The sequence below is a fragment of the Shewanella benthica KT99 genome (genome assembly GCF_000172075.1).
Classification (GTDB): domain Bacteria; phylum Pseudomonadota; class Gammaproteobacteria; order Enterobacterales; family Shewanellaceae; genus Shewanella; species Shewanella benthica_A.
This window is the reverse complement of the sequence record NZ_ABIC01000035.1, coordinates 1-47,352: the sequence shown is the minus strand read 5'-3', so window position 1 is coordinate 47,352 and position 47,352 is coordinate 1. Positions and strand designations below refer to the sequence as shown.

At 46.3% G+C, this 47,352-nt stretch carries 43 protein-coding genes, 2 rRNA genes, 1 other RNA gene and 2 pseudogenes; 22 read left to right on the top strand and 26 right to left on the bottom strand.

Annotated elements, in window-relative coordinates:
- Positions 1-4: 4 nt before the first annotated feature.
- From KT99_RS23430 to KT99_RS14880, 9 genes are all read left to right on the top strand, one after another.
- A complete protein-coding gene (locus KT99_RS23430; RefSeq protein ID WP_040572058.1) occupies positions 5-406 on the top strand; it encodes a prepilin-type N-terminal cleavage/methylation domain-containing protein in 402 nt (133 codons plus the stop codon).
- Between the two features lie 115 nt (positions 407-521).
- Positions 522-2,231, top strand: coding sequence for a type IV-A pilus assembly ATPase PilB (pilB, locus tag KT99_RS14915; protein ID WP_005501573.1), 1,710 nt, complete (start codon positions 522-524; stop codon positions 2,229-2,231).
- Positions 2,232-2,275: 44 nt separating this feature from the next.
- Positions 2,276-3,547 carry a type II secretion system F family protein gene (locus tag KT99_RS14910; RefSeq protein ID WP_005501572.1) on the top strand — a complete coding sequence of 424 codons (1,272 nt, stop codon included), beginning with the start codon at positions 2,276-2,278 and terminating at the stop codon, positions 3,545-3,547.
- A 59-nt stretch (positions 3,548-3,606) separates the two neighbouring features.
- Positions 3,607-4,518 (top strand): prepilin peptidase, encoded by a 912-nt coding sequence (locus KT99_RS14905; RefSeq protein ID WP_005501571.1) that lies wholly within the window; start codon positions 3,607-3,609, stop codon positions 4,516-4,518.
- Between the two features lie 36 nt (positions 4,519-4,554).
- A complete protein-coding gene (coaE, locus tag KT99_RS14900; RefSeq protein ID WP_005501569.1) occupies positions 4,555-5,160 on the top strand; it encodes a dephospho-CoA kinase in 606 nt (201 codons plus the stop codon).
- A gap of 8 nt (positions 5,161-5,168) precedes the next feature.
- On the top strand, positions 5,169-5,903 hold the full coding sequence (gene zapD / locus KT99_RS14895; protein WP_005501568.1) for a cell division protein ZapD: 735 nt from the start codon (positions 5,169-5,171) through the stop codon (positions 5,901-5,903).
- A gap of 105 nt (positions 5,904-6,008) precedes the next feature.
- A complete protein-coding gene (yacG, locus tag KT99_RS14890) occupies positions 6,009-6,221 on the top strand; it encodes a DNA gyrase inhibitor YacG (RefSeq protein ID WP_005501566.1) in 213 nt (70 codons plus the stop codon).
- Between the two features lie 5 nt (positions 6,222-6,226).
- The gene (gene mutT, locus KT99_RS14885; RefSeq protein WP_083804859.1) at positions 6,227-6,637 is read left to right on the top strand and encodes an 8-oxo-dGTP diphosphatase MutT; all 411 of its coding nucleotides are present in this window, start codon (positions 6,227-6,229) and stop codon (positions 6,635-6,637) included.
- Positions 6,638-6,810: 173 nt separating this feature from the next.
- Positions 6,811-7,224 (top strand): hypothetical protein, encoded by a 414-nt coding sequence (locus KT99_RS14880; protein WP_005501563.1) that lies wholly within the window; start codon positions 6,811-6,813, stop codon positions 7,222-7,224.
- A 118-nt stretch (positions 7,225-7,342) separates the two neighbouring features.
- Here the strand turns inward: KT99_RS14880 and KT99_RS14875 are convergent, their stop codons facing one another.
- The 3 genes from KT99_RS14875 to KT99_RS14865 form a co-directional block, all read right to left on the bottom strand.
- Complete coding sequence (locus KT99_RS14875; RefSeq protein WP_005501561.1) at positions 7,343-7,669, bottom strand: DMT family transporter; 327 nt, start codon at positions 7,667-7,669, stop codon at positions 7,343-7,345.
- Positions 7,670-7,905: 236 nt separating this feature from the next.
- A complete protein-coding gene (gfa, locus tag KT99_RS14870) occupies positions 7,906-8,463 on the bottom strand; it encodes an S-(hydroxymethyl)glutathione synthase (RefSeq protein ID WP_005501560.1) in 558 nt (185 codons plus the stop codon).
- 55 nt (positions 8,464-8,518) lie between these two features.
- Complete coding sequence (locus tag KT99_RS14865) at positions 8,519-9,670, bottom strand: iron-containing alcohol dehydrogenase (RefSeq protein WP_040572057.1); 1,152 nt, start codon at positions 9,668-9,670, stop codon at positions 8,519-8,521.
- A 310-nt stretch (positions 9,671-9,980) separates the two neighbouring features.
- Between KT99_RS14865 and KT99_RS14860 the strand changes: the two genes are divergently transcribed.
- Complete coding sequence (locus KT99_RS14860; RefSeq protein ID WP_005501557.1) at positions 9,981-10,850, top strand: LysR substrate-binding domain-containing protein; 870 nt, start codon at positions 9,981-9,983, stop codon at positions 10,848-10,850.
- A 241-nt stretch (positions 10,851-11,091) separates the two neighbouring features.
- Here the strand turns inward: KT99_RS14860 and rnpB are convergent.
- Positions 11,092-11,451, bottom strand: an RNA gene (gene rnpB, locus KT99_RS20200) — RNase P RNA component class A.
- Between the two features lie 185 nt (positions 11,452-11,636).
- Entirely contained in the window at positions 11,637-12,482 is an 846-nt protein-coding gene (gene rsmI / locus KT99_RS14855; RefSeq protein WP_005501555.1) for a 16S rRNA (cytidine(1402)-2'-O)-methyltransferase, read from the bottom strand.
- A gap of 87 nt (positions 12,483-12,569) precedes the next feature.
- On the opposite strand from rsmI, the gene KT99_RS14850 reads away from it, so the two are divergent.
- The 4 genes from KT99_RS14850 to KT99_RS14835 all read left to right on the top strand — a co-directional run bounded on the left by KT99_RS14850 (position 12,570) and on the right by KT99_RS14835 (position 16,146).
- Positions 12,570-14,465, top strand: coding sequence for a penicillin-binding protein activator (locus KT99_RS14850; RefSeq protein ID WP_040572056.1), 1,896 nt, complete (start codon positions 12,570-12,572; stop codon positions 14,463-14,465).
- 12 nt (positions 14,466-14,477) lie between these two features.
- A complete protein-coding gene (locus KT99_RS14845) occupies positions 14,478-14,819 on the top strand; it encodes a YraN family protein (protein WP_005501553.1) in 342 nt (113 codons plus the stop codon).
- 81 nt (positions 14,820-14,900) lie between these two features.
- Positions 14,901-15,491, top strand: a complete 591-nt coding sequence (locus KT99_RS14840) for a phosphoheptose isomerase (RefSeq protein ID WP_005501552.1) — start codon at positions 14,901-14,903, stop codon at positions 15,489-15,491.
- 85 nt (positions 15,492-15,576) lie between these two features.
- Positions 15,577-16,146, top strand: coding sequence for a BON domain-containing protein (locus KT99_RS14835; RefSeq protein ID WP_040572055.1), 570 nt, complete (start codon positions 15,577-15,579; stop codon positions 16,144-16,146).
- A gap of 177 nt (positions 16,147-16,323) precedes the next feature.
- Here KT99_RS14835 and KT99_RS14830 read toward each other — a convergent pair whose 3' ends face one another.
- The gene (locus KT99_RS14830; protein WP_005501547.1) at positions 16,324-17,229 is read right to left on the bottom strand and encodes a DMT family transporter; all 906 of its coding nucleotides are present in this window, start codon (positions 17,227-17,229) and stop codon (positions 16,324-16,326) included.
- A 127-nt stretch (positions 17,230-17,356) separates the two neighbouring features.
- Between KT99_RS14830 and KT99_RS14825 the strand changes: the two genes are divergently transcribed.
- Positions 17,357-18,232, top strand: a complete 876-nt coding sequence (locus tag KT99_RS14825; protein ID WP_005501545.1) for a LysR substrate-binding domain-containing protein — start codon at positions 17,357-17,359, stop codon at positions 18,230-18,232.
- Positions 18,233-18,283: 51 nt separating this feature from the next.
- On the opposite strand, the gene trpS is transcribed toward KT99_RS14825, so the two are convergent.
- Genes trpS through rpe form a run of 3 tightly spaced genes read right to left on the bottom strand, consistent with a single transcriptional unit; the run spans position 18,284 to position 20,673 of the window.
- The gene (gene trpS / locus KT99_RS14820) at positions 18,284-19,291 is read right to left on the bottom strand and encodes a tryptophan--tRNA ligase (RefSeq protein ID WP_005501544.1); all 1,008 of its coding nucleotides are present in this window, start codon (positions 19,289-19,291) and stop codon (positions 18,284-18,286) included.
- Entirely contained in the window at positions 19,288-19,995 is a 708-nt protein-coding gene (locus tag KT99_RS14815) for a phosphoglycolate phosphatase (protein ID WP_005501542.1), read from the bottom strand. The genes trpS and KT99_RS14815 overlap by 4 nt, the downstream gene beginning before the upstream one ends.
- 3 nt (positions 19,996-19,998) lie before the next feature.
- Complete coding sequence (gene rpe, locus KT99_RS14810) at positions 19,999-20,673, bottom strand: ribulose-phosphate 3-epimerase (protein ID WP_005501540.1); 675 nt, start codon at positions 20,671-20,673, stop codon at positions 19,999-20,001.
- A gap of 194 nt (positions 20,674-20,867) precedes the next feature.
- Here rpe and KT99_RS23625 point away from each other — a divergent pair.
- Both KT99_RS23625 and KT99_RS21005 read left to right on the top strand, forming a co-directional pair.
- A pseudogene (locus KT99_RS23625) lies at positions 20,868-21,217 on the top strand (hypothetical protein).
- Between the two features lie 11 nt (positions 21,218-21,228).
- Positions 21,229-21,414, top strand: a complete 186-nt coding sequence (locus KT99_RS21005) for a DUF2970 domain-containing protein (protein ID WP_083804858.1) — start codon at positions 21,229-21,231, stop codon at positions 21,412-21,414.
- Positions 21,415-21,502: 88 nt separating this feature from the next.
- Here KT99_RS21005 and KT99_RS14805 read toward each other — a convergent pair whose 3' ends face one another.
- The 9 genes from KT99_RS14805 to KT99_RS14765 all read right to left on the bottom strand — a co-directional run bounded on the left by KT99_RS14805 (position 21,503) and on the right by KT99_RS14765 (position 30,498).
- Positions 21,503-22,342: a Dam family site-specific DNA-(adenine-N6)-methyltransferase gene (locus KT99_RS14805; protein ID WP_005501535.1), complete on the bottom strand. Its 840-nt coding sequence runs from the start codon at positions 22,340-22,342 to the stop codon at positions 21,503-21,505.
- Between the two features lie 45 nt (positions 22,343-22,387).
- Entirely contained in the window at positions 22,388-23,833 is a 1,446-nt protein-coding gene (locus KT99_RS14800) for an ATP-binding protein (protein ID WP_005501534.1), read from the bottom strand.
- 15 nt (positions 23,834-23,848) lie between these two features.
- Positions 23,849-24,925, bottom strand: a complete 1,077-nt coding sequence (gene aroB / locus KT99_RS14795) for a 3-dehydroquinate synthase (RefSeq protein ID WP_005501532.1) — start codon at positions 24,923-24,925, stop codon at positions 23,849-23,851.
- Between the two features lie 8 nt (positions 24,926-24,933).
- Positions 24,934-25,449 (bottom strand): shikimate kinase AroK, encoded by a 516-nt coding sequence (gene aroK / locus KT99_RS14790; RefSeq protein WP_005501531.1) that lies wholly within the window; start codon positions 25,447-25,449, stop codon positions 24,934-24,936.
- Positions 25,450-25,667: 218 nt separating this feature from the next.
- The gene (locus tag KT99_RS14785; RefSeq protein ID WP_005501530.1) at positions 25,668-27,713 is read right to left on the bottom strand and encodes a type IV pilus secretin PilQ; all 2,046 of its coding nucleotides are present in this window, start codon (positions 27,711-27,713) and stop codon (positions 25,668-25,670) included.
- A 7-nt stretch (positions 27,714-27,720) separates the two neighbouring features.
- Positions 27,721-28,242 carry a pilus assembly protein PilP gene (locus KT99_RS14780; RefSeq protein WP_005501528.1) on the bottom strand — a complete coding sequence of 174 codons (522 nt, stop codon included), beginning with the start codon at positions 28,240-28,242 and terminating at the stop codon, positions 27,721-27,723.
- On the bottom strand, positions 28,239-28,859 hold the full coding sequence (locus tag KT99_RS14775; protein WP_005501526.1) for a type 4a pilus biogenesis protein PilO: 621 nt from the start codon (positions 28,857-28,859) through the stop codon (positions 28,239-28,241). The genes KT99_RS14780 and KT99_RS14775 overlap by 4 nt, the downstream gene beginning before the upstream one ends.
- Positions 28,856-29,431: a PilN domain-containing protein gene (locus KT99_RS14770; RefSeq protein WP_005501524.1), complete on the bottom strand. Its 576-nt coding sequence runs from the start codon at positions 29,429-29,431 to the stop codon at positions 28,856-28,858. The genes KT99_RS14775 and KT99_RS14770 overlap by 4 nt, the downstream gene beginning before the upstream one ends.
- Positions 29,419-30,498, bottom strand: coding sequence for a pilus assembly protein PilM (locus KT99_RS14765; protein ID WP_040572054.1), 1,080 nt, complete (start codon positions 30,496-30,498; stop codon positions 29,419-29,421). The genes KT99_RS14770 and KT99_RS14765 overlap by 13 nt, the downstream gene beginning before the upstream one ends.
- 185 nt (positions 30,499-30,683) lie before the next feature.
- Between KT99_RS14765 and KT99_RS14760 the strand changes: the two genes are divergently transcribed.
- A complete protein-coding gene (locus tag KT99_RS14760; RefSeq protein WP_040572053.1) occupies positions 30,684-33,212 on the top strand; it encodes a penicillin-binding protein 1A in 2,529 nt (842 codons plus the stop codon).
- Between the two features lie 139 nt (positions 33,213-33,351).
- On the opposite strand, the gene argH is transcribed toward KT99_RS14760, so the two are convergent.
- The 5 genes from argH to argC all read right to left on the bottom strand — a co-directional run bounded on the left by argH (position 33,352) and on the right by argC (position 38,896).
- On the bottom strand, positions 33,352-34,716 hold the full coding sequence (gene argH / locus KT99_RS14755; RefSeq protein WP_005501514.1) for an argininosuccinate lyase: 1,365 nt from the start codon (positions 34,714-34,716) through the stop codon (positions 33,352-33,354).
- 71 nt (positions 34,717-34,787) lie between these two features.
- On the bottom strand, positions 34,788-36,011 hold the full coding sequence (locus KT99_RS14750; RefSeq protein ID WP_005501512.1) for an argininosuccinate synthase: 1,224 nt from the start codon (positions 36,009-36,011) through the stop codon (positions 34,788-34,790).
- A 75-nt stretch (positions 36,012-36,086) separates the two neighbouring features.
- Positions 36,087-37,001, bottom strand: coding sequence for an ornithine carbamoyltransferase (locus tag KT99_RS14745; protein WP_005501511.1), 915 nt, complete (start codon positions 36,999-37,001; stop codon positions 36,087-36,089).
- 105 nt (positions 37,002-37,106) lie between these two features.
- The gene (argB, locus tag KT99_RS14740) at positions 37,107-37,892 is read right to left on the bottom strand and encodes an acetylglutamate kinase (RefSeq protein ID WP_005501509.1); all 786 of its coding nucleotides are present in this window, start codon (positions 37,890-37,892) and stop codon (positions 37,107-37,109) included.
- Positions 37,893-37,915: 23 nt separating this feature from the next.
- On the bottom strand, positions 37,916-38,896 hold the full coding sequence (argC, locus tag KT99_RS14735) for an N-acetyl-gamma-glutamyl-phosphate reductase (RefSeq protein ID WP_005501507.1): 981 nt from the start codon (positions 38,894-38,896) through the stop codon (positions 37,916-37,918).
- A gap of 260 nt (positions 38,897-39,156) precedes the next feature.
- Between argC and argE the strand changes: the two genes are divergently transcribed.
- From argE to KT99_RS14720, 3 genes are all read left to right on the top strand, one after another.
- Positions 39,157-40,308 (top strand): acetylornithine deacetylase, encoded by a 1,152-nt coding sequence (gene argE / locus KT99_RS14730; RefSeq protein WP_005501505.1) that lies wholly within the window; start codon positions 39,157-39,159, stop codon positions 40,306-40,308.
- Positions 40,309-40,949: 641 nt separating this feature from the next.
- Complete coding sequence (gene ppc, locus KT99_RS14725; RefSeq protein ID WP_005501504.1) at positions 40,950-43,583, top strand: phosphoenolpyruvate carboxylase; 2,634 nt, start codon at positions 40,950-40,952, stop codon at positions 43,581-43,583.
- Positions 43,583-44,125: a DUF1439 domain-containing protein gene (locus KT99_RS14720; protein WP_005501503.1), complete on the top strand. Its 543-nt coding sequence runs from the start codon at positions 43,583-43,585 to the stop codon at positions 44,123-44,125. Before ppc ends, KT99_RS14720 begins: the two co-directional genes overlap by 1 nt.
- 80 nt (positions 44,126-44,205) lie before the next feature.
- On the opposite strand, the gene KT99_RS14715 is transcribed toward KT99_RS14720, so the two are convergent.
- Positions 44,206-45,480, bottom strand: a complete 1,275-nt coding sequence (locus KT99_RS14715; RefSeq protein WP_005501502.1) for a CinA family nicotinamide mononucleotide deamidase-related protein — start codon at positions 45,478-45,480, stop codon at positions 44,206-44,208.
- A gap of 332 nt (positions 45,481-45,812) precedes the next feature.
- Between KT99_RS14715 and KT99_RS23620 the strand changes: the two are divergent.
- Positions 45,813-46,537: pseudogene (locus tag KT99_RS23620) on the top strand (IS630 family transposase).
- Positions 46,538-46,857: 320 nt separating this feature from the next.
- Here KT99_RS23620 and rrf read toward each other — a convergent pair.
- Both rrf and KT99_RS14695 read right to left on the bottom strand, forming a co-directional pair.
- A 5S ribosomal RNA gene (rrf, locus tag KT99_RS14700) occupies positions 46,858-46,973 on the bottom strand.
- 207 nt (positions 46,974-47,180) lie between these two features.
- Positions 47,181-47,352, bottom strand: a 23S ribosomal RNA gene (locus KT99_RS14695); the annotation flags it as partial.

The following is a 47,352-nucleotide window of genomic DNA, read 5'->3' as shown; positions in this document are numbered from 1 at the left end:
CACTATGGCAGGTAACAAGAGTGCTAAGGGTTTCACCCTAATTGAATTAATGATCGTGGTGGCCATTATCGGTATTCTCGCCGCCATCGCACTGCCAGCCTATAAAGATTACGTGACCGCGGCTCAAGGTGGCGCGGCGATGAAGGGAGTTACATCTTTTTCTACAAAAATTCAGGCCTGTATCACAACAGGGATTGGCTGTACAGGTATTGCAAAAGAAGCTAAGAAAAATAGTAAGTTTGGTGAAGTAGCAAAGGATCCTACTCAAGATGGTGAGTTTACACTGACTTGGGAAGAAGCTAAATGTAAACTAGAAGCAAAATTTGATAATGCTGGTGGCGTGGTGTTAACAATGACTAGTACTGCAGATTTAACTTTATGTAAGAAAGGTGCAGGTCTTACTTAAAGAAACTCCTTAAGCCTAGTTTAAATAAAAACTAGCCGTAAGCGAGATTTAAGTGTGAGTGAGAATTCAACATAGCTCACTCACACTTTTTTGTAATCAACTAAATGAGTAAAAAATGCCCACTACCGGCTTGCATTTAGGTCTATCTACCCTCTTTATTCGTAAAAATTTGCTCAGCGAAGAGCAGATAGCATCCGCTATCGCCAAATCCCGCCAGTTTAAGCAATCCCTCGTTTCCACCATAGTCTCAGAAAAGCTGATTTCAGCCCGTGAGATAGCCGAGCTCTGTTACGAAGAATATGGCACGCCGCTACTGGATCTCGATGAATTCGACATTGCCAGCATTCCCGAAGCGTTCCTCAATAAGAAGCTGATCGAAAAACATAAGTGCCTGCCGCTGTTTAAGCGCGGCAACCGCCTCTATATCGGCACATCAGACCCCACCAACATAGCAGCCTTAGAAGACTTTCAATTTAGCGCAGGCCTGCATGCCGAAGCCATACTGGTCGAAGATGATAAGCTCACCAAGGCCATAGACAAGGTGCTGGAGGAGGATATCTCGGCTCTGGATATCAGTGGTATCGACGAATCGGCGCTGGCCGATATCGAGATAGATGATCCCAGTAAGCACCAAGAAGAACAAAAAGGTGAGAGTGGCGACGATGCGCCCATCGTCATCTATATCAATAAAATTTTGACCGACGCCATCCGTAAAGGCGCATCGGATCTGCATTTTGAGCCCTATGAGAAACGTTACCGTATCCGTTTTCGTATCGATGGCATCCTGCATCAAGTCTCCGAGCCGCCGGTCAATCTTTCCGCCCGCATATCGTCTCGGCTCAAGGTGATGTCCAAGCTAGATATCGCCGAGCGCCGCGTCCCCCAAGATGGCCGCATCAAGATGAAGCTGTCACGCACCAAATCTATCGATTTTCGGGTCAGCACCTTGCCGACCATCTGGGGCGAGAAGATAGTGATGCGTATCCTCGACTCCTCCTCGGCGCAACTAGGCATAGAGAAATTGGGCTATGAAGACGATCAGCGCGAGCTGTACGAGGAGATGTTGGAAAAACCCCAGGGCATGATCTTGGTCACCGGCCCTACCGGCTCAGGCAAGACCGTCTCCCTGTATACCGGCCTCAACATACTCAACACCGAGGCCCGCAACATCTCTACCGTCGAAGATCCGGTGGAGATTAACCTCGAAGGGGTCAACCAGGTCCATATCAACCTCAAGGCGGGCCTGACCTTTGCGTCTGCATTGCGCTCATTTCTGCGTCAAGATCCCGATGTGATCATGGTGGGTGAAATTCGCGACTTAGAGACCGCCGAAATTGCCATCAAGGCGGCTCAGACCGGCCACCTGGTATTGTCGACACTGCACACCAACTCTGCCGCCGAAACCTTGACCCGCCTTATCAACATGGGCGTGCCTGGCTATAACATAGCCAGCTCGGTAAACCTGATTATCGCTCAACGTCTGACGCGCCGCCTCTGCCCCGAGTGTAAGCAAACAGAAGACGTTCCGGTACACGAACTAGAGAGGCTAGGCTTTAAGCAAGCTGACATAGAGGCAGGCATCACCACTTATAAACCTGTTGGTTGCGATCTCTGCTCCGGCGGCTACAAGGGCCGGGTCGGCATCTATGAGGTGATGAAGATATCGGACGAGATAGCGCGCATCATCATGGAGGGGGGTAACTCCTTACAAATAGCCACTATGGCCAAGGAGCAGGGCATGCGCGATCTACGCGAGTCTGGGCTACTCAAGGTCATCCAGGGCGTCACCAGCATCGCCGAAATCAACCGAGTCACCAGTTTCTAGGTTCTAGGTTCTAGGTTCTACAAATTTTATCTTAAGGAACGGCCATGGCTACCACAAGCATCATTAAAAAAAGACAGGCAAGAGCTAAGAGAGCCAATGCTAACAGCCAAGCTAAGATCTATACCTTCGAATGGAAAGGGGTCAACAAAGCCGGTCAAAAAACCTCAGGTGAGCTTAAAGGTGCCACGGCTGCCGAAGTGAGAAGTCAGCTAAAGACTCAGGGGGTCAGCCCAAAATCGGTGAAGAAGCAATCGGCGAGTCTCTTCCAGCTGGGTGCTCCTAAGATCACCGCCATGGATATCGCCATGATCACCCGCCAGATAGCCACCATGCTCTCGGCCGGGGTGCCGCTGGTGACCACCATAGAGATGCTGGGCCGCAGTCATGAGAAAGCCAAGATGCGCGAGCTGCTTGGCACGATCGTAAACGATGTCCAAGCCGGTATCCCGCTCTCCGATGCATTGCGGCCTCATAGGCAATATTTCGATGATCTCTATGTGGATCTGGTCGCCGCGGGGGAACACTCGGGATCCTTAGATGCCGTATTCGATCGCGTCGCAACCTACAGGGAGAAAGCCGAGGCACTTAAATCTAAAATCAAGAAGGCCATGTTCTACCCGGCTGCCGTGGTGGTGGTTGCCATAGGCGTGACAACCTTGCTGTTGCTGTTTGTGGTGCCGCAGTTCCAGGAGATTTTTGCCGGTTTCGGTGCCGAACTGCCCTCCTTTACTCAGTTCGTCATCGGAATATCGGAGGCACTGCAAGCCTCCTGGTATATATTTGCGGTGATCATCATGGTCAGCATTTTTCTATTTAAGCGTGCCCATAGAAATTCGCAATTGTTTAGAGATAAAGTCGATGTTTTACTCCTTAAGATACCGATTATTGGCCCCATACTGCATAAGGCCGCCATGGCGCGTTTCGCACGTACACTGGCGACCACATTTGCTGCAGGCGTCCCGCTAATCGATGGCTTAGAGTCCTCCGCTGGCGCATCGGGTAATGCCGTTTATCGAAAAGCGGTACTCAAGGTCCGCACCGAAGTGATGGCGGGCATGCAGATGAACGTTGCCATGCGTACTACTAAGCTATTTCCCGATATGCTGATCCAGATGGTGATGATAGGAGAAGAGTCCGGTGGACTCGATGATATGCTCAACAAGGTGGCCAATATTTACGAGATGCAGGTCGATGACGCCGTAGATGGACTCTCTAGCCTGATCGAACCTATCATGATGGTGGTGATTGGTACGCTAGTCGGGGGCTTAATCGTCGCCATGTATCTTCCCATCTTCGAAATGGGTAAGATTATCTAGCATCCTTTGTAAGTAACTAGCAAGATCAATAAAAGACTCCCAATAGAAGAACAAAATAGATGTCAGAATTAATCACCATATTAAGCCACAATTTGTGGCTGTTTAGCGCTATCGCTTTTATCTTTGCCGCCGTCATAGGTAGCTTTCTCAATGTGGTCATTCATCGCTTGCCGGTGATGATGAAACGTGAGTGGCAGCAAGAATGTAACCAATACCTCAACGAGTATCATAAAGAGCTTGTAGCTCCCATCTCAAAAAAGCTCGAACGAGCCATCGATGACTATCCTGAGAAATATAACCTGATCGTGCCGGGTTCGGCCTGCCCGAAATGTAAGACCGATATTAAGCCCTGGCATAACCTGCCTGTTATTGGCTGGCTGATGCTAAGAGGAAAGTGTGCCTCATGCAGCACAGCTATATCGGCGCGCTACCCAATCATAGAATTATTGACTGGCTTGGCGGTGGCTTTTCTCGCGCTGCATTTCGGCCCTACCTGGGAATTTGCCTGCGCAACATTACTCACTTTTGTGCTGATGGCGCTAACAGGTATAGATCTCGATGAAATGCTGCTTCCCGACCAACTCACCCTTCCCCTGCTATGGTTCGGCTTATTGATTAACCTAAATGGCACCTTTACCAGCGGCAGCGACGCATTAATCGGTGCTGCCGCGGGTTATCTGAGCCTCTGGAGTGTCTTCTGGGCGTTTAAACTATTAACAGGCAAGGATGGCATGGGCTATGGCGATTTTAAGCTGTTAGCCGTGTTTGGTGCCTGGTTTGGTTGGCAGTTACTGCCACTCATCATACTGCTATCATCGATAGTCGGCGCAGTCGTTGGCATCATGCTGATCATCAGTAAAAAACTCAATCACGGTAATCCAATTCCCTTTGGCCCTTATATCGCGCTAGCGGGCTGGATAGCCATGATCTGGGGCAGTGATATCAATGCCTGGTATCTATCCACCCTATAAGCTAGAGCTCTTCATAAATGGTTAACGAGTAGGATTATGGCTAAATATTTAATTGGCTTAACTGGCGGCATAGGTAGCGGTAAAACTACAGTCGCCAATCTATTTGCAGAATTAGGCATAGAATTAGTCGATGCAGATATCGTCGCACGAGATGTGGTCGCAATAGGCACTAGCGGCTTAAATCAAATAGCGGCCCATTTCGGTAAACAGATATTAAACCAAGATAACAGCTTAGATCGAGCCGCTCTAAGAGAAATCATCTTCAGTCAGCCGAAAGAGCGACGCTGGATCAATGACTTGTTGCATCCAATGATACGTACCGAGATGCTAAATCAATTAGCGGCTACGTCGTCACCCTACACAATTCTGGTTGCTCCCTTGCTATTTGAGAATGAATTAGATAGGTTAGTAAATCGTACACTTTTGATTGATATTTCACCTGAACAACAACGAAAGCGTACCGTTCACAGGGATGCGCTAACTCACGAGCAAGTAGAAAAAATTATAAGTAGCCAGGCCCCAAGAGCCGAGAAGCTGCTTAAAGCTGATGATGTCATAGACAATCATGGAGAGATATCGGCGCTAAAAAGCAAAGTAATTGCACTGCATAATAATTATTTGAAATTGTCCAATAATGCTTAATAAACGCCATGACTGAATTGATCTATGAACAACCTCTAAACGAGAAGACTCGCAGTTACCTTAGGCTCGAGTATCTTGAACAACAACTGCAAATGAACTTGACTCAAGATCATCAAAATCGTTGTTTCCACCCCCTTTTCTCATTATGTGAGCTGGCTGAGCGGTGTGACTATCGCGGCGAAGTACTCAAAGATCTCAATAAAAAAATTTTATTCCTATCGAATTGGAAGAATCTGCCCCATATAGATAAACAGCAAATCGATAAATACTTATCCCTATTATCTGACGCCAGAGAGACACTGCAAATAAGCGAAAGACCCGGTAGCCAACTAAAACAGAATCGCTTCTTAATGGCTCTACGCCAAAGGTTCAATATGCCTGGAGCATGTTGTAATTTTGACCTGCCACAACTTCATTATTGGTTAGCTAAGCCCTGGGATGTTCGACAACAAGAGTACTCACAGTGGCTAGATACCTTTAGCGTCATACTGACACCTATTAGTCTGCTTCTAGAACTAACCAGGTTAACGACTGAGTATACTGAAACCGTGGCAAAATATGGTTTCTATCAAGGTAATAGTAATCAGGCACTGTCATTAATTAGGGTACAACTGGACTCACATCAAGGCTGTTATCCTACCATTAGCGGTCATAAGAATAGATACGCAATTCACTTCGTGCAGTTCGAGCAACTAAAACACTCGAAGCAAGCGATAGAGTTTAAATTAGCAACCTGTATCTAAAGCCAGTATCATAGGTTTCATATCAAACATCATGCTTAAATTGCTAAACCTAGGCTAGTTCACAGTTAAGCCCATTTTGTAAGCGTAACTTATAGAGACCGAACAATGACAACCCGAGTAAAGTGTCCCACCTGCCAAACAGAGGTGATCTGGAATTCAGAGTCCAAATTTAGACCTTTCTGCAGCGACCGCTGTAAACTAATCGACCTAGGTGACTGGGCATCCGAAAAACATGTGATCCCAGTTGAACCTGAATTTGGTTATGAGACTCTGGATGTAGAGGGATATGATGAATCAAGCTTCTTCAAAGAGGATTAATCCAATTGTCAGCCTCGATAGCTAAAACCAAAAGAGTACATGTAGCTGTAGGCGTGATAATGAATGCAGAAAATCAGATCCTACTGGCCAAACGCCTCGATCACTTACACCAAGGTGGAAAATGGGAATTTCCCGGAGGCAAAGTCGAACCAGGAGAATCTGTTACCCAAGCCTTGACCCGAGAGCTGAAAGAGGAAGTTGATTTAACCATCACAGACACAAGCTCCCTGATGAGCATCAGTCATGACTACCCGGATAAGCAAGTACTCTTGGATATCCACTGGGTGACTTGTTTCACAGGAGAAGCTCATGGGCTTGAAGGGCAGGAAGTTAAGTGGGTAGCTAAATCCGATTTACCAGACTACGACTTCCCCGAAGCCAACAAGCCTATAATCGACAAGATTTTAGAGCGTTAGCTAATTTCTAAAAATCGGCTTTCTATCACCTTGAGATGTTCAACTAGATAATTGCCCCCTTGGCCAGCAAGATGATTAAACTCGATGACCTTAACCAGAATGCCGTTAACAATGCACACAGCATGTTAACTTAGTGCTATCAAATAGTTTACCGCAGAAGCGTACTGGAAAATGTGGCCTATGGTCTCAGTGTACAAGGGATAGATAAGGCCACGAGAAATGCCAAAGCCAAACAATGGCTTGAGACCGTCATGAAGCCACCGGCATATCGTCTCACCGCCGACACTATAGGTGAAGCGCTCAAGCAGATGAAACGTATCCCGGCTAACTATGCCTATTACGTTACCAATGAGGGGTTCCAGGGCGTGGTGTGTCAGGAAGCACTGGAAGATGCCGTCAAGACAGATAAAGAAGCGCCGATGGAAGAGTTCAAGGTAGAAGAATTGAAGCCGATATCACCGGATGCACTGCTTGAAAGTATCATTCCTGCAACCATGGAATCAGACTTTCCCCAGCCTGTTGCCGATGCTGACGACAGCTCAGACGCAGAAAAGCTAGACTCGGCCAACAAGAATAAAAAATCCTGAATGTTAACCAAACAATTAGCCATCCAGGCAAAAATCACATATGAACTTGATGACTTACTCGTTCAAAGAGTGCTCTAGCAGTATCGCCTAAGGTTGTAGAAAATAGAGTGCGCACTCTTTAATGACTATGCCCCTGGGATATATTTATCATCATTACACCAGCGGCAACCAACGCCATCCCAATCCAAGCGGTTAAGTCTAGATGTTGGCGATAAAACAAAGCTGATAATAGTGTGACAGTCACTATGGCTAAGCCAGCCCAAAGCGCATGTACCACGCCCACAGGCATCCCCTTCATGGCTTGACCCAGAAAAATAAACGCCGTCAAATGCCCGAGGATCACCAATGCAGCAGGCAAAGGTCTGCTAAAACCATCGGTCGCCTTAAGCGCCACATGAGATAAAGCTTCGGCCATGACACCCAGTAATAAAAAAATCCAACTCATAATATAAGCCTTATAGTAAAGAGGTTGGCAGGCTTAGCCCGCGGCATAGATTGGGATATTGATTGTGTTGCGGCTATTATATTCGTAATCATTCAGATGATAATCTAGCAAAATAACAAATCACTTTTACCTACTGGTAATAAAGTTATGTAATCTAAAATAAAAAAGCGCCCTAGAGCGCTTGTTTTATGATAGCCAGTATGCCGATATAATCAGCATCGATTAGTCATCAGATCTTACTGGTTATTGGTAACATGAGCGGCGATGACATCCATTAATACTGGAGATAGGCAGTCATATGGCACCAGTCCCAAGTCAGTTAATGTGGCGCGAACATCCGCCATCTCTTCGGGTGCTGTTCCTGACTCTATGATTGAAGAAACAAATGCAGCGAACTCGGGCGCTGACCAACCTTGCTGCTTAGACAGCTCTGTATGCACAAAGTCTAAACCATAGAAAGGGTGCCCGGTGTTTTCGATGCGACCATACATATGGGTACCGCACTCTTTACAAGCATGGCGCTGAATTGCCGCCGACTCATCTATGACCTGTAATTTATCAGCATTGGCAGTCACAGTGACCTTATCCTTTGAAACCACAGCTATCTGAGCAAACAGAGCGCCTTCAGGCTTCCAGCATTTACTGCAACCGCAGACATGGTTGTGTGCCGTTTGCGCCGCAATGGTCACTTCAACAAGATGATGTGAACACTGGCATTGCAATGATCCGCCAGTAAAACCTTCAGCTGTTGCTATGGTGCCATTATCGACCTGAGGATGAATTAACATTTTCATAATGATTACTCCAAAAATATGGCTAAGCCCTATTCAACAAGGCTTAGCCAGCTACTTACATAGCTTGATTAAAAATATTGATAATTTCTTGAGTGCTAGCCTTTCTTGGGTTGGTTAAAGAGCACGCATCGTTTAAGGCATTTATCGCCATAAATTCGAGCCTTTCTTGCTTTACTCCAAGATCGGCAAGCTTCTGATCGGTAGCCACTGCGGCTGAAAGTGTCTCGATTGCGACAATGCCAGCTTCTGCCGCATCTGCCGCATCCATGCCTGTCGTATCGACGCCCATTGCTTTGCCAATGTCGGCAAATCGTTCACTACTAACTGCGGCATTGAAACGAGAAACATATGGCAGCAAGATGGCATTACATAAGCCATGCACTAGGTCATAAACGCCACCTAACTGGTGAGCCATGGAATGTACATAACCTAATGAGGCATTAGAGAAAGCCATACCAGCCAGATATTCACCGTACTGCATCGCATCACGTGCTTCTCGGTCTTCGCCGTTATCAACAGCTCTGAGCAAGTTCATTGAGATGAGCTCAATAGCCTTAATGGCTGTGGCATCGGTTATTGGCGTCGCTGCCGTAGAAACATAAGCTTCAACCGCATGGGTCAATGCATCCATACCGGTTGTTGCAGTCAGAAACTTAGGCATCGCCACCATAAGCTCTGAATCATTCACTGCGATAATCGGTGTCAGATTTTTATCTACAATCGGGTATTTCGTCTCATCTTCTTCATTGGTAACAATGGCAAATATCGTCATTTCTGCCGCTGTACCAGCAGTCGTATTCACGGTGACCAGAGGTAGTTGTGGCTTAGCAGATAAATGCACCCCTTTAGAGAAGTCACGAATATGACCACCATTTGTTGCCACTAAGGCTATGCCTTTAGCGCAATCGTGAGAAGATCCACCACCGAATGAAATGACAAAATCACAGTCTTGAATTTTAAGTAACTTAAGACCTTGCTCGATGTTTTTTTCTGTTGGGTTAGGCTTTACACCATCAAAGATGCTAAACGCGATGTCGTGAGCAGATAACTCGTCGGTAAGCCTGTCGACTAATTTAATATCGACCAGCGCTTTATCTGTCACGATTAGCGCTTTATTAAAGTTTCTCGCCTTGAGCTCACTACCGAGTTGCTTAATGGCATCGGGGCCCATCATCGACATAGGAGGCATATAAAATGTTGTACTCATTTGTATTTCCTTAGATTAAATAAAAGCTTGCAGCCTCTCTACATCATAATAACTACTGAAAACGGAGACTGGATGACACCTTGACCATTCGATGGCAGCGATTATATTCATTACAGATAAGTTGATAATCCCTATTTTTGGAAAATTACTTTTTATATACCGTAATAATAAATATCACCAACAAGCCCACTTTGATGCTAGATGTGACCCATTGACGGTTTAAAATGCTAGTTAAACTTTAAATTGCATTTAGCCTAAATTTGATAATAATTAGAGGATATTCAGCAAAGATAATTTCTTGAGAGTAATAATGTTTAATTGGGAAGGTGTAAGTGAGTTCGTTGCCGTAGCCGAAGCCGAAAGCTTTACCAAGGCATCACAACGTCTAGGGATCTCCACAGCACAAGTCAGCAGACAAGTCAGTGCACTGGAAACCAGAATGGCAACGAAACTGTTTCATCGAACCACACGAAAAGTATCAGTCACCGAAGTGGGCAAAATCTATTATCAACATTGTCGACAAGTACTCGATGGCCTCGAAGAAGCCGAGCGTGCCATTACTAACTTGCAGAGCACGCCTAGAGGACTGTTAAAGATTACCGCTCCGGTTACCTATGGTGAGGGGACGTTAGCACCGCTAATCAATGATTTCATCGCAAAATATCCCGAGCTTGAGATCAAAATAACCTTAACGAATCAGAAGCTCGATCTTATCGATGAAGGCTTCGATCTCGCCGTTAGGCTAGGTCAACTCGAAGACTCGAGTATGATGGCAAAAAGACTGGGATCGAGGACTATATATGTCTGCGCTTCACCTGATTACCTCTCGAAGTATGGCTTACCTCACTCATTGTCCGAATTAGAACAACATAATTGCCTGCAGGGCACACTCGATTACTGGCGCTTCCAAGAAAATGGTAAGACAAGAAATATCAGAGTCAGGGGGAATTTAACCTGTAATAGCGGTCATGCGCTTGTCGATGCGGCAATCAAAAGCATAGGCATAGTACAACTACCTGATTACTATGTTTTACCTTTCATTGAATCCGGTCAGCTGGTGCCAATATTAGAGCATAATCGACAACCCGATGAGGGGATCTGGGCTCTCTATCCGCATAACCGACACTTATCGCCAAAAGTTCGCATGCTACTGGATTACCTCAGTGAGGCTTTACGCTAAATCAACCATAACTTGGGTCTATCCTTGTCACTATCGACCCACTGAATTTATCCTTCCCAATATAAAGTTAGCGCAATATCAGTTAAGACTCATATTGCCAGCGTTGATCAACAAAGGTATGACCACCAGCGATAGACAGACATTGAATGCAGCCATTTGCCAGCTAAAGCTCAGGCTGCTAAGCGCTGCGGTGCATTTAGCAAAAAGCCCGCTTATCTTTCGATAGGCGGGCTTTTCTAAATGGTTGAGTTGGCCGATAAGCCGGGTCTTGTCGTGGACAGTTATTCATCTAGGCCTGCAATCGCTCACAGGCTCAAGCGACCTACCCGGTTCCAACGCGAGCCACGCATTAACTATTAAAAGTACTGGAACCCTATTTGGTCTTGCTTCGGGTAGAGTTTACCTCGCCACAGACTATTACTAGCCGTGCGGTGCGCTCTTACCGCACCCTTTCACCCTTACCAATCCGAAGATTGGCGGTCTCCTCTCTGCTGCACTTGTCGTCGGTTCACACCGCCCAGGCGTTACCTGGTACCCTGCTCTATGAAGCCCGGACTTTCCTCCCCGTTCTTACGAACGCGGCAACTGTCTGGCCAACTCGGCGCGGATTATAGCGAGTGTTGGCGACTACGGCAAGTTGTTATGCCAATCTGGATAAAGATGAGCGAAAGCTTACTCTCGCTTTACTCACAGCGACGCAGTCGCGTTCTCTAAGGCCGAACTCGCAAAGCCATGTTCTCCCTAGTCACCTAGTGACGTCCTCGAACTTCACGCTCGCAACCGCTTTTACAGCCCTATCTCTAAACCATATTTGTACAGTGCGTTTTTCTTTAGCCCGTAGATCTGTCCGGCGATTGCCGCCGCTTTCTTTAACGGTAGCTCTTCTACAAGTAACTTAAGGGTATTAACCACTTCAGTTGGAATCTCCGCATCATCTTTCGCGCTACGATAACCGTGACACATGAGCACGATTTCACCACGCTGCTGGTTAGGGTCATTCTTAACCATCTCAAGCACTTCAGCCACGGTTCCCGAAAGAAAGGTTTCGAAGGTCTTAGTGATTTCACGGGCCATCACTATCTGTCGGTCCTCTCCCAGAGCCGCCAAAAATGACTCGAGACTCTGCACAATACGATGAGGTGACTCGTAGAAGATCAAGGTTCTTGGATCTTCTTTGAGGGCCGTCAGTTTATCGAATCGGCCTTTCTCTTTCGATGGCAGAAAACCTTCGAAAGTGAAGCGATCCGATGGCAAGCCTGAAGCACTCAACGCGGTAACGGCGGCACATGGCCCAGGCAAAGGAATGACATCGTATCCCGCCGCTCTCACGGCAGAAACCAGATGATAACCAGGATCAGAGATCAAGGGAGTGCCCGCGTCTGAGATCAGCGCAACAGGCTCACCATTACTCAGCTTTTGAATGATCCAATCGGCTCTGTCTCGCTCATTATGATCATGCAGCGACGTTTTTCTGGTTTCTATGCCGAAATGACTCAGAAGTTTACCGCTGTGACGCGTGTCTTCACAGGCGATTAATTTGACACTATTAAGCACATCTATGGCGCGAGAACTAATATCGCCAAGGTTGCCGATGGGGGTTGGAACTATGTAAAGAGCGACCGCCAGATCCATATCTACCTCAGTTTGACTATTACAAGACTTTCGTCAGGCGTAAGAGAAGGTTAAACTATTGGCTGCATCTTACCAGAGTGAAGACCTGTGTTGAAAAGACTGAATACAACTAAATTTATTTCTATTGCGGTTTTAGCCACTATTTTAATCGGTTGTGGGTCAACGACAAGCCAAATAATACCCAAGGACACTCAGGTATCCTTGGTGAGTGCTCCTCTGCAGCCAGCGGATTACCTGGTAAAAGCCTCGAGTGCCGATAACGCAGAAATGCAAAACCGATACGCACTCCTTGCTGCCCACGCCTTTATCAATCAAGGTGATGGAAATGCCGCGAATAAGACATTAGCCTCGATTAAATCGAATCTATTACAAAAAACTGAGCTAGTTGCCGAGCATAAATATTTAACCGCAAGGGCACTCGAGCTAACCTCGACCTATGATAATGCCCTGCGTGAACTGAATTACCCGGCCAAATGGCAACTCGCCGATTGGCAAATGGTAGCCTACTACCAGTTCAAAGCCCGTTTATATCAGCTGACTAAACAGCCCATAGAGCAAGCTAGACACTTGAGTCTCTTAAGCATGCTGTTGCCAACGGCTCAAGCCGGTGAAGTCAATGACAGCATCTGGCACATCTTACAGCCCCTGCATGAACAAACTTTACTGAGTTTTAGCCAAGACGCTGCAGATGCGGTTTTTTCAGGTTGGTTACAGCTGGCTTATATAGCCAAACACTATGCGATTAATCCCCATGAACTGGTGCAGCACTTAGGTAATTGGCAAGATACCAACCCAACACACCCGGCCTCGATCAAGTTACCTACGGATCTCGAGAAAGCCTTAACCACTAAACCTTATAATCCGCATAACATCGCCGTCTTGCTGCCATTGACAGGCCCTAGAGCCCGAGTCGCTAGCTCAGTCAAGCATGGCATCATGTCACGCTACCTGGCCAACCCGGATGATAATGTCTCGATTAATTTTTACGATACCGCTAATGGCGCTCAACTTGCCTATCAACAAGCCATGGCAGCAGGCGCCGAATTTGTCATCGGCCCCTTGCTACAATCTGAGGTCGAAGAGTTGCAACAGCCAATACCCGCCGCAGTTGTCACGCCTGCCAGCAATAGCGAGCAGACAAGTAAATTAGCGACACAGGCTCAAGCGCCAGTCATGTTAAAGCGAGTACCCCAGCTATATTTAAACCATGTAGATGACTTTATCCCTGACGATGACCAATTCTATTTCGCCTTATCCCCAGCTCATGAGGCTAGCGATGCAGCCGAGAAGTTATTTGCCGATGGCATCATCACACCTCTGGTGTTAGCCAGTAACAATTCGGTGGGCCGTAGAATGGCTGACAGCTTCAGCAAGGCCTGGGCAGAGTTAACCCACAAGCCTGCCGAGATCCATTACTACGATCCCGGCGATAAGATGAAAGTCACGGTACAAAAATCTCTGGGCGTTATCGACAGCAAAGAGCGTATCGCACGGATCAAGGCATTATTGGGTAGCAAGGTCAAAGCCGACTTTCGCTCACGCCGTGATATCGATGCCATCTACATGATCTCCGGCAATAAAGATCTTCCTCTATTAAAGCCTTTTATCGACGTCAACTTCAGTGTGTTTGCCGAGCCGGTGCCGCTTTACACCACCAGCCGCAGCCGGGTTGAAGATAATTCGAGAGAAGTATCTCAAGAACTCAACAACCTGATCATCAGCGATATCCCTTGGTTGATCGGCAGCAATAGCGAGACTCAATTAATAGAGCAGCTTTGGCCAACCTGGAGCTTTGCTCAGAAACGCCTCTACATCATGGGTTATGATGCGCTGGAATTAGTCGGTAAACTTGCCCAGATGCGTGTACTACCCGGTTACCAATTCTCGGGGCGAAGCGGCATGTTATCCGTATCTCCAGATGGCACTGTTAACCGCAAGCTCAGCTGGGGCCGTTACCAGAGAGGCAGCCTACGCCCGCAATAAGGGTTCTTTATCATGCATCATATTCCACGTGAACATGGTCAGCTAGGCGAAAGCCAAGCGAAAAAATACCTAGAACAACAAGGACTAACCTTCGTCGAACAGAATGTCAGATACAAGTTTGGCGAAATCGATTTAGTCATGCGCCAAGGCAAGACGCTAATCTTTGTCGAGGTAAAGTATCGCGCTAAGAGCCAATTTGGCGGTGTATTACATGCGTTGAGCGCCAAGCAAATAAAGAGATTGAGACGGGCTGCTGAGCATTATATGCAGATCAAACATCTCGATGTTATTTGCCGATTCGATCTAATAGGAATAGAGCCAGATCAGCTATATTGGCTCAAGAACGCTTTTTAAAATAAATTTAATCATTGATGTCAGAAGCAGCTAGTGACTTATGGCATGATAGCAAACAGATATATAGTTAAGGATTTCCCCATGTTAGAACGTATTAAAGATAGCTTTACTCATTCGATTCAAACCAAGATCGATGCTTCCGAGGCGCTACCTGAATCAATCGAGAAGGGGGCACAGATGATGGTTCAATGCCTGCTGGCCGGCAACAAGATCCTTGCCTGTGGTAATGGTGGTAGCGCTGGAGATGCACAACACTTCTCGGCCGAGCTATTAAATCGCTTCGAAGTTGAACGCCCGCCGCTACCTGCGATTGCACTGACAACAGATACGTCTACGATTACAGCCATAGCTAACGATTATAGCTATGACGAAATCTTCTCCAAGCAGATCTTAGCATTGGGACAATCTGGCGATATTTTGCTGGCGATCTCTACCAGTGGTAACTCAGTCAACGTGATCAAAGCGATAGAAGCCGCATTGAGCCGAGACATGACTATCGTAGCCTTGACGGGTAAAGATGGCGGCCCGATGGCTGGCCTGCTTAGCATCAACGATGTAGAGATCCGCGTGCCTTCAAACAGTACGGCGCGTATCCAGGAAGTTCATCTGCTGGTCATTCACTGCCTGTGTGACAATATCGATCGCACTCTCTTCCCTCAGGATGAGCAGTAATGCAAAATCTACCAATTCAAGGATTAATACCATCCCATATAAGTATCTGGTTAGTTCAGATACTTACTCGAAATGGTATAATAGCATGAGAAGATTACTCCCGTTAATGGCAGTTATTCTCATGCTGCAAGGCTGCGCCGGCGCTGTAATGCTAGGCGCGGTCGGCGGCGCCATGATGGTCAACGATGAGCGGAGTTTTCAGACCCAGCTCGATGATACCAATGCCGACTTTCAGATCTCCAGTGAACTGGCCAAGCTTGAAGATGTAAAGAATCAGGCCAACATCACAGGTGTGATGATGAACGGTAACACATTGATGATTGGCCAGGCGCCAAATTCCATGTTAAGGGACAAGGCGATCCGTGCCGTACAGCAATTGAAGCTTGGCGGTAAGATCCACAATCAGATCCGCATAGGCAATCCAATTTCCTTCACCACCAGAAGTAATGATACTTGGATCACGACTAAGGTCAAAAGCCGGATGTTAAGTACCGACAATCTGGATGTGACACGCATCAAGGTGATCACGGAAAATGGCGAAGTCTTCCTGCTCGGTGTCGTTGCCAGAGATCAAGTTGAGCTGGCGGTCGATGTGGCCAGAAATACCGCTGGTGTACGCAAGGTCATCAAGGTCTTCGAATCACCGGGTTCATAGCCACTCTCTGTAGCCGCTATCTTTTCAGGCTCACTCTTTTGGTCATTCGATGGCTCGGATAAAACTGACCGATGCGAGCCATCAGTTGACGTTTGCTGACACCAGAAAATATCAATACAAGCCAGCAACAGATTTTAATCTCCAGACTGTTAGCTAGCCTTAGATACCCTTAAGTCACTATCTTTTAGTCATTCTTTGGCTCGGATAAAACTGACCGATACGCGCCATCAGTTGATGCTTGCTGACGCCAGAAAAGATACCCGGTAGCAACAGGGATGGCAGGATGATAAATCCCGCTCCAAGCCAGCTCAGCCCATCTAACCACTCACCAAACCACAGCCAACCGAAGAAGACACAGAATACCAGACCCGTGTACTCGGCAATGGCGACTTCACTCGCCTTAGCCCGCCGATAGGCTAAAACACACAGCCACTGATACAGGAGTAAGAACAGATTACTGGTGACAGCAAGACCCACCAGAGTCCAGCTTAGTCCCGATATGCCTTGATAAGACACGAGTATCAACACCAAGGGGATGCTGAGCAGGTTATACAAGATGAGCGTCACTACTGGCGACTCATTTACCGATAGCTTCTTCAACAATAACTGATTTATCGCAAAAGTCAGCGCCGCAACTAGGACTAAAAAGCCAAATAAATTCATCTCACTCGGTCTTAGTATGATGAGTATGCCGATAAACCCCAGTACACTAGAGATGCTGGCTATCGGCCCTAGTCTCTCCTTTAGAAACAAGGCACCCATCAAGACTATCATCAGCGGAGCCGTGTAAAATAGCGAGCTTACCGTGGCGAGTGGCAGCGACATAAGCCCCATAATCAGCAACAAGGCCCCAAAGGCCCCAATATTCGCCCTAACCAGGTGTACCTTTATATGGCTGGATTTAGGTTTTCCCAGAACAAACCATAAGGGCAATAGCATCAGGATTGATGTCACTTGCCTGACGAATAAAAATGTCGCAGCATTAGCCTCATCGGGAAGCCATTTTATGGACACATCATAGAGTGCGCTAAACACATTGCCCCCTATGAGTAAGCCGAGTGCCAGCATGACAGTTGGTTTCATGTTAATTCTCAAATTATCTATGTGTAATGGGGTGCATGTTAACCACACAAAAACTTAAGCTGAAATGATGCTTTCTCATCTTATATGAATTAGATTCATATATAAGACCATTATCCCGGACTCACTTATGCGAAAAATACCGCCTTTACGTGCACTTCAGGTGTTCGAAGCCGCCGCCAGACAGGAACACTTTTCCCGCGCCGCCGATGAATTATTTATCACTCAGAGCGCCGTATCGCATCAGGTACGTGTCCTCGAAGAGCATTTTTCTGAGAAGCTATTTATCAGGGAGGGAAGAGGGCTGCAACTAACATCGAAAGGCAAGTTACTTTATCAGGAGCTGAGTCATATTTTCGACAGCCTAAGCAGGTTAAATCAGAAGATATCAGGTGGTTACAGCCAAGATCTCAGGCTCGCGGTCTATAGCTCATTCGCCGTAAAGTGGTTAATCCCACGCCTTAGCGACTTTAGGCGACAGCACCCTGACATCAACATCAGACTCAATATGATCACCGATGATCCTGAGTTATCCGATAGCGTCGCCGATATGTTTATCTGCGGACAGACTGACCACCCAGGTTTTTGGCATCAACGGCTTCACCAAGAACGGCTCATTCCTGTGTGCAGTCCTGAACTTTTCGAGAGAGGTGAACAAATCGAACTAGCCTCCTTGTTTAACCATCCCTTACTCACAGTGGATGAAGGCCCCCAAGGGTTCGATTGGCAACTTTGGAGTCAGGAAAACAAACTGGTATTTCCCGAGGCACAACAAATGCATGCATTTAGCCATGTCTTACTCGCCATAGAGGCAGCAATCGCGGGCCAAGGTATAGCATTAGCGTCTGACTTTATGGTGACGAAAGATATCGCTGACGGCCGTCTAGTGAGCCTAGATCTACCCGATATCTATACGGGATTCGAGTTTAACTTCAGCTGTAAAAAAAGCCGAGTGAAAGAACCCGCCATCACAGCCTTTATCGATTGGATCAAGGGGCAAGAATAAGCATAAAAAAGCCGACTCGAGGTCGGCTTTATATAGAAAACAAGAGTTAACCTAGACGAGTAGTCCAATCTTCTCATAGACCTTCTTAACGGTAACTTCGGCGCGAGCCTGAGCCTTCTCGGCCCCATCTCGCATCACTTGATGCAAGAATGTAGTATCTTTCCTAAATTCACGATAACGCGCTTGTAGCGGCTCTAACATCTCGACCACGGCTTCGCCCGTCGCAGTTTTTAGATGGCCGTACATCTTACCTTCAAATTCGGCTTCGAGACCGGCAATACTCTTACCCGTAACACCTGACATTAAGCTAAGTAAATTAGATACACCTGGCTTGTTCTCGGTATCGAAACGTACCACGGGTGGCTCATCGCTATCTGTCATCGCCTTCTTAATCTTCTTGATGATCTTCTTAGGATCTTCCAGTAGGCCAATAACGTTATTACGGTTATCGTCAGACTTGGACATCTTCTTAAGCGGATCTTGTAGCGACATCACCTTAGCACCGAGCTCAGGAATGTATGGCTCAGGAATAGTGAAAGTCTCACCATAGGCATTATTGAAACGAGTCGCGATATCACGTGTCAATTCTAGGTGTTGCTTCTGATCTTGACCAACTGGGATCTCGTTGGCTTGATACAGAAGAATATCTGCTGCCATCAGTACCGGGTAGGCAAACAGACCCACATTGATGTTGCTGGCATGCTTCTGCGACTTGTCTTTAAACTGAGTCATGCGATTCAGCTCGCCCATCTGAGTATAGCAATTGAGCGCCCAAGCTAACTGAGTATGCTGAGGAACCTGAGACTGAATGAATACCGTACTCTTCTTAGGATCGACTCCACAAGCAAGATATAAAGCCAAGGTGTCCAAACAGGCTTCCCTGAGCACTTTAGGATCTTGCCTCACTGTGATGGCGTGCAGATCGACAACGCAATAGAGGCAGTCATGACTGTCTTGCAGAGCAACCCACTGTTTCAATGCACCCATGTAGTTGCCTATTGTTAGCTCTCCAGACGGTTGTGCACCGCTGAGTACTATGGGTTTTGCTGGGTTAGTCATAGGTTTTTTTGCTCCGTTACTTTGAGGCTGGTATTTACCAGCGCCATGATGTCGCTAAATTGCTCACAGACCGCATCCGGGTCACTTAGCCCGATATCTTCACCGTAGTTGTACCCATAGGTCAAGCCTATCGAGGTAATACCAGCGGCTTTTGCGGCTAAAATGTCATTTTTTGAATCCCCAACCATCAAGAGCTCATCGGGCTCGAGCTGCCAATGAGATAAAAGGTGAGTTAATGGCATGGGATCCGGCTTCATTCTTGCCAGTGAGTCACCACCTAGAACATGAGAGAAGTGTTGACTGATGTCGAACGCTTCCAGCAGTGGTTGGGTAAACCTATATGGCTTATTGGTGACAATCGCCAGAGGAAAACCAAGCGCCGTCAATTGCGCTAAGATCTCTTTCACATAAGGATAGAGCCGACTATGCTGTTGCAAGTTATCTTGATAATGATGCATAAACTTGGGCATGGCATTGTCTAACTCATCCTGCTGGACCTCTCGCTCCAGAGCATGAGTTAGCGCCCGGCTCATCAGCATCTGAGCGCCATTCCCCACCCAGCCGCGCACTTGCTCTTCGGTACAACCAGGTAAATCGAGCTCAGACAGCGTCGCCTGAGTGGCGGCGGCGAGATCCGGAACACTGTCGATGAGTGTACCATCGAGATCGAATGCGATCGCCTTGATATTTTTCCAACATGTCATAAATTAACACTCAAGTTTAGCGAGTTCACTGCGCATCTCATCGATAACGGCTTTGTAATCCGGCTTATTGAAAATAGCAGAGCCGGCGACGAACATGTCGGCGCCCGCTGTGGCAATTTCGGCAATATTATCGACCTTGACGCCACCATCCACCTGAAGACGAATATCGAAGCCACTCGCATCGATAAGCTGCTTCACTTGTCTCAGCTTATCCAGTGTTGCAGGGATAAAAGATTGCCCACCGAAACCCGGATTAACCGACATCAAGAGGATGACATCGAGTTTATCCATCACATGATCCAGATAATGTAATGGCGAACCAGGATTAAACACCAGACCGGCCTTACAGCCAGACTCTTTGATCAACTGCAGACTCCTGTCTAAATGATCTGTCGCTTCCGGATGGAAGGTAATGATCGATGCACCGGCTTTGGCAAAATCGACAATCATACGATCCACGGGCTTAACCATCAGATGTACGTCAATCTCGGCGGTGACACCGTAATCGCGCAATGCCTTACATACCATAGGGCCTATTGTCAGGTTAGGCACATAATGATTATCCATAACATCAAAATGAACCACGTCGGCACCGGCATTGAGAACAGCATCGACATCTTCGCCCAAGCGGGCAAAATTGGCGGATAAAATAGAGGGGGCGATAAGAAAAGGGCGCATAGCAAACTCATACTGTGTCTAAGAAGTACGCTATTCTACCTTCTACGGACATAAGCCTCTAGAGCCGATGTCAAATTAAACAAGGTCACGCATAAAATAAGTCATGCCTTTATATGTTATTATTAATCAGCTTAAAAATATGTTCAAAATGCAATCTAGTTTGTTATAATTATGCGACCTGCGAGGGCTGTTGAATAAAGGGAAAGAAGCTCACAGCGAGTATAACATCTGCCTGTGTTCTTGCCGTTACTGCATCCGCGATTGCAATCACAGCCATGGGTGTCCAGAGCCTATCGACTTCCGAGTCGGCCTCCGCTTGCGTCTGCAGCAGCTCCACTTCCAGCTATAACTCCTTTTACCAGCCAGCCATCCTAATAACCGCTGTGCTCGTCAGACTGAAGCCCTGAGCTGGACCACTTGGTTTGCGGGCAAGAGTCGCTCTAACCAGCTACATTTTGTCGATCTGCTGGAACTCCTCTACGGTCATACAGAGAGCCCACTCGATGATGTTCCCCCGACAAACAATACACAAGATAGCTTCTAGACCATTCGGTCGTGCTAACTAAGCTCTTTCGACTTTTTATGAGTACCTTAGCGGCTTTTCTCGGGGTTCAGAGTGAGCAGAACAGACGGAGAGACTTTCGAAGCCGCTCCCCTCTGCCTTTCATTATTATGGGAGTAATCTTAGCGATTGGGCTAGTACTGTCACTTATCTTCATCGTTAAGCTAGTACTGAGTTAGTACTGAGCTAGTACTGAGTTAGTACTGAGCTAGTACTGAGTTAGTACTGAGCTAGTACCAACCTGCTTAAACACCAAGAGAGCTCAAGCTAGTCATTCTCACTGTGGTAACGATCGTCATACAAGGCCATCAATTCATCAACTTTCTTTCTGGCACTGCCTTTCTGGCTGATGTTTCTCTGCACCTTGATCGTATCGAAACTCGCTCCGTGATACAGCTCTCTGGTAAGAGGGGTATCATGATTGCTGATCAACACGGGAATGCCTCGGTCAATCGCCGTATGTCTCGATTTTCTGGCTAACAAGGCCTGATCATCCAGGGAAAATCCTGCGCCGACATAGGTAGTAAAACTCACCTTAGACGGTAATGGAGCATACGGGGGATCGCAGTACACCACGTCCCCTTGAATCGTGAGTTCAAATGCTTCCTCATAACCTATGCACTTAAACTCGGCAGCTTGTGCTTTCGCCGAAAAAGCCCATAGCTCTTTCTCGGGGAAGTATGGCTTCTTATAGGAACCGAAAGGAACATTAAAGCCGCCCTTGCGATTATAGCGACATAAGCCGTTGAAGCCGTGACGGTTCATGTAGAGGAAGTAAACTGAGCGAATAAAAGGATCTTGGGTGAGATTAAACTCAGTCCTCACCTTGTAATAGGCTTCTTTATCATTCATCTCGGGCACGAACATGGCCTTAGCCGCGGCTATATATCTATCAGGTTCGGTCTGAACCAGCTTATACAGGTTAATAAGATCTTGATTAATATCACACAGTAGATAAGTAGCATAATCAGTATTGAGAAATACCGATCCTGCGCCTACGAAAGGCTCTACCAGACGATCGCCCTCGGGAAGATGCTTTGACAGTGCTTCAATCAGTTTAAATTTTCCACCAGCCCACTTGAGAAAGGCTCTCTGTTTTTTACTCATCTAAATTGATTGCTAAGAAAAAAGAAGGTGACGATTGTACTCTGTTTAGTGAGAAATATCATTAGTCACAAGCTCTTCTTCTAGCTCATATTCGACTAAATTTTTCCATGCTCGAATCCAGGAAGAGTTCAAGCGATATTTTTTCATTAACGCACGGGATTTTTCATTAGCAGCTGTTCGAGTTTTAAAGTGCCCAAGTAGTAATATCCAGCGCTCTCCATTATGAGCAAGCTGAATATCCTGTTCCCCTTCGATCTCAGCTATAATCTTGTTGAGGGATTTAATCTCCCTTACGCTTGCGAGTTGAATGGTATAACCGGTAAAAGTGCGCTGCTCATTCACTCGCTCTACGGGAAAGTCATCATCCGTTCCACCAAACTCAATAGCTTCTATCTCTGTAGGCTTAAATTCATCTAACCCTTTAAACCTTTCCAACGAGGAGATTTTTGTGCTATCAATTGCTTGAATATCGGCTACAGATTGCGACTGCTCTTCTAAGCTTTTATCTTGAGTCTCAGGACTAGCCTCCTCCAGTGATTCTGCACTAAGTTCAGTTAGCAACTCCACAGACTCAAAAGCCTGAACATCTTCTCTGCCCTCTGCTAGTCTTTGATGCAGCACAAAATATCCCGCTAAGACTCGCTCCCCATACTGAGATACAGGTGAAGACTTACTATCAGGTTCAATGACGGTTCGAGCTAGGCTGGATATGCTATTTACCTCGGAAGGGGAAAACAGATAATAACTGGCAAATAACAAGCCTAAGAGTATTGATACTGCAACTATCACAGGCTTAGGCCATTTGTTTGCCACCACTTTATCGGTAAACCCATTGAGAGAGAGTTCTAATAAATTCACTACCTCTTGAGGCGTTCCCGCCTGTTTCTCCAGCTGAGTTCTGACGATTTCTCGCGGAGTAAAAGGATCTTGATCGCTGCGGCTTAACAAGGTGTAGTACAGAGCTTCACGCTCCTGAATTGGCAGTGGATCGATATTTATCGACAGCAGTGCATCTTTCTGTGCTTCAGGTAACTGACTCTCCAACTCATCAAAAAAATCCTGATCACAGGTTAACGTCAAGGAGATGGTTTTTCCCGGTAGCCGGAGTTTGCTTAGCACTATGCATTCGGCAACGAGCTCCATCGGCAGGTAATGGGCGTCGTCCAGTACAATAAAAGATGCCTGTGGCATAGCTGATACGAGTCTGATGATCGTCTCAGACAGGGGTATTTCATCATCAAATACAGGATCTAAAAATAATTGAATTAAAATTTTTCGACGAATTTCACTGCTATCGCAGTGTTTGGGGCAAGTCACCAGCACTGAGCTAAACTCTTCCAGCTCGTTAACCAGTGAAGTTACTAGTCTTGACTTACCTGAGCCCCGCCCGCCAGTCACAAGGATCAGCTGTTGACCATAGAGGCTAATATGTTGCAACCTCTGTACTAAGGTTTCTTGGCTAGGTAATAAAATTGGGTCGTTAAAAGTCACTCACACACCTAAAATCTAAGGGCGGCGAAGAACCTGTTCCAGTATCTCATCGGTCACGTCGCTGTATATTCCTGATTTACCTATCGCCTCAGGGAGAATCAGCCTAAGTTTACCTTTAAGTACCTTCTTATCACGCCGCATATGCTTGATGAATTGTTCAAAACCCATCGACTCAGGAGGACTAACCGGCAGATCAAAGGCCTGGAATAATTTAATTATTCGACAAACAATTGACTCATCGATCAATCTCATCCGTCTTGCAGTATTAGCAGCAAGTACTGTGCCAGCAGAGACCGCCTCTCCGTGTAACCAGACACCGTAACCCATCTCAGCTTCGATGGCATGACCAAAGGTATGACCCAAATTAAGCAGTGCACGCACTCCTCTCTCCGTTTCGTCCTGGGCAACCACATCCGCCTTTATGTCACAGCATCGACCTATTGCATACTCGAGCGACTCTTTATCCAATGACTTTAACTGAGAAATATTATTCTCTAACCATTGAAAAAACTCACCATCCCAGATAATTCCATACTTGATGACCTCAGCCATACCAGCAGCAAATTCTCGGGGGGGGAGAGTGTCTAAACAGTTGGTATCGATCAACACGAGTTTAGGCTGATGGAAAGCACCTATCATATTCTTACCTAAAATATGATTGACCGCCGTCTTACCGCCAATAGATGAATCCACCTGAGCGAGAAGTGTGGTGGGCACTTGAATAAAATCGATGCCTCTTTGATAACTCGCGGCGGCAAAGCCAGTCATATCACCGATCACACCACCACCTAGAGCAATAAGAACTGTGTCTCTGCCTAGGTTTTGCCGTAATAAAGAGGTAAAAATATCATCCATCTGAATTAACGTCTTGTATTGCTCACCATCGGGTAAGATGACAGGCTCAACACAGTCAAAATCAGATAAAAGACACTGTAGCGACTCTAAATATAGAGGCGCTACAGTGTCATTCGTAACAATTAGAATTTTTCTATCTTGGAGGTGACGAGCAAGATGCTCGCCACAAGTCAACAAATTCTGGCCAATAACGATGGGGTAACTTCTTACCCCTAGCTCAACCTGAATCCGCTTCATTTTTCCGCCTAGAAACCTAACTGCTCGATGATTTGGTTTGCCACAACCTTCGCACTCTGTTCATCGGTCTTAACGATGACATCTGCAATCTCTTCATACAAAGGATTACGAGTGACAGCCAGATTTTCAAGGACTTGTCTTGGGTCGTCAACCTGTAACAGTGGACGACGCTTATCTCGCTGTGTGCGAGCAACTTGCTTATCAATTGTGGTCTCTAGATAGACAACGATTCCACGAGCAGAGAGGTTATTACGTATCTCTTTACTCTGAATAGAACCACCACCAGTCGCTAAAACAATACCCTGTTTCTCAGTTAAGTCAGCGACGACCTGTGTTTCACGAACGCGAAAACCTTCTTCACCTTCGACATCAAAAACCCACGCGATATCAGCACCAGTACGCTTCTCAATTTCGTGATCTGAATCGTGGAACTCTAAGTGCAGCATCTGTGCTAGATGACGGCCTATTGTGCTTTTACCAGCCCCCATAGGGCCTACTAGAAAAATATTACGTTTCTCAGCCATTGCTATTACGTCTGAATCTTATATGAAGTTTGCCGACGTCGATTCGAAAAATAAAATCGACCTAAAATGTTACCTTGCTCTAATGAGACTTGACCGAGGATTATCTCAGTTAAACACCACATAAGGCAAGTAATCTGCGCACATATTGTAAAAATAGTCTTAAATCAACAAAAGAGCCAGCACTAACGTACCGACTAACCATTTGTTATAATATAATATTATAGGTCATCAGAGATAATCTTGGCCGTAATAAAAATCAAAAGTTCTTGTCGCTCATTAGAGTCTGAAGTGCTCCTGAAAAGAAAACCTAGGAAGGGGATATCCCCCAATATCGGTACTTTAGTCACACGGCTGATCAAATTTTGTTGATAAATGCCACCTAAGACTATGGTTTCACCATGGTTCACCAGCACCTGAGTGCCAATCCTCTGAGTATCGATAGAAACAGCTTCCCCCATTGGCGTAGCAACCACTGCCCCTTGAGAATCCTGAGTGATCTCTAAATCCAAAATCACTCGATTATCTGGCGTAATGTGCGGTGTCACCCGCAGTGACAACACGGCCTTCTTAAAGCTCACCGTGGTTGCACCACTGGAGCTAGACTCGATATAAGGTATCTCTACACCTTGCTCTATGTATGCCGCCTTCTGGTTCGAGGTAACTATACGCGGACTGGCGATGATTTCTCCCCTATTCTCTTGCTCTAAGGCACTCAATTCCATGTCAAGTATGGTGCCATCTGCCAGCCTGGCCACATGAAACGCGATACTTGCAGAGCCAGCCCGCGCAGGTAAGGCAACGTTTAGTCGGTCAGCTAGAGCGGGTATGATGCCATTTGCTATGCTCTGGGCGCCCCTCAGACTTCCCGAAGTACCATAGTCGCCTTGCTGATCTGTGATGCCCCATTGAATACCAAGAGCTTCCGAAACATTATCTTTCACCGTCACCATTCTAGCCTCGATAAGAACCTGGCGAATGGGGATATCCAGCACTTCGATTAGCCGGTGCACATTCTCTAACGTCTCTTCAGTATCTCTGACTAACAGAGTATTGGTACGATCATCGACGGCGGCAGTCCCCCGAGAAGTCAACAGGCTCGAACCTTCACTCTTCAACAATTCAGCAATATCTGACGCTTTAGCGTAATTTATCTGTAAGTATTCAGAATATAAAGGCGCTAACTTTTTTACTTCCAGCTGATTCTCTAACTGCTGCCTCTCACGAATCGCTAGCTCTTCACGAGGCGCGATCATAAGAATATTACCTTCGATGCGCTTATCCAGCCCTTTAGTCTGCAAAATAAGATCCAGAGCCTGATCCCAAGGGACATCATCCAGACGCAGGGTAATATCACCTTCGACGGTATCACTGGTGACTAAGTTAAAATCGTTATAATCCGCGATAATCTGTAACACGGTTCTCACCGAGATACTTTGGAAGTTGAGCGACAGTGAACGCCCATTATACTTTTTCTCCTGTTTAACTACCGCAAGCTTCTCAGCCTTCTTAATACTGAGACGAAACAGACTACCTTCCTGCTGGTAATTATATTCATACTGGCCTGAAATATCGATGAGAATTCGAGCGGTTAATTCTTCTTTAAAGGTTTCAAAACTACGCACTGGAGTGGCAAAATCTTGTACATCCATCACATACAGGAGATCGGAACCAATATCGGTATTATAAAGCTGCAGCTCAAGTTTTGAACCGACCTGTTTCACGTTTGCGGCAACCGAACTATTGTTCAGCTTAATCAATAATTCTCCGCCACCATCTGCAGTTCGTCTGAAATCGATATTGTTAATCCCGTTAATAAATGGATTTTGTGTCGTCATATTGTGATCGGCGACCTCATCATTTATCGTCAGGTTATAGGTGTTACCCTTGAGCTTACCCTTATAGGCTTTGACCTTATTCAGTGCAACCGTCACCCGCATCAAGCCATCAACCTGATGCACACTGATGCTCTCAACTCCGACGGTACTTATTGGCATTGTCTGTTTCTCTAACCCAGAGATACTGCCACTAAAACCTAAAATAATTTCAGCCGGTGAAGCCTTGAGATCAATTTCAGGTGCCCTCACTTCATGTTCGAAGATTAATTGCAGTTCTAGTTGATGATCGACAACTGAGTGAAACTTAACATCCACCAGGCGGTTTTCAGCCGCAGCGTAAGAGGCACTCACAATTAATATAAAAGCGCCAAGAACTCTAAAAAGAGAATATTTATTAACAACGTTTTTTATCGCGGCAGAAGATTCCATTATTCCCTCATCCTTCGCCAGTAAGTTCCATTCTGCTTAACCTTTCAGTCCAGCAACCAGAACCGTCTGGTATTAATTCTATTATTTCGACCATTTGCTGAGTAACTTTAGTAATTCGACCATTATAGAGTCCTAAATACTCACCAATACCTAAGCGATAAACACTAGTATCATTGGTCTCTACTAAGGCCCAGATGATATCTGTTTCACTCAAGGTCCCACGCATCTTTAAATTGTCCAGCGCATAGGTTTCCAGACGCCCCTTACGCCTCTTAAGATCCGGTTGAAGACAATCTTTAGTCGTATCTATCAGCTCTTCTGTTAGTTCCCGCGAGGGAGGAACAAATGGACTACGCATCAAATTGGCATGATACACAAAATGTTCAAACTTAGGCGCCTCTTTCAGCTTTGGTATATGAGCGACATGCTGTGCCTTAGTCGTAGTGACGAATAGTTCAAGATCACTGCGATCGCCAACACAAGCAGTTAAAAAAAAGAGTGAAACGCCTAAAAAAAGAAGTATTTTCACCTGCTTACCACCTTATTATCTTCTAGTGGCAGATCAGCCCCCTCTTTGAAGCGGTATGTCTTAGCGAGTATCTCCATGCCTAAGATACCGTCAACTGTTCTCTTGATAACGAAGTCATGTAAACTCACAATACGCGGTAATTTAGCCACACCACTAACAAACTGACCTAACTCATGGTACTTACCACTCACCGACATGCTGATAGGAAACTCGATATAGAAGTCTCTTTGTATCTCTTCACGCCAATCTAAGCTGTCGATCCTCAAACCAGAGTCTGTTGCCAAAAAAGTAATATCATCGACCAATCCGGGCATCTCATTCTGAGAAGGTAACATTTTAAGCAATTCTGCAAACTGCACTTCCATCTTGTCAAGCTGTTCTCGATAGAGTTTCAAATTTGCAGCCAGTTGGTACTTAGATTTGAAGTCATTTTTCAAGTTCGTTTCGGCTCTCTGCTCGGTATCGAGTCGATCGATCGCATCCGAGATAAACAGAAAATAGCTCGCAACAAAAATACAGACTGCAAGTAAGGCTGCGAATACAATTTTAACCAGGGGCGGCCAGCCACCTATATTCTCAAAGTCAATATCATTAAACTGCTCCAGATCGAGGTTCATTTACTCGCTCCTTGTACCGCTTCAGTTTGCTCATTGTCCCTAATCGTTACTTTCAGGCTAAAGCGTTGTAACTGCCTCAGTTCTATATCTTGAGCAACAATAGACTGCATATTTGGATTGTGTAGCCACATTGAGGTTTTTACTTTTCTCATCATATTAGCGACATTGTTATTCGACTCACTGCGCCCCTCAATCCACAACAAACTTCCCTTCTTCTCGATACTGGAAAGATAGATCCCCGGCGGAACAATCCTGACTAATTCATCTAGGACATGGGTAGGTGAGTTTCTTGATTGTTGCAAGTTTAAAATAATCTCGGTGCGCCGCTCGATATCTTGCTTTCTGGTTTTTATCTGTTTAATTTCGGCGATCTGTATCTCTAGCAAGCTAATCTCAGATTGTAAGTAAGCATTCCTGGATTTTTGCTTGTCTGTCATCATATCGACGAAACCCAGTGCCAGATAAACCATTAAAGAAGACACTAAAAAAACCAAAGCTAAAATACCAATATAATCTTTTTTCTGTTTCTCTCGCGCTTCTTCACGCCAAGGGAGTAAGTTTATGTTCGCCATTGAGAATAACTCCTCAGCGCTAATCCACAAGCCACCATATATTTACTGATATGGGGCTGTAATCTATTTTTCACGTCATCTTCGGCATGTAAACACCCCTGAAACGGATCCGCTATGATGGTATGAACACCCAATTCATTGGTTAACAGATTGGCCATCCCCTCGAGTTTAGAAGTGCCGCCACATAACACTATATGATCCACTTTATCTTTACCGCTTGAAGTACAGTAAATCTGCAATGTCCGCTTTATCTGCTGCAGTAATTGCGTTTGAAATGGCGATAAAACTTCAAACATGTAATTGCGGGGAAGATCTCCTTCTATCTTGGCTTTTTCGGCTTGCTCATAAGACATGCCATAAAATGACAGTATTGACTGAGTAAATTGTTCACCACCGAATGCTTGCTCTCGAATAAAACTTGTCTCGCCATTTTCAACTACCGCGAAGGTCGTTATGTTAGCGCCTATATCGACAAGTGCGACCACCTTATTTTTGGCCTCACCAGGCAGTTGAGCAGCAACCAGCTCAAATGATCGCCCTAGCGCATAACCTTCGATATCGACCACTTTCGTTTCTATATTGATGCCATCTAAGACATCGACACGAGCATCGATATTTTCCGTGCGACACGCGCTTAACAAGACATCGACTTTGGTGGGATCCGTGCTGTTCACACTCAAGGTTTCAAAATCGAGACTCACTTCATCCAGAGAATAGGGAATAAGGTTATCTGCCTCGATATCAATTTGGGCTTCCATCTCCTCTTCACTCAACGTGGCATCCATATAGATGACTTTTGTCATCACTGCAGATCCAGATACCGCCACAGCAGCAAATTTAGTCCCTTTAGGCAGGCTACGTTTTACTTGCCTCAACGACTCGGTAATTGCATCATAATCTCTGATCTCATGATCATTAACAGCACCCTTTTTCACGGGTACAGCAGCATGACTCACAATTTTGTACCCGTCGGCCGTCTTGCTCAGCAGTATCGCCTTTATCTCATGGGAACCCACATCGATCCCCACCATCTGCGGAGCCTGACGCTTCCATAATTTCGAAAGCATAGTCAAATGTCACTTGTTGTTATTATTCAGCAATTAGATTAGCACAAAATCAACTCGTTATCGGTATTTGTACAGGATGCTTCCTTATTTTACAATTGCTATTTTTTTGCCAACTATTTTTAACTTCACCATTGGGCTATCCCCTTATATACTGTTGTCCCTGCTATAAATAATGGAATTATCTGGTGAAGTGGTTTAAACGTATTGTTATCGCTCTTTTTAGTTTAACCCTATTAGGAATAGGCGCTATTGCTGCAGCATATTTCTATGTTTTACCCGACCTTCCTGACGTAAATACACTGAAGACAGTTAAGCTACAGACTCCTTTACGCATTTATAGCAGTGACGGAAAAATGATCTCACAATTTGGTGAGAAAAGGCGCATCCCCGTTGCCTTTGCAGATGTTCCACCATTACTTATCGATGCGGTTTTAGACACAGAAGATGCCCGTTTCTTCCAACATCATGGCATAGACCCTATCGGTATCACTCGCGCAGCTATCATTTTGATCACCACAGGGAAGAAGAGCCAGGGAGCCAGTACCATCACCCAGCAGGTGGCACGCGGATTCTTCCTTTCTCGAGAGAAGACATATATACGCAAGATTAAAGAGATATTTCTAGCAATCAAAATCGAAAAAGCCCTGACTAAAGAGCAGATATTAGAGCTTTATCTGAATCGTTCTTTCTTAGGCAACCGTGCATATGGCGTAGGGGCTGCGGCACAAGTGTATTATGGTAAAAGGCTCGAAGAGCTCAACTTACCTGAGATAGCCATGATCGCCGGCCTGCCTCAAGCACCATCGGCAGCGAATCCAATCCGCAACCCGAGCAGGGCACTCAATCGACGCAATTGGGTGTTAAGCCGTATGTTGAAGAAGAAGAACATTACTCAAGCGCAATATTCTGCAGCTATTCAAGCTCCCGTATCGGCAAAATACCATGGCGCAGAAATAAACTTATATGCCCCCTATATTTCCGAGATGGCCAGAGATTATCTGGTCGATAAATTGGGTGAAGAGGAGGCCTATACCGGCGGCTATAATGTATACACCAGCATAGACTCCAAGCTACAGCGAGATGCACAGCATGCACTTAGAAATAATGTGTATGCCTACGATCAAAGACACGGCTATCGTGGTGCAACCGCTATTTTATGGACAGACACCCCACTCGAAACCTCTCATTTACTCACGCGGCTCAAACAGACTCAGGCTTTCCAAGGCTTGGTCCCCGCCGCCGTAATGAGTATCGAAGCACAGAGTGCATCCTTACTCACCTCTGCGGGGGAGACTATCCAGCTAGATTGGCAAGGTTTGAAATGGGCGCGAAAATTCATCAGTAACAAACAACAAGGAAGGGCACCTAAAACTGCGGAACAAATACTGACAGTTGGCGAACAAGTCTGGTTACGTCATAACGGTGACTTCTGGCAGTTATCCCAGATCCCCGTCGTATCCAGTGCCATTGTGTCACTCGACCCACACAATGGCGCAATAAAGGCATTAGTCGGTGGTTTCAGTTTTCACACCAGCCAATATAATCGCGTCACCCAAGCCAAGCGGCAGTTAGGCTCTAATATTAAACCATTCATCTATACCGCTGCTATTGAGAAAGGTTATACCCTAGCGACGCTCATCAACAATGCACCTATCAATAATGCAGATACCAGACAAGGTACCGCATGGCGGCCCAAGAACTCCCCGGATCGCTACACGGGACCGACTCGATTACGTGTGGGACTCGCTCAATCCATCAATGTCATGTCGGTGAGGACCATGCGTTATGCCGGCCTGGATAAGGCTATCGATACCTTGGTCAAGTTTGGTTTCACCCGTGACGAGATCCCCAGAAACGAATCTATCGCGCTGGGTTCAAACTCTGTCACACCACTGCAGGTCGTCACCGCGTTCTCCACTTTCGCTAACGGTGGCTACAAGGTTGAACCTTACTTTATCGAACTCATTGAAGACTCCTACGGTACTGTGATTGAGAAATCTAGCCCGATATTAGCCTGCCCCCCTCATGCCAAGCCACTGCCTATCAGTGATGATCCCTTTGCCGCTATGGCTGAAGAATTTAAACAGGCTGAGCAGGTTACAGATGCCGATAGTTGCGGTGGTCCCGATTCTCGCTATGCAGAGAGGATCATCTCGGAGCAAACCGCATTCTTAGTCACCGAAGCGTTAAAGAGTGTAATTTGGGGCGGCGGCAACTGGAGCAAGGGAACCGGCTGGAATGGGACAGCTTGGCGAGCCTCACGCGTGGTTAAGCGCCATGATATTGCAGGTAAAACAGGTACAACCAACGAATCAAGGGATACCTGGTTCAGTGGCTTCAATCCTAAGCTTGCCACCACCGTATGGGTGGGTTTCGATGATCACAGCAAGGAGCTTGGCAGAACCACTTGGGATGCCAATGGGGCTAAAGATCAGATCTCGGCAGCCGAAGCTGGAGCGAAAACTGCGGGACCGGGTTGGAATGAGTTTATGAAGAATGCACTCACCGGCACGCCCGAAATTCCAACGACTCCTCCCCAAGGGATCATTTCTGTCAGAATCGATCTGGCCACGGGTAAGTTAACCAGAAAAACGGATTATACTAGTTCGTTCGAGTATTTTATCTCCGGAACTGAGCCAAAGGAATTTACCACAGAGACCAATGAGTCAAACGATATATTCATCGAAGATTCGGCCGATGAACTATTCCAATAAAGGCTTCTAGCCCACAAAACCTGTATAAAAACGCAATAAAAAGCACGATTAATTCAATAGTGCTTTTTTATGTTTTATACATTAAAAATTAGTGACATGGCTAGAAATCATTTTAACTTTCAACCTATACGTTCAATTTTTAAGCTAGCTTACTCGCCAGTGCCGCTTTCACCCGAGGCAGCGAAGTTCCACCTAGGGCTTCTCTCTTGGCCAGACAAGACTCTATGGTCAGGCAGGCATACACGTCATCGGCGATGATATTAGAAAAAGCTTGTAGCTCCTCTAATGCAAAATCCTCCAAGGGTTTCTTTGCCGCTATGGCTTTAACCACCACTTCACCCACTACATGATGTGCTTCTCTGAATGGCATTCCCTTAGCCACTAAGTAATCGGCTAGTTCGGTCGAGTTTGCATAGCCTTGTTGAGCCGCTCTTAAGGTATTCTCACGATTAACCTTTAGGCCACTCAAGACCAGTGCCGCCATCTCGAGACAGATAGCCCAGCTATCCATAACATCAAATAATCCCTCCTTGTCTTCCTGCATATCCTTGTTATATGCCAGAGGAAGCGCCTTCATCGTCGTCAGAATGCCAATCAGACTACCGTACACTCGCCCTGTCTTTCCCCTGATAAGCTCTAGAGCATCGGGATTTTTCTTCTGTGGCATCAGAGATGAGCCCGAGGTCACTTCATCATCTAGGTCGATGAAGCCCGCTTCACCACTGTTGAAGAAGATGAGGTCTTCTGCCAGACGACTCAGATGCATCATGCTGATTGAAGCATCGCTGCAGATCTCAATCACATGATCTCTGTCGGAGACCGAATCTAAACTGTTAAGGGTCGGAGAGGCAAATCCTAACGCAGCGGCTAACTTGTATCTATCCATTGGATAAGCCGTACCGGCAAGCGCTCCAGTACCCAGAGGACAAGTATCGGCCCGCTTGAGTGCATCTTCTAAGCGGCTAATATCACGCTCAAACATCTCAACATAGGCTAGACACCAGTGACCAAATGTAATGGGCTGAGCACGCTGCAGATGGGTATAACCCGGCATAACTGCATCGAGCTCTCTTTGGGCCAGTTCGAGAAGTGCTTGTCTCAAGCTCTTTAGTAAAACGAGTTGCTGTTGACCCTCCTTCTTGCACCATAGTTTAAGATCGGTAGCCACCTGGTCATTACGGGAGCGCCCTGTATGTATTTTCTTGCCCAGATCACCTACTTTAGCGATAAGTGATTGCTCGACGAAGCTATGAATATCTTCGGCGCCCGATGCCAAGATCAACTCTGGCTTATCTTCAACCTCGGCTAATAGGTCTTTCAATGCCTGCTGTAACTGAGTGCACTCTTGCTCAGTCAAGACACCGACCTGTGTGATTGCTTCGGCCCAGGCTATCGAGCCGACGATGTCCTGTTCAATCAAACGGTAATCCACAGGCAGTGAATCATTGAATAATTTAAACAATGCACTGCTTTCCTGACTAAATCTTCCGCCCCATAATGCCATGCTGGTATCCTCATCTTTTACAAAAAAGGACGCTTAGCGCCCTTTATTTTAATTAAATCATCTGCCGCGATTTACAGACCCTTCAGTGCTCTGATGCGACTAGAGAGCGAGTAGAGACGAATAAAGCCTTCGGCATCTTTCTGGTTATACACATCATCTTCGCCAAAGGTCGCAAACGCTTCAGAATATAGGCTGTTAGGTGAGCGCTTCTTAACCGCTTGAGCCTGACCCTTGTAGAGCTTAATGACGACTTCACCATTAACTAACTTAGCTAAGGGCCCGGAGGCGGCTAGCAGGGACTCACAAAGAGGAGTGAACCAACGTCCGTCATAAACCAGCTGAGCCATCTGCGCGCCAACTTGCTCGCGCCACTCACGGCTCGTCTTGTCGAGTACCAACTCTTCGATGGCACGTAACGCCGCAAACATCACAGTGCCACCTGGAGTCTCATAACAACCACGAGACTTCATGCCTACCAGCCTGTTCTCTGTGATATCGATTCTGCCTACACCATGAGCTCCTGCCACTTTATTTAGCACCGTGAGTGCCGCGTAAGGAGACAGCGCCTCACCGTTAACCTTAGTGATCTTGCCCTGCTCTAATTCCAGTGTCACATATTCAGGTACATCCGGAGCATCTTCAGGGGCGACTGTCATAGTCCACACGCCTTTAGACGGTTCGTTCCACGGATCTTCCAACTCGCCACCTTCGTGTGAAATATGCCAGGCATTGGCATCACGACTGTAAATTTTGGTTATCGACGAACTTGTCTCGATATTACGCTCGGCCAAGTAGTCGAGTAGATCCTCACGACTCACCATCTCCCATTCACGCCATGGAGCGATCACTTTGAGATCCGGAGCCAGCGCGGCGAAACAGCCTTCGAAACGAACCTGATCGTTGCCTTTACCGGTACAGCCATGACAGACAGCATCGGCACCGACTTTACGTGCAATTTCTATCTGAGCCTTAGCAATAATAGGCCTGGCCATAGAAGTGCCGAGTAAGTAAGTACCTTCATAGATGGCGCCAGTGGCTATGGTTGGGTAGATATAATCGGCAACCAGTTCTTCTTTAAGGTCGACGATATAGCACTCGGAGGCACCCGAAGCAATCGCCTTGGCATGGAGGCCTTCGAGCTCGGCATCTCCCTGACCCACATCGGCACAGAAGGCAATAATTTCACAATTATCATAGGTCTCTTTTAGCCAGGGGATAATAGCCGACGTATCCAGTCCACCCGAATATGCCAGGACAACTTTTTTCACATCTGTTTTCTTTATTTGATTCGACATCTCTGTTTCCTAATTTCTGTTACTTGCTCATCGAAACCTCGATGAGATATAAATATGTTTACGTCTAGATTTTGTCTAATCTTTCTGACCCAGCAAGGTCACGAGTACGGCATTTTGTGCATGCATGCGATTTTCAGCTTGCTGCAAGATAAGTGAACCCTCACCATCGACCACCTCTGCAGTAGCCTCAACTTCACGATATACTGGCAAACAGTGCATGAAGAAGTTAGCGCCCGCTTTTTCCATCAGAGCAGCATTGACCTGATATGGACCGAACTTAGCTTTGATATCAGCCATATCAGTCTCGTCACCCATAGAGATCCAGGTATCGGTGTAAATAGCATCTTGCGCACCCATCGCCTCAATATCTGAGGTCAGCAACAGAGAGCCGCCATGCTTAGCCGCCAACGCTTGCGCCTGTACCACGACTTCGCCATCAGGAAAGTGCCCGGGAGGACAAACGACGGTCATCTTAGCGCCGAGAATTGCGGCGCCGAACATCAATGAGTGGGCCACATTGTTACCGTCACCGACATAAGCGAGTTTAACCTGACTAACATCGTCAAACTTCTCAGATAAAGTGAGGAAGTCTGCTAAGCCCTGGCAAGGGTGATAGAGATCCGATAGCGCATTAATTACCGGCACACTGCCATGCTCAGCCAGGCCTTCAATGGTCGAATGTAGATAGGTTCTCGCCACGATAGCGTCGGCCCAACATGATATATTGGCAGCAAAATCGGCTATCGGCTCACGTTTACCCAAGGCACCATTTTGCTGATCCAGGTAGAGGCAATGGCCGCCAAGTTTATTGATGCCGATATCGAAACTAACGCGAGTTCTCAATGAAGGCTTCTCAAATAACATCACCACACTCTTACCGTCCAAGGCATGGCGATACTCGGCTGGATTAGCCTTTATTTTTTTCGCCAGGGACAACAAGTCTTTCAGTTGCTCTTGAGTTAGATCTTTTATCGATAACAGGTGGTTCATGGTCACTCTCCTCTGATTGGCAGCTTAATCCAACACTTATTCTTGTATTCAGTTAGCCGCGTCGCGGCTAGCTCAAATTTAATGATAATGATTTTAAAGTAAAAACTAATTAGGTTGGATCTGTGTTCCCACCAACTGACCATTTGACAGGGCTAACAATTGCTCTTCACTTCTCCAAGAAGCCACTTGTACTGGCTGGCCCATGAGTTCAGCGACGTCCAGTGCGGCCTCGACCTTCACTTTCATGCCGTTCTCGAGAATGCCTATATGAGTGAGCTCTGCTACCTGCGCCCTATTGAGACTCTTAATTAATTGGCCCTTGCCATCGAGCACACCCGAGACATCGGATAACAGCACTAGCTGAGCATCGACAAGTTTTGCCAACACGGTCGCGGCTTGATCGGCATTGACGTTGAGTTGCTGGCCGCTTGCGTCGATTGCAATCGAGCTAACAATCGGCAACCAAGCCTGAGAGAGAATAAACTCAAGATAAGTCGCATTCTTAGGTGAAACTTCACCGACAAATCCTAGCCTTGCATCTTTAATCTTGGCCGTGACAATATCGCCATCACTCAGGCTCATGCCGATGGCCGAAATACCGGACTTTATCGCCGCGGCTTGCAATAATTTATTCGCGGTTCCGGCTAGTGCACCCACGATGACAGGCACTTGTGCCGCAGGTGTAACCCTTAACCCGTCTACTTTCTCAGTTTCCATACCGTTGGCTGTGAGCTGTTCATCGACGATACAGCCGCCCCCATGCACCAAGATAATCTTCTGCCCCTTGGCAATCATCTTAGCCACAGTATCCATCAACCTGTTCATGCCCATCTCACACTGCAGTAAGGCGCCACCAACTTTAATCACTAATGTTTTATTACTCGTTGACATACTTATCTACTCGCCTAATGAAATTAGTATTTGAAATGAATCTTTATGCACTGATGAGCCTGACTAGCCGCGCCTTTCATCAAGTTATCAATTGCGCTCGCCACCACCAGATAACCCGTCTGGGGATCGAACTTCCATCCCAGATGACAATTAGGCGTATTGACCACATCATCTACTCGAGGAAATTGGTTGTGCTTCACCGTAACAAGAGGCGCGTTATCATAAAATGAGTATGCCTTGGCAATATCGGCTTCCGTGGTTCCCGCAGCTAGCTGTGCGGTAATGGTTGCGAGTATGCCACGCTTAAAATTACCTAAGTGTGGAGTAAAGATGACTTGCTGACCTAGCTGAGTAGCAATTTCAGGCTGGTGCCTGTGACCCAAGACACCGTAAGGCGTTAGACTCACTTCACAAAAACTGGTTTGCAGTTGTGCCTTTCTACCGGCTCCTGTGACACCGCTCACGGCGTTAATCACCGGCAAGGTACTGGTTAGCAGAGATGCTAATGGCTTCAATGCGATAAGCGATGCCGTTGGATAACACCCTGGGACGGCAATCATCTTGCTGTCGGCAATCTCGGCACGATTCCACTCGGCAAGACCATAAACGGCATTAGATAATACTTCAGGATAGTCATGCTCGAAGCCATACCATTTCGGGTACTGAGCCTTATCGGCAAACCGATAGGCACCGCTTAAATCGAATACCGCCAGACCTTGTGCATAAAACCAGGCCGCCAGATGTAAGCTGACATTATGATCGGTTGCTAATACCACTGCATCGGCCTGATCGACAATTAAAGCCTTAGCTTCTGGTGATAATGGAGACAGGCATAATGAGATATGACTATATACAGGATAGAGCTCAGATAATGGCTTACCTTTATCTAAACTATTCTCAGAAACATACAGACCTTGAATGTTTAAGTTTGCATCGGCATATATAAGAGAGGTGATCTGTGCGCCCGTGTAACCACTAGCGCCGATAATAGCAATGCTTTTCATAATCTATGACTTCTTAATTTTTAAACGAGAGAGAAAAAAAGGGGGCACAACTTAAGCCCTGGTAGAAACACCAATGTTGACAAGTTTATCGTCGCAGGAAGTCTGTTAATGTGACCTTTTTGTTAATTTTAGTGTATGCAATTATCATTTTTACTCTCAGTGATTAGCACTGTATTCTGGTACTCGCCTTAGCTGTTTGCTAGACTAGCACGGTTAACTATTTATGCAATATATTTGAATATCTATTTTAAAGGTGAAGCATGACACAAATTCCAGATCTGAAAACGAGTTTTACTCAGCTCATAGCGACACCTTCGATTAGCGCCCTCGAAGTCGAGCAAGATATGAGTAACCAAGGCGTGATCGATCTATTGCATACCTGGTTCGATGATTTAGGCTTTCAATGTAAGATGCAATCCGTACCGAATTCCCGTAATAAACATAACTTCATCGCTTCATTTGGCCCCGGTAGTGGTGGTCTTCTACTCGCCGGTCACACAGATACAGTGCCGTTTGATGAGGGTCGTTGGAGCCAAGATCCATTCACTCTAACGGAAAAAGATAACCGCTGGTACGGCCTCGGCACATGCGATATGAAGGGATTCTTTGCCCTCATATTAGCAGCGCTAAAGGATATGCCTCTGGAGGATTTCAAACGTCCTCTACATATCTTGGCCAGCGCCGATGAAGAAACCACCATGAATGGAGCTAAAGCCTTTGCCGAAGCAAAATCTATCTCACCCGATTACGCCATCATCGGCGAGCCAACCAGCTTAAAACCGGTTTATATGCATAAAGGGCATCTGACTCAAGGCATAAGAGTCACGGGTCGCAGTGGCCACTCTTCAGACCCTGCGAAAGGGCTAAATGCTATCGAAATAATGCATCAAGTGATGGGACAACTGCTGAAACTCAAGCAACATCTAGCCGACAACTATCATGAAGACGCATTTAGCGTACCTTACCCAACGATGAACTTCGGTCACGTACATGGCGGCGATGCGGCCAACCGAATCTGTGGCTGCTGTGATCTGCATATCGATATTCGTCCGCTCCCCGGATTAGCATTAGAAGAGCTCGAGCAGTTAGTCCTTAATTACCTTGCACCTATCAGTGCTCAGTTTCCCGGCAGTATTGTGGTTGCACCGCTTTATCCAGGATCCGAGCCTTTCGCCGGTAATGCACAAAGCAGCTGGAGTAAACTAGTGGCAGAATTATCTTCGAGTAGACCTGAGGTCGTTAACTACGCGACCGAAGCCCCTTATATTGCCAAACTGGGTTGCCAAACCTTAGTATTAGGCCCTGGCAGCATAGAACAGGCTCACCAGCCAGATGAGTTTCTCGACACCGCCTATTTGAAGAAAACCGTCGAGCTCCTCAAACAGCTCATCTATCACGCCTGCATTAAATAGGCTCATAATAGCCGTTCTACTTCAAAGTGCAGATTTCAGAGCAGACTGAGGTAGAACGGATATAGTATTATACCATTCCGAGTAAGTATCTGATCATTCAGCGGGAGTTCAAAGCACTGTAGGCAAGGCGAATGTTTGAAGCTAATAGTTATTCTCGGCAACAAGCTCCTGCGTTGCTCTCGATAATTGCTCCGGCATTATTCTACCTTCACCCGTCCATGGGCTCGTACCTCCTGCATCTGACCTCCATGGAAGGAGGAAATGTCTTATTTTGTATGGAACAAAATAGACCATGCAGTCGTATATCGAGAACATTCAACGTAGCATAAAGGGCTTTACCCTTTTCTTTAAACATCAGCCGCACTGCGTGAGGCTCTCAGTGTTTCCACTTCTGCGTTACATTGACTTAAAAGGGAATAACCATTTCCTCATCAATGCGCCTTGAATTGAAAAAACTGAGAGTCTCTGAACTGACCAGATACTTATATGGAATGGTATTAATATCACTCGAGACTAAATAGTTATGCCAGTCTTGAGTGATATGGCACACATAAGCTCACAATATCTCGGTTGTCTATATTGACCTAAGCCGTTAACCCTAGGTATTGTGGTCGAATAGCGAAATTGGATATGGAGTAAGTATGGCTGATATGTATGCGTCTTTAAGGTCTAACGTTGGTACCTTAGGACAGATTTTAGGTGACACAATACGCACCAATTTAGATGACACTTTTCTCGATAAGATAGAACAGATCCGTCAATTAGCGAAAAGCTCCAGGCAAGGAGATGAGACCTCTCGTGATGAGATGCTCAAACTGCTTGCGGCACTTCCGGATAATGAATTAGTTCCCTTTGCGAAGGCATTCAACCAATTTCTAAACTTGGCCAATATCGCCGAGCAATTTCATACCATCAGCCGCAATTGCGACGAGTTAGTATGTGTTCCCGATCCAGTAGAGCAGCTATTGGGTAGAGTGTTGAGCAGCAATATTGATCAAGAGAAGATGCTAGATTGCCTGCAGAACCTAGATATCGATCTGGTATTGACCGCTCATCCCACAGAGATATCCCGCCGAACCCTGATCCAAAAATATTCATCGGTTATCGATAGTCTCGCTGCACTTGAAAACCCACAACTTAGCCAGCGAGAGAAGAAGCAACAGCATCTCCGCCTCAGGCAACTCATCGCCCAAATCTGGCATACCAATGAGATTCGCCACGAGCGACCAACCCCGGTAGACGAAGCCAAATGGGGCCTTAGCACTATCGAAGTCTCCCTCTGGCAAGCCATTCCTGATTTTCTCAGACAGCTCAATGAGCAAGTAGAAGAGCGTACTGGCAAGCAACTACCCATCGACATTGCACCGGTGCGATTCTCCAGCTGGATGGGAGGAGATCGTGATGGCAACCCGTTTGTCACGGCTGTCGTCACCCAGGAAGTACTAGATAGAAACCGTCACACCGCGGCACGTCTATATCTAAAAGATATTATTTTACTGGTCAATGACCTCTCAATGGAAAGTGCCAACGATGAGTTATCGGCGTTAACGAATAATAGCCACGAGCCCTATAGAGATGTACTCCATGAACTCAGGCTTAAACTACGCAATACCATAGACTATCTCAACGAGCGCCTCGAAGGCCATAAACCTGAAGTGGATCACAGCTCCATTATCTGGCATGAGAGTGATCTCAAAGAACCTCTGATGATGCTATATAGGAGTTTGTCAGAGAAGGGTATGAGTCTGATCGCCAACGGCCTGCTATTGGATATGCTACGTCGTATCGCCTGTTTTGGTATACATATGCTCAGACTCGATATCCGTCAGGACGCCGAACGCCACAGTGATGTTATTGCCGAGTTGACCCGCTATCTGGGTATGGGAGACTTCAACCACTGGGATGAAAATGAGAAACAAGCATTCCTCTTAAGAGAGCTCACCAGTAAACGTCCATTAATCCCCACGAATTGGCAACCGAGTGCCGATGTCGCCGAAGTCATAAGTACTTGCCGACTGATAGCAAGCCAACCAGCCAGAGCTCTCGGTTCCTATGTGATATCTATGGCAAGCAAGCCATCGGATGTACTGACCGTATTGCTTTTACTCAAAGAGACAGGCTGCCCTCATCCTATGAGAGTGGTACCACTGTTTGAGACTCTGGACGATCTCAATAATGCTGCAACTTGTATGTCGGCACTCTTCGCCATCGATTGGTACCGTGGATATACCAAAGGCCATCAAGAAATAATGATCGGCTATTCGGATTCAGCCAAAGACGCCGGCGTTATGGCGGCGGCGTGGGCTCAATACCATGCTCAGGAGCAACTGGTTGAGATAAGCCGACAAGCCGATGTGAAACTCACCCTGTTTCATGGACGGGGTGGCACCATTGGCCGAGGGGGCGGGCCCGCTCATGAAGCAATTCTGTCTCAACCTCCTGGTTCTGTCGATGGACGCATCCGCGTAACCGAGCAAGGCGAGATGATCCGCTTCAAGTTTGGCTTACCAAAATTAGCCGTTCAGAGCTTAGCCTTGTATACCTCGGCGGTAATGGAGGCAACCTTGCTTCCACCACCTGAGCCAAAACCAGAATGGCGCGCCTGTATGCAACAGCTAGCCGAGGAATCGGTGAAGTCCTATCGTGCAATCGTCAGAGAAGAGCCAGATTTTGTGGCATATTTTCGCGCCGCCACTCCCGAAGTCGAGCTAGGAAAATTACCTCTGGGCAGTCGCCCGGCAAAACGTAAGGTCGACGGCGGTATCGAAAGCCTAAGAGCTATTCCTTGGATCTTTGCCTGGTCGCAAAACCGTTTGATGCTGCCTGCTTGGCTAGGTGCAGGCGAGGCGCTTCAGGCCGCAATAGACAGAGGAGATATGCCCTTGTTACAGGAGATGGAGCAAGAGTGGCCCTTCTTTAAGACCCGCATATCTATGCTAGAGATGGTTTATTCCAAGGCCGAGCCTAACTTGGCTAAGTATTACGAAACCTGTCTGGTACCAGAAAATCTTCATCATCTTGGCGAAGCATTACGTGAAAGATTAGCGACTGGGATTAAGGCTGTATTAGAGCTGACTCAATCTGATACCTTGATGTCCCACACTCCATGGAACAAGGAGTCGATTACCTTACGTAACCCTTACATAGATCCACTGAACTTCATGCAGGCGGAATTATTAGCGAGGACACGAAAGAAAGATGCATCAGCCAATGTGGAACTCGCCTTAATGTTAACCATAGCCGGTGTCGCTGCTGGCATGAGAAACACAGGTTGATGAAAATATTAAGCTTTACTCTTAGCTTTGTATTGCTGTTTTTGACTGGCTGCGTCAGTCAATACAGCATCACAGAGAATGAATTAGAAGACTACCTATCGGAAGAGATCCATTTCGAAATTAAACAGGGTAATAAACTCTTTGGCATCGATATGCACATCAATAATATCGAAGTTAAATTGGGGCATAAAGCAGATACTATGGCGGTCTCGGCAACGAGTGTTATAAAGGTACGTAACCCCTTGATGCCATTCGAAGCTGAATTGGAAGCGACCTTTGAGGCAAAGCCTTGGTATGACGCTACAAACCATAGCGTCTATCTAAGAGAACTTAAGCTAGTAGAGATAAAATCTAGCCCAAAAGATTTCGATAAGGCCATCCAGCAGTTTTCTCCCCAACTGATGCGCTTCTTAACTCAGTTTCTGGAAACTCAGCCTGTCTATGTGCTCGATACCAATGAATCTAATCAGGCACTCATCGCTGAGATGACTAAACGAATCCAGGTACAACCGGGAAAACTTCAGTTAATCTTTGACGAATAAGTTTAATATTCAGAGCAGATTGCGATCAAGACTCGCTTGATTACAATCTGCTCTCTTTTACGCTGCTAGCCATTCGAGTCTTACTTACTAAATCTGCTAAATGACGAGTAATCCACGATAACAGCATCACCTAAAAGTTCACGCCTTAGCATGTCATAAGCCACTGCTGTAGTTAATGTTCTCACTAATTCACGGGAACGACTCGGCAGTTTCAGCATCTGACTATGTACACCATATTTAGTTGCCAATGCTATCGCTACAGTCCCAACTGGCTTATCAGCCGAACCGCCTTCCGGACCAGCAATGCCACTGGTCGCAAGTGCGTAATCACTGCCTAGTATATTGCGGGCCCCCTTGGCCATCTCTTCAACAGTTGCAATGGACACTGCGCCGTAGTCATCCAGAGTCTGAGGATTAACCCCGAGAACTTTGACCTTAGCCTCATTGCTATAAGTGACTAAACCATGATGTAAGTACGAGGAGCTACCAGGAAATGCAACCAAGCCACTGGTGATCATGCCACCGGTACATGACTCGGCAACACAGAGACTAAGTCCTGAGTTTACTAATTTATTATGGATCTCTTGATCCAATGTAGTGACATTTTCTGCCACAAGCGCATTACCCAACAAAGCCTTGATCTCAGAATTAATTCTAGGCAAAGAAGTGATAGCCGCAGCCCCTCGTGCAAATAGCTTAATCTCGATATAAGGCATATAAGAGCGGTAACCTAAGGTAATTCCTTCGGGTAAAGGAATAGCCTCCAATCTATCTGCGAGTGCAGACTCACCATTCCCCAGAGTTAGCAACTTCTTCAGAGCAACCGAGCTCGAAGCCGCAAACCTCTCTTCAACGAAGGGGATAAATTGCTCAGTCACCATACGTTTAAATTCAAATGGTACCCCAGGTGTAAAAAACAACCAGGCACGATTGAACTTTACGGCGAAGCCACAAGCTGTGCCTACCGGGTTATCGATCATCAGAGCCGACTCTGGAAGCAATGCCTGCTTAAGATTACTCTCGGCCATGACTCGGCCATTACGGGCAAACCAATCTTCGAGCTTAGTACGCCACTCGATATTTTCGATTAAAGGAACCCCCATAGCCAAGGCCATAGCCTCAGTAGAAAGATCATCACTCGTTGGCCCTAAGCCACCATTGACCAGTATGATATCCGCTTCTAAGCTACGCTCTTTGAATACTGCAACCAGATCTTCCAGGCGATCACCGACAGTCACCCGACGTTGACACTCAATTCCCTTGTCCATAAGAGTATTAGCAAACCAGGCGGCATTGGTATCCACTATCTGTCCCGCTAACACCTCCTCACCCGTACATATCATCTCTAGCTTCATCGATACACCTTAAACCAGCAATCCATTAATAGCAGCTAAAGTAACAAGCCCACTATCAATAGCAATACCCGCTAAAGATTTAATTGAGAATATGTTCATTTAAAAAGACAGAGAGATTTAATCGATCAGCAAGGCTAATTGAAAAGTAAAAATGATGAACATATGGGGGCGGAGAAGTAACGCTTTGTATGCATAGCATGAGTAGTTTGGAACAAAAGCGGAGGCGCCTTCCAATGGCCCAGCTTCGGGCATGCCGCCAAGAATGGCGGTAATACCATTCTAAGTAAAAATATGATCTAATTGTGATCATCATATCTTCTTCATTTGTATTCATGGATAATTTTAAAAATACAGATTTCAATGCTCTTGCTCGTAGCCAGACATCCATTCAAATGAAGATGCGCTTACTTGCACTCGCTCACTTTCAAGATGGAAAGTCTCGGACTCAAATTTCTCAATTTTTAAAAGTGAGTAGAACCAGTGTCAACAAGTGGGTACATGTCTATTTAACAGAAGGCCTAGCAGGCTTACAAGAGAAACCACGTACTGGTAGTACCCACATTTATTAGCACTAAACAACGAGCGCAACTGGCTGACTACATAGAAAAAAGAGCAAGTAGCGCTCAAGGTGGTAGATTAACCGGGGCACATATTCATACCTATTTGGTTCAGTATGTCCAAGCAGAGGTATAGGCCAAGCAACAGTGGTTCCATGGACGAGTAAAGAAGCCATGATCCTGCACTTGAGACAGATCTCGGAAGTCACAGAAGCAGACAGACATGCAGTCGTTATTATGGATGGTGCTGGCTGCATACCGATGGCATTGCAGATGAATTCAATAATGTCAGCCTCATCAAATTACCCCCTTATTCACCTGAGCTTAATTCGATCGAACAAGTGTGGAGCTGGATGCGCCAGCACTGCCTTGCCAATCGAGTTTTCAAAAATTATGAAGACATTGTTGATAGTGTTTGTGAAGCCTGGAACACTTTCACCGAGAGTGCTGAAAGAGTGACAAAAATGTGTTCTAGGGATTGGGCGAATATGACCAGTTAATTTTCCAGATTGGTATAACGCAGGAGCTGTTACCGAGGAGCATTTATCGACCGACATCGGGAATAGCCCTTTCGCGGAGCATATATACGTAGAACAAAGAGCGGAGGCGCCTTCCAATGGCCCGGCTTCGGATAAATCCTCCGCGTTCAGACCCAGCATCAAGCTACGCTTGATAAGCGCAAGGTCTGCACCCTACTATCACATGAAAGGATGCATGCTTCGCATGCGCTATCTATATTCCCCATGTTCGTTCGGTCATTTTCCAGACTAAAACGAAAAAAGCCCGTTGCGTTAGCAACGGGCTTTATCGTTTATTAGGCGCCTGGAAATGACCTACTCTCACATGGGGAGACCCCACACTACCATCGGCGCAATTGCGTTTCACTTCTGAGTTCGAGATGGATTCAGGTGGGGCCACAATGCTATGGTTTCCAGACTAATTTTGCGATTACTTTCAGCTTTTCAAAAAGCTAAAGGTAAAAGAATTTAGAAAGCTGGCTATTTAAAAAGTCTTTTAAACAGCTTTAAATAAAAGTAATAATTGGTTCAACTTAAATCAAGTCGGTATTCTTTTGTGCTTGTAAAGTAATCACTCATTAACCACATACTTCTCTTTTAACAAGAGTAAACCCATCTGGGTTGTATGGTTAAGCCTCACGAGTCATTAGTACAGGTTAGCTCAATGCCTCACAGCACTTACACACCCTGCCTATCAACGTCCTAGTCTCGAACGGCTCTTTAGAGGAATTAAATCCCTAGGGATGACTCATCTTAGACTCGCTTCCCGCTTAGATGCTTTCAGCGGTTATCGATTC

Excerpts from the sequence above, each read along its gene's own strand:
- KT99_RS23430 (WP_040572058.1), top strand. The coding sequence starts at position 5 with ATGGCAGGTAACAAGAGTGCTAAGGGTTTCACCCTAATTGAATTAATG.
- pilB (WP_005501573.1), top strand. The coding sequence starts at position 522 with ATGCCCACTACCGGCTTGCATTTAGGTCTATCTACCCTCTTTATTCGT.
- KT99_RS14910 (WP_005501572.1), top strand. The coding sequence starts at position 2,276 with ATGGCTACCACAAGCATCATTAAAAAAAGACAGGCAAGAGCTAAGAGA.
- KT99_RS14905 (WP_005501571.1), top strand. The coding sequence starts at position 3,607 with ATGTCAGAATTAATCACCATATTAAGCCACAATTTGTGGCTGTTTAGC.
- coaE (WP_005501569.1), top strand. The coding sequence starts at position 4,555 with ATGGCTAAATATTTAATTGGCTTAACTGGCGGCATAGGTAGCGGTAAA.
- zapD (WP_005501568.1), top strand. The coding sequence starts at position 5,169 with ATGACTGAATTGATCTATGAACAACCTCTAAACGAGAAGACTCGCAGT.
- yacG (WP_005501566.1), top strand. The coding sequence starts at position 6,009 with ATGACAACCCGAGTAAAGTGTCCCACCTGCCAAACAGAGGTGATCTGG.
- KT99_RS14875 (WP_005501561.1), bottom strand. The coding sequence starts at position 7,669 with ATGAGTTGGATTTTTTTATTACTGGGTGTCATGGCCGAAGCTTTATCT.
- gfa (WP_005501560.1), bottom strand. The coding sequence starts at position 8,463 with ATGAAAATGTTAATTCATCCTCAGGTCGATAATGGCACCATAGCAACA.
- KT99_RS14865 (WP_040572057.1), bottom strand. The coding sequence starts at position 9,670 with ATGAGTACAACATTTTATATGCCTCCTATGTCGATGATGGGCCCCGAT.
- KT99_RS14860 (WP_005501557.1), top strand. The coding sequence starts at position 9,981 with ATGTTTAATTGGGAAGGTGTAAGTGAGTTCGTTGCCGTAGCCGAAGCC.
- rsmI (WP_005501555.1), bottom strand. The coding sequence starts at position 12,482 with ATGGATCTGGCGGTCGCTCTTTACATAGTTCCAACCCCCATCGGCAAC.
- KT99_RS14845 (WP_005501553.1), top strand. The coding sequence starts at position 14,478 with ATGCATCATATTCCACGTGAACATGGTCAGCTAGGCGAAAGCCAAGCG.
- KT99_RS14840 (WP_005501552.1), top strand. The coding sequence starts at position 14,901 with ATGTTAGAACGTATTAAAGATAGCTTTACTCATTCGATTCAAACCAAG.
- KT99_RS14835 (WP_040572055.1), top strand. The coding sequence starts at position 15,577 with ATGAGAAGATTACTCCCGTTAATGGCAGTTATTCTCATGCTGCAAGGC.
- KT99_RS14830 (WP_005501547.1), bottom strand. The coding sequence starts at position 17,229 with ATGAAACCAACTGTCATGCTGGCACTCGGCTTACTCATAGGGGGCAAT.
- KT99_RS14825 (WP_005501545.1), top strand. The coding sequence starts at position 17,357 with ATGCGAAAAATACCGCCTTTACGTGCACTTCAGGTGTTCGAAGCCGCC.
- trpS (WP_005501544.1), bottom strand. The coding sequence starts at position 19,291 with ATGACTAACCCAGCAAAACCCATAGTACTCAGCGGTGCACAACCGTCT.
- KT99_RS14815 (WP_005501542.1), bottom strand. The coding sequence starts at position 19,995 with ATGACATGTTGGAAAAATATCAAGGCGATCGCATTCGATCTCGATGGT.
- rpe (WP_005501540.1), bottom strand. The coding sequence starts at position 20,673 with ATGCGCCCTTTTCTTATCGCCCCCTCTATTTTATCCGCCAATTTTGCC.
- KT99_RS14805 (WP_005501535.1), bottom strand. The coding sequence starts at position 22,342 with ATGAGTAAAAAACAGAGAGCCTTTCTCAAGTGGGCTGGTGGAAAATTT.
- aroB (WP_005501532.1), bottom strand. The coding sequence starts at position 24,925 with ATGAAGCGGATTCAGGTTGAGCTAGGGGTAAGAAGTTACCCCATCGTT.
- aroK (WP_005501531.1), bottom strand. The coding sequence starts at position 25,449 with ATGGCTGAGAAACGTAATATTTTTCTAGTAGGCCCTATGGGGGCTGGT.
- KT99_RS14785 (WP_005501530.1), bottom strand. The coding sequence starts at position 27,713 with ATGGAATCTTCTGCCGCGATAAAAAACGTTGTTAATAAATATTCTCTT.
- KT99_RS14775 (WP_005501526.1), bottom strand. The coding sequence starts at position 28,859 with ATGAACCTCGATCTGGAGCAGTTTAATGATATTGACTTTGAGAATATA.
- KT99_RS14770 (WP_005501524.1), bottom strand. The coding sequence starts at position 29,431 with ATGGCGAACATAAACTTACTCCCTTGGCGTGAAGAAGCGCGAGAGAAA.
- KT99_RS14765 (WP_040572054.1), bottom strand. The coding sequence starts at position 30,498 with ATGCTTTCGAAATTATGGAAGCGTCAGGCTCCGCAGATGGTGGGGATC.
- argH (WP_005501514.1), bottom strand. The coding sequence starts at position 34,716 with ATGGCATTATGGGGCGGAAGATTTAGTCAGGAAAGCAGTGCATTGTTT.
- KT99_RS14750 (WP_005501512.1), bottom strand. The coding sequence starts at position 36,011 with ATGTCGAATCAAATAAAGAAAACAGATGTGAAAAAAGTTGTCCTGGCA.
- KT99_RS14745 (WP_005501511.1), bottom strand. The coding sequence starts at position 37,001 with ATGAACCACCTGTTATCGATAAAAGATCTAACTCAAGAGCAACTGAAA.
- argB (WP_005501509.1), bottom strand. The coding sequence starts at position 37,892 with ATGTCAACGAGTAATAAAACATTAGTGATTAAAGTTGGTGGCGCCTTA.
- argC (WP_005501507.1), bottom strand. The coding sequence starts at position 38,896 with ATGAAAAGCATTGCTATTATCGGCGCTAGTGGTTACACGGGCGCACAG.
- argE (WP_005501505.1), top strand. The coding sequence starts at position 39,157 with ATGACACAAATTCCAGATCTGAAAACGAGTTTTACTCAGCTCATAGCG.
- ppc (WP_005501504.1), top strand. The coding sequence starts at position 40,950 with ATGGCTGATATGTATGCGTCTTTAAGGTCTAACGTTGGTACCTTAGGA.
- KT99_RS14720 (WP_005501503.1), top strand. The coding sequence starts at position 43,583 with ATGAAAATATTAAGCTTTACTCTTAGCTTTGTATTGCTGTTTTTGACT.
- KT99_RS14715 (WP_005501502.1), bottom strand. The coding sequence starts at position 45,480 with ATGAAGCTAGAGATGATATGTACGGGTGAGGAGGTGTTAGCGGGACAG.